A 57,671-nucleotide genomic window follows, 5' to 3' on the forward strand; every position below is an offset into this window, starting at 1 on the left:
CTCTTTGCATATCTCTCCAGTCATAAGAGTGATCGACACTGATTGTATCTTGCACGATGATGGGTCCCTCATCAAGATGATCATTGACAAAATGTGCAGTTGCTCCAATGATTTTTACACCTCGCTCATAGGCCTGCTTGTATGGGTTAGCACCAATGAAGGCAGGTAGGAAAGAGTGATGGATATTGATGATTTTATTGGGGAAATGTGCGATGAAAGAAGGGGTGAGAATCCTCATGTATTTTGCTAGCACAAGAAGATCTGGTGAAAATTTTTCGATCACGGCAAGGATCATTTTTTCATGTTCTTGGCGTGAAAGATTTTCTGAATCGATATGAAAAAATGGGATTTCAAAGCGCTCACTAAGAGATTGGAGAGTGGCATGATTGGAGATGATTGCTTGGATATTAGCATCTAGTTCGCCACTGTCATGGCGTATGAGGAGATCCCCTAGGCAATGATTTTCTTTTGTGCAAAGAATAATGATTGATTTTTTTTCTTCTTGCTTGATTTGTATTTTTGCTTTGGGCGAGAGTGCGGATTGTAGTTCTTTGAGAAGATTTTGCAAGTCGCATATGCCCCGAAATTGAGTACGCATAAAAAAGTGATGATTCTCAAGATCAACATGCTCATCATTTTTTTCGATGTTGAGTTCGTTTGCACTTAAAATCGTTGCAACTTTGGCAATGATTCCTTGAGAATCTGGTGAGCTAATGGTGAGAATATATTTCATCGGATATTCTCACGAAAGAAGTTTGATAGGAGTGTCAAAGATGTATGACTTAGGCGATCAAGCCATTCTTGAGTCTTGGACTTTTCAAGCCAGATGGGTTTAGAAACTTGTGCGATTTCGCTTAGTTCTTTGATGGCTTGATTTTGCGATCCGATTGCATCAATCAGACCTAATTTAAGTGCAGTTTGTGCGCTAAAGATTTTGCCATCGGCAAATACCTTTGGATCATTATTGCTCAAAGAGCGAGCTTGGATCACATCATTGACAAACATCTTGTATTGCTCTTCAAGAAAATTTTGTAAGAATTTTTTTTCATTTTCTTTCCATGTTCTTAGGGGTGTTCCGATGCGTTTATACTCTCCCTCTTGTAGAGTTTGAGAGCCAATACCGATTTTATCAAGGAGTGGTTTGATATTGAAACCCTCGATCACAACACCAATTGAGCCAATGATTGCTCCACGATTGGCAATGATTTTATCACTATACATTCCTCCATAATATCCACCACTTGCCATCACTCCTTCTACATGTGCGATTACAGGCATCACATCGCGCAATTCTTTGACTAGATTGGCAATTTCAATGCTTGGACCCACAGCACCTCCTGGTGAGTCGATGATGAGGAGAGCTCCTTTGATATTTGGGTGGGATTTGATTCTCTCAATCTGCTCTCTAAAATCATCACTTTGAAAGATTGGACCTCTGAGATAAAGTTTGGCTAGATTGGCTTGGGAGTTTTGTGTTTCATTCCCACTCCCCCAAAATAGAGCGATAATCAAAAGTAACACAATTAGTTTGAAATACTTCATCGCAAAATCTAGAGGCTTGGTGAGATAGCGTATGATTGTTCTTAGAGTTTCCATGTTTGTTCTCCTTGTCCATTGATATAGAGTTGTGTGACATGCGTGTGAGCATGAAGCACGAAATGTAGAGGTTTTTGTCTGGAGCTTTCGATCCCCTCGCACTCAAAGATAGCCAAATCAGCATCTTTGCCCTCACCGATCTCTCCATTGGGATTGCCCAGAGCGAGTGCTGGGAAGCGCGTGATCCCCAAAATCAAATCTTGCGCTAATTGCATGGCATCTAAGGATGCATAACCAAAAAATGCACTGCGAATCTCCTCAATTAGATTGAGAGAATGATTGGAGCTCAATCCATCTGTGCTAAAAATTGGATGAAGATCAAAATATCTTAATTTGTCTAAATCAAGATATCGTCCATTTAGCAGGCGGTTGGATCTTGGTGCGCATGCGACAAAACCACAAAGCTTGGCGATTCTATCCAAAATCTCATCATCAGCAAATAAGCAATGAACAAAAAGAGGAGAGGTGTCTTGTAAAAGATCTAGAAATTCCAAAGCATTCATGGAGGGCTTGGCTTGATGAACACCAAAGAAATGTGAGAAAAATTCTTTGAACCATCCATTTTGATGGTATAGCCATTGTTTTTCTTCCTTGGATTCCAAAAAATGACAACTTAGTCTCACTCCCTCATGTTTGGCAAGATGAGCAATTTTTCGAGCCAAGACATAATGTGTGGAATAGGGAGAGTGGATTGCGAGTGCTGGCTTGAATCTAGCGCTGCTATATTGCCTACATTCTTCAAAACGCTCCAAAAGATTCCCATATAAAAAATCCAAAGCCTCAGGATTGCTTCCAATTGCTTCATTGAAGAGTGTGACTTTTAGGGGAGAGTGGATCAGAGGAGAGATATCATAACCATAGCTACTGATTGCTCCAACGCTTGCCACACCGCTTGCAAGTTGGAGTTTGATTTCGCGTTGAATACTTTGTGAGAGTTCAGTCATCAAATCATCACGATGCGTAATGACACTGCTGAGCCATGAGGGAAAATCTCCATATAAAAGATGAGATCGGTTATTGCTAAATTCAAAATGAATATGCGCATTGCTCAATGCTGGGAGTAAAACCGAATCGGTATAAAATGATGCCTGAAGCTCTGGATAGCTTTGTGTGAGTGATTTGAAATCTTGAATCTTGAGGATTTTGTTGTGTTGAGAGCGTGGATCACACTCAATGAGTAGCCCTCCATTTTCAAGGATTGAGAATCTCTCATCACATAAAAATATACAGCTTGCACCTATGATTTGCTTCATTTTAACCCTTTATAGAGATTTCAATTTTGTCAAATTGAGATTGAAGCAATTCAATCATTTTTTGAAAAATTAGATTTTGATCAAAGGGTTGTGTGACCCAAAAAGAGAGATGAAAGACAAGCGTTTGATCTTGAATGGAGATCAGTTGAACTGTCGGTGGTTTGATATGTTGCTTGGTGATCTGGATGGAGTTTTGAAGGATAGTTTGAATTTCTTGGAGTGGTTTTTGGGTTTGAAGTGTAAGTGTCCATGAGAGCTTGGAGTGTTTGGATTGTGCGTGATTGATGATGGTTGTTTTGGTGATATTTGTATTGGGGATGATAGATTGGGATTGATCTTCTGTGATTAGGATTGTGTGAAAGAGATTGATGGTTTTCACTCTTCCTTTGGTCGTTCCGATTTGAACTTCATCATCTTTTTTGAATGGGCGTAAAATGACCAAAAGAAGCCCACTTGCAAGATTGGAGAGTGAGTCTTTGAGTCCTAGAGCAATTGCTAGGCCTATTGTCCCAAGAACAGCGACAAAAGAATTTGTAGGAATCCCAAGAGAGCCAAGCAGGGTGATGATTGTCAGGAGTGCAATCACAATAAAGCTTGCTTGAGCAAAAAAATTACCCAAGATTTCATCTTGTTTTGAGAGAGTAAGCTTGACTTTTTTGCGTATCCAAAATGCCAAATAAATACCGATAGAGAGAATGACACTAGCTTTTAGCGCATGGATGACCCATGATCCGTGAGAATGCCAGAGTGAAAAGAGATAAGTGAAAAAATCTTGCATTAGGAAATCTTATGTAGACCTGTTTTGTGAGAGAAGAAGGCCTTGATGGATCCAAAGAGTTCGCGCTTACCATAGAGGGGGTGTGAGATCTCAAAGGATTGATTGGGATCAATGATGATGAGATCTGCCTTTTTCCCTCTGCTAATCTCTCCGGCATTTATGTGCAAGAATTTGGCTTGATTGAATGATGTTTTGGCACTTAGTTCGCTGAGGGTTAGACGCCTAGATTTGACGAGCTCTGTGAAGAGTAGGGGAAAATAAAAATCTAGACAATCCACTCCTGAACTTGCATCCTCAAAGGTTTGCTCTTTGGAGCTTGTAGAAAATTCACGATAGAGAGAGGTGAGCATATCAATTTTGGAGATTTGATCAAGGAAAAACTCTTGTGTGTGCTGTGTGGTGAGAGGGGGTGTAATTTTGGCCCATGGATCATATGTGAAGATTCGCTCTTCATTGAGGAGTAGATGATGGATACTGATTTCATTTTGAATCCAAGGTGTATCAAGAGTTTGATTGAAGAGTTTTTCCTCACTCAATGCTTGCAGGAGAGTGGGGATTTTGTAAGCATTGGCCAAACAGAAGAATTTGGAGAATTCCATCTCTTGGATAAAAGGAGGGATGTGGGATAATCCCATTTTGAAACTATTTTCGCTCTCTACGCTCACTCCTCCTAGATGATGGGTGAGTGAGCAAATACAAGAGAGATTGAGAAACTTGGCATAGTCATAGATATATTTGAGTGCATGACTTGGGGTGGAGGATTGGATTGATATGGCTAGTGCTTGTTGATGTCGCATCTTGCTAATTTCTTGAATCTTATTATCCATCCATGGAATCGCACTTGAAGCAAAGGTGATCTGACTTTGTGTGTTAAAAAATTGCAAAAATTCTGCTTCATGCATAGAGGTATTAAGAGCAATTGTGCCTACTCCACCCCTCTTGGCTTTTTCTTGTAGGAGGGTGAGATTGGATTGAGAGCAATTTGTGATTTGGATATTGAGGTCGATACATGCAGGCAAAATGATGAGATTTGATGCATCAAGTGAATTTTTCTCTGCAGTCACAATTGAGGGGCTAATTTCAGTGATGATTCCATCTTGAATCCTAAGATCAGCTCTGATCTCTCCTTGGTGGTCGCAGAGTAGGCCGTTGTGAATGACTAAAGAGTGCATATTATTCCTTTTGTTAAGTGAGCCAAGCTGTGATGTTTCCGACAAAGTCAAGTGCAATGGTTATTCCAATGAGAATCAACAAGATTCCTGAGAGGATTTCAATCTTGTGCAGATGTTTGGAAAATGATTTGAGAAAATTTAAGCTACTTCCAATGAAGATTGAAGAGAGCAGGAAGGGGATTGCCAAACCTAGACAAAAGACAACCATAAGCCATAGAGAATAATTAGAATCAATCGTTGAGAGAGCAAGGATACTTGCAAGGATTGGACCGACACATGGACTCCATCCTAGTGAAAAACTCACACCTAGCAAAAATGGAGAGAGGAGTGAGTGTCCTTTAAACTCAAAGCGTTTGGTTTGGTAGAGGGCTTTGATTTTGAATATACCAAGGAAGTGGAGTCCAAAAAGAATGATCAAAATCCCAGCGATGTAGCGCACCCATGTAAGTTTGAAAAACTCACCCAAAATGCTATTGAAAAATAAACCAAGACAAATAAAAACCAAAAAGAATCCACTTATAAAAAGTAGGCAACTTAGGATGATTTTAGAGAGATGTGAGCGATGGTTTTGTTTGAGTTCTTGGATGGAGAGTCCTGAAATATAAGAAAAATATGCAGGCAATAGCGGAAGAATGCATGGACTAAGAAATGTGAGAATGCCAGATAGAAAACTTGCGAGGATTGGGGCATTGACAAAAATACCTGTAAGCCATTTCTCTTCCATAATTTAATCCCTTGATTTAAGTTTTTGTGTGGCTCAATATTTTTTGGAGTCGTTTGTGATTATACTTCAAGTTTTGATGCTTTTGGATATCGTGAGTTTGTTATAATGGATTACATTTCTTAGACGAGTTTATTCACTATTTCTATCCGCGTTTTAGCTATTTGAAGTTTTGAGTTTTTGCAGCAAGAAAGGTGAATGACTAAAATTTTGATTATTGGAAAATAAAATGAAAGATAATGGATTTAATTCTCTTGATCTCAAACAGGCTGTGATGAGGGGAATCAAGGAAATGGGATTTGTGACACCAAGTCCTATTCAAGCTCAAGCGATTCCTCTTGTTTTGGGTGGGCATGATTTGATTGCGCAAGCTCAAACAGGGACGGGAAAAACAGCAGCTTTTTCGATTCCCATTCTTAATCGTCTTGAGAAAAATGGGGATATTGAAGCATTGATTATTACACCTACACGCGAACTTGCGATGCAGATCAGTGATGAGGTATTTAAACTTGGGAAATTTTTGAGAATCAAAACAGTTTGTGTCTATGGAGGGCAGTCAATCAGGCGGCAATGCGAACTTTTGGATAATAAACCTCAAGTGCTTGTTGCCACTCCAGGGAGACTTTTGGATCATCTCAAAAATGGGCGAATCGCCAATTTTGAACCCAAAATTGTTGTGCTTGATGAAAGTGATGAGATGCTTGATATGGGATTTTTGGATGATGTAGAAGAGATTTTTTCTTATCTTCCAGGATCACGACAAACTCTTCTGTTTTCAGCGACCATGCCTGATCAAATCAAATATTTGGCTCAAAAGATTTTGGATCGACCCAAACATGTCAAGATCACACCAGCTAATATCACAAACACAGACATTACACAGAAATGCTATGTGATCAATGAGGGACATCGAGATGAAGCGATCATTCGCTTGCTTGATGTTTTGACTCCTGCTAAGAGTATTGTCTTCACAAGCACAAAGCGTGAGGCAGATGCATTGTGTGAGCGTTTGATTCAGGCACGCTATAAATCTGGAGCCTTGCATGGAGATATGGATCAGCGAGCTAGAATGGATTCGATTAGGGCTTTTAAAAATGGGAAGATCAATATTCTTGTCGCAACTGATGTCGCAGCAAGAGGATTGGATATCAGTGATGTGAGTCATGTGTTTAACTATCATATTCCACTTAATCCTGAGAGTTATGTGCATCGAATCGGGCGGACAGGTAGGGCTGGCCGTAAGGGAATGGCAATCACTTTGATCACTCCACTTGAGTTCAAGGAATTTAAAAAGATTCAAGATGAGGTGAAGCATTCCTTGGAGATTGAAGAGCTTCCATCTTTTGATGAAAGCCACAATCAATTTGTGCAAAAGATTCTCAAAACAAAAATTAGTGATGAAGCAATGGGAATCTATACGGATTTGATCGATAAAAGTGATGAGACAAATGGGATCTTGAAATTGATTTCATTTATGCTTCAGATGGGATTGGAGCGTAAAATTGGTCCAACTCAAAAGGAGATTGATAAACTCAAAAATCAGGATAAACATCGCTCATCCAAAGAAAGAGATTACCGTGGATATGGGCGTTATCATAGACAAGAGGGGTATCGTGGGGGTAGGAGAAGATGAAGTTTGATTAAGAGAAATATTGCTTAATTCAATAAAATTCTTGAGTAGAAAAGAATGTTTGATATTTGAGGGGTTTGTTTGATGCGAGTCAGACAAAAATGGGAAAGAGGAGCATGGTTATGAAGAGAATCTTTGTGGTGGGATTATTGTTGGGATCGTTTTTGATTGCGGTGCTTGGTGGATTTTTGGCTTTTCATATCCACAAGATTAAGGGTCGTATAGAAACTGCCCTTAATCAAGGATTAACAAATTATGATGTGATTTTACACAAAGAAGGAATGAAGCTAACATTTGATCCTGTTGCGTGCGATGGCTTTGTGTTCATTAGGTGCAGAAATCAAGAAGTGAAGCTTTTTGCTGATCAGAAGGGAAAAGATCCATTGTTATCCTTCACAAATTTGGAGTTAGCCGTGCAAGATTTTGATACTCAGAGTATCACCGTGCAATTTGCATCAAATTTTGATTTTTTGCAAAAGGGAGATTTGGAGGGTTATTTCAATGTATTGATGCCCAAAGAAATCAAAATTGCAATGAAATTTGCTCTTGAAACTATGGACAGTTTCCTGCTCCACACTACATTTGATCTGGATGCTCAAAATGTAACCTATCATGCAAGTCTTGACAACAAAATCATTTCTAAGCGTTTAGAGGATAATGGATTGGTTGGATATATGGAAAATCCAACTTTCCAAGATCGAGCCCTGTATTTATTGGGTGCACGCTTGCATTTGACTGGAAAGGATTTGAGCGATCAACTCTACAAGGTTGTTAGACAGCAATATGGGAATCTAGATAAAAGTAATTATCAGGGACTTGTGGCTTTGATGTCTACATTGAGTAAAACCCAGTTTCAATATTCTAAGGATTTGCAGGTTTTAATCGATGGAATCGCTCAGCTTGCTCTGGGTAAGAAGGAAGAAATGGATGTAAAATTTAATGCTAAAGATCCTATTTGCTTTACATGCCCGAGTATGCCCAAAACAGAAGAGATCGTCAAAGGTTTGGATATCGTTGTTGGGATGCGATAGAAGCGGTTAGTAACCAGCTTCACTAAGGCTTTTATAAATAGAACATGCCTTGTTGTCTCCTAGGTCACAAGCCTTACCGAAGAGCTCTTTTGTCAGTTTTTTATCTTCTTGGATTCCGCCTTGTTTATTGTAATACATTACTCCCGCCGAATAACATCCAAGCGCCAAATCCTGATCGCAGGACATAAGATAATATTCAAGTGTTTTCTGTAAATCATATCGGATTCCCTTACCTTCTCGATAGAGACCTGCAAGAGCAGCACAAGATTGAGGGATTCCATTTTGACAAGCCATCACATAATATTTATAGGCTTTTCTATAGTCTTGCTTGACAGCCAATCCATTTTCAAACATTCCTCCAATGCTATGACACATAAATGCATCTCCTGCATCACATGCCTCAGAATAGATACTCAATGCCTTTTGATAATCCCCAAAATAATAGGCTTTAAACCCCTCGTAGGGATCTATACCTTTGCATCCTCCCAAAAAGATCAGAATACCCACAAAGAAGGTTATACGATAAAACATATTCTTGAGCCTTTATATATTTTGATTTGAAAGACTTGGATTAAGCCAGTGGGGAATAATACTAAATCTCCATCGCTATTTTTGATAATTTGCGTATAATCACAGCTTTTATAAAAATTTTAGAAAAGGATAAGACTATGCTAGAAGGACAAATTAGAGAGAGTATTTCAAAATCCAATGCTAAGGCATTGAAGAAGGATGGTTATCTAATTGCCAATATTTATGGAAAAGGTCAAGAAAATATTCACTGCGCATTTAAGCGCAACGACTTTATCCGCGCTGTGAAGGCCAAAACAACATTGATTTTTCCCATCAAGGTGAATGAAAGAGAGATTGATGTTGTGATTCAGGAGTATCAAAAAGATCCTGTGACCAATGATCTTTTGCATGTTGATTTGATGATGGCTCAAAAGGGTGTTGTTTCTAAGTATAAGATTCCCGTCAAGACTCATGGAAGCGCCAAGGGGTTGAAAAATAAGGGAGTTTTGATGATTTCTAAAAAGCGCATTAGCGTGCAGGCTGCCCCTGAGAATCTTCCTAATTTTTATGATCTTGATGTGACAGAGCTTGATGTGGGAGATGCGATTTTGGTGAGAGACCTTCCAGAGCATGATGGTGTGAAAATTATCGAGAAAGATTCTGTAGCTGTTGTGGGAGTGATCAAAGCAAAATAATGCAGAAATTACTTATTGCTGGATTGGGGAATCCTGGTCCGCAATATCACTACAATCGCCACAATATCGGTTTCCTTGTGCTTGATGCTTTGGCAAGCAAGCTTGATCTTTCTTTCAAAGAAAGCAAATCTCTCAAATCTCTTGTTGCTTCATCACCATCACTTATTTTGTGCAAGCCTTTGACTTTTATGAATCTATCTGGAGAAGCAATTTTGCGTTGCAAGGACTATTACAAGATCGAAACTCTCTTAGTTGTTCATGATGAACTTGAGATTGGGATTGGAGCTTTGCGTTTTAAGAGAGGGGGAGGGCATGGAGGACATAATGGTCTAAAATCAATCGATCAGCATTGTGGCAATAATTATATTCGTGCGCGATGTGGGATTGGACGACCAAGAGAGGGGGGTGATGTCGCCAAATATGTTTTATCAGATTTTGATGCGAATCCTAAAGATTTGATAGAGCAATGCACTCAAGCCTTGCTTGATTTTATCAATCATCAAAATCTACAAATGATGCAAAATGCCTTTACGCTCAAGGGAGAGAAATGAGAGCTTTTTTCTTTATTGGAAAAAACTATTTAAAGTATGTTTTGATATTACTTGTTGGGCTTGAGTTTTTTTTCGTCAGCGCAGATTCGATGAAATATGCCGATCACTTTCCTGATTCGGCAAACTTGGTGATTTTGTTTTTTGTTTATGATGCGATGTATGCGCTTAACTACACATTGCCGCTCTCGCTTGTATTGGGTGGGATTTTGTTTTATATCACTTTTTTGAAATCCGCACAATTTTCTGCCATGCTTGCCCTAGGTTATTCTAAGAGGAAGATTATTGCACCTGTTTTGTTTATTAGCTTGCTTATGACAATCGGGTATATCGGACTCAATGCTACACCATTTGTTTATGCACAAGAAAAAGCAGAAGCAATTGTCGATCAAAATGCCTTGCAAAATGCACGAGAAGATATTTTTGTGAAATACAATAATGACTATGTGTATTTTCAGAAAGTCTATCCTTTGCTCAATAAGGCAGAAAATATCAAGGTTTTTGAGCTTGATGGAGAAGAATTGAAATCCTTTGTGGATGCTAAAACGGCTTTTTTTGATGGAGATTATTGGATTTTACACGATGTAAATGTTGTCAAGATCAAAGATGAATTTATTAAGAATCAAAACTTTTTGGAAACATCGCATATCGCTCGCTTAAAGATTCTCAAAAATTTTCGTCCAAAGGTGCTGGATACTTTTTCCAAAGACAAGCCAACTGTATCGATTGTGGATGCGATTGTGTCTGCCAAGATTCTTATCTCACAAAAGATTGATTTTGAAAAGGTGCGTGCTATCTTGTATAGTTTTATTGTTATCCCATTTTTTGTGCCTCTTACTTTGATCATCGTGGCTTATTTTGTGCCACCTCTTGCACGCTATGCCAATATCCCTCTGATGAGTTTTGGATTTGTGATTCTCTCTTTGATATTGTGGGGGATTTTCTTTTCTGTTTCCAAGCTTAGTGTCAGTGGGATCATTTATCCAGAATTTGGGATTCTTATCCCTATGGGAATCTTGACTATTTTTGCTCTATACGCCCTAGTGCGCATCAATCAAGCATAAGGAAATTGAAATGGATAGCAACAAAATTGTGCAAAGCTTTTGGTATAGCAAGGATGAAGGATGTAATTATTTGAGTTCTATTGAGCTTTTGTGTATCGCCTCATATCTTGCCCATGGGCATGAATTTCATTTATACACTTATACTCCCAATGATGCTTCGATGCACTTCTTGCAAGAACAACTAAAGGAATGCAAAAATTATGAAAATTTTGTTTTGAAAAATGCTTGTGAAATCTTGCCTAAAAGCGAAATTTTTTTTGATGATCGAGGGAGTGTGGGGATCGCTGCTTTTAGTGATTATTTTAGATTTCAACTGCTTTATCAGAAGGGTGGATGGTGGGTGGATATGGATACTATCTGTTTGCGTCCATTGGATTTTGAGAATCCCTATGTTTTTGCAACTGAACGCAAGGGAGAGGGTATTGAGGATGGAGCAGCAACATGTATGATCAAAGCCCCTAAGGAGTCTGAATTTTTGGCAATTTTGCTTAAAAAGGCACAGACTATTCTTCAAAAAGAATTTGGAACAGTTTTTAAGCTTAAACAATTTTCGACAAATACCATGATTGGAATTTTGCTTAATCGCTTGATAAAAAAGATTCCAAATTATATTGCGAGATTAATTAGAGAAGATGAGTATTATCCAAGGCGTGTGCATTGGGGTGTCATCGGACCAGCTTTTTTGGAGGAAATGCTTCAGGAGCATTCTCAGTATAAGCGCTATCTATCTCCCCCAAGTCATTTTTGCGAGATTAATTATTATGAAGCTAAAGATTTTATTGAGAAGTTAGATTTTCCTCAAGGAAAAGAAATGTATGTTATGCATGTGTGGAATGCAATGTGGGAGGCTCATCGTCTGCCCAAAGATGTGCGTTATGCCAAAGATAGCTTGATTGAACAATTGCGTCAACAATATGTTCCTCGTAGTATTTTGGAGCAACTTCCCTCATTTGAAGAAATATTCTCTCTCAGTCCCCCCCCCCCAGAGAATGGAAGCTTAGCTCTTGAGCAAGATTCCCTCCCGCTTAGACTAGCAAGGAGAATCTATCGTACGATCAAAAAGTTTTTAATGCATATGTGAATGATTCTTGGTGGGTTGGATAGCAGTATTATCTACCCCGCCTTGTTGAGCGACTTTATCAAGGAATGCAAGAAGCTTCTGTGCACTTTGAAGATATTCTTGAGCACTTTTGCTTGTGGGATCAAAAAAAGTAATAGGTTTGCCTTGATCTCCTCCTTCACGCACTTTTGGTTCTAGAGGGATTTGAGCTAGAACTTGTGTTTGATATTCATCTGCAAGTGCTTGGGTTGTACCCTTGCCAAAGATATCATATTCTTCGCCACATCCAGGACAGATGAAGCCACTCATATTTTCAATGATTCCTGCAACTGGGATATGAAGTTTTTTGAACATATCCAAACTTCTCGCACTATCATCAAGACTCACACTTTGCGGAGTGCTTACTGTGATGCCTGCACTGACTGGGACACTTTGAGCAAGTGTGAGCTGTGCATCTCCTGTCCCTGGAGGCATATCAATGACAAGGATATCTAGCTCGCTCCAAAGCACATCTGTGAGAAGCTGCTCGATGGCACGCATGATCATTGGACCTCTCCAGATCAAGCTTTGCCCCTCTTCATAAAGCACACCCATGCTAATCATCTCAACTCCAAATGCTTTGAGAGGATAAAGCTTTTTGACCCGATCATCGACTTGGGGTTTGTTTTGATTTAGACCCAGCATTCTTGGAATATTTGGACCATAAATATCTGCATCAAGGAGTCCTACTTTTTTGCCACTTTGAGCGAGGGCGATAGCTAGATTGACGCTTGTTGTTGATTTGCCCACCCCACCTTTTCCTGAGCTAATCATGACAAAATGCTTGATTTGAGGTGCGATATTTTTCTTGGTAGGTTTTTGTTCTTGGATTTGAGGTGTTTTGATTTGGATTTGGATATTTTCACATCCTATTTGTTCCAAAGCTTTCAGAGATTCATCATAAATTTGCTTAGATACATCTTGAGAGCTGGATGGAACCTCAATCAGAATCGTTGGACTCTTTCCTTCAAGCAAAACACTTTTGACGAAATTAAAGCTTACGATGTCTTTGTCGAAATTTGGGTATTTGATCGCTTTGAGAGCTTCTAGTATGCTTTCTTTTGTCATCTATTTCTCCTTATGAATATTGAAATGGTTTTGCATATCCAATCGCTTGAGATTTATCTTGATAATTTTGTAGAATTTACTCAATATTTTTCGCTCGGATAACAAGAATGGACTATATAGCACAATTTAAAAAAGAAGTTACTTTAATTCTATTGAGTGCCGGTGATTCTGTGCGTTTTTCTCAAGACAAACTCCCCAAAAAGCAATGGCTTCGGATCGGGAATCTGCCTCTGTGGCGGTATCTTGTCGATGTGTTTAGGGGATTTGGATTTGATCAGATTTTTGTGATGGTTTCAAGAGATGAGTATTTTTATGCTCAAAATTTTTATGAAAATGTCTTTGAGGGGGGGCAAAGTAGGACACAATCTATCCTCAATGCCCTCAAACTTGTGCAAACAGAATATGTGATGTTTCATGATGTTGCGCGTTTTCATCCCCAAAATGATGTGATTCAAGCTTTGCTTGAGAAGGGATATAGGCATCGTGATTTGGCATGTATTGCTCCAAGGATGAGAGTTGCTGATACACTTTATTGTGAGGATGGTTCATATCCCAAAAGGGAAGATTATTGGATGATTCAGACTCCTCAACTCTCCAAAGCATCTTTGTTGCATCAAGCAATGAGTAGGGGAGAGTTTAGTGATGAGAGCAGTGCAATGAGTGCTTTTGGGAAGTCTGTGGCATATGTGGAGGGATCATCACTTTTGCATAAGCTCACTTATTCTTCAGATTTATTTTTTGTTGCTCAGACCTTGCCCTTAGCCTCTGATGAGACATTTGTAGGTGGAGGTGTGGATATCCATGGATTTGAAGAGGGGAAGCAGATGGTGCTTTGTGGTGTTGAGATTGAGGATCCTAGGGGGTTTGAAGCTCATAGTGATGGAGATGTAGGGATTCACTCTGTGATTGATGCTTGTTTGGGGGCAATTGGGGGAGGTGATATTGGTGAGTGGTTTCCAGATCATGATATGCAATATCATCAAGCTGATTCTAAGATCCTGCTTCAAAAGATTGGAAAATTTATCAATGATGTGGGCTATGAGGTGATCAATCTAGACTTAACAATCCTTGCCCAATCTCCCAAGATTTCTCCCTACAAGCAGCAAATGCGCGAAAAGCTAGCATCACTTTTAAAGATTGCTCTCCATCAAGTCAATATCAAGGCGACCACAGGCGAGGGGATTGGTTTTGTGGGGAGAGAAGAGGGAGTGTGTGTGCTTAGCCATGTTAGCTTGCGTTTTAAGAGGTGGAATGAAAAATGAATGTGTTAATCGTAGAAAATGAAATTTATCTAGCTCAAAGCATCGCGACCAAATTAGAATCTCTTGGTTATCCCTGTCAAATCGTCTCAACAATTCATGAAGCGATGCAAAAACCCAAAAGCGATGTCGTGCTTCTATCTGCCAATGCTGGGGGCTCATTGTGTGAGATGTTTATCCGCCAAAATCCGCAAGCTATCGTGATTATGATGATTGCCTATGTGAGTGAAGATACTGTGACCAAACCCATCAAGGCAGGCGCGAAAGACTACATTATGAAGCCATTTATGCTTGATGAGTTGCTGCGCAAAATCGAACATCAGCTTGAATGCCAACGCCTCAAAAAACAAATTGTCTTTTATGAGGAGTATTTTTCATTCTTAGAAAGCGAGGTACAAGTCCTCTCATCAGCACGATATTATCCTCCCTTTGTGATTCGTTGCAATGCTCAAAAAATTGCTGATGTTTATGCCATCAAAATTGCCAAAGAAAAGAAGATGACCTTGAAGTTTGCAACACTCAAGCTTTATGATTGGCGTGATGTTTTGGAGAGAGCGAGTAGGGATACTGTGATGTATGTGACGCATCTTGAGAGTTTGCGAAAGGCAGATTTTAGAGATTTTTTACATGAAATGAGTGACAAAAATATCATCGCCTCCGTTGTTGCTTCTGATCAGATTGATTTTCCACAGGTGGTGGATGTAGTGTGTCAGTCAGGCTCTTTGGATTTTGAGGGAAATATCCTGTCTGTGCGAGAATATGAAAAGTGCATTATCCAAAAATTTGAAAATCACTACTCAGATGTAGAGCTTGCCAAGAAAATGGGAATCAGTCGCAAGAACTTATGGGAGAAGAGAAAGAGATATGGACTTGAGAAGCGAAAAGAAACAGATCTACATTGATAAAGAAGCCTTAGCGGTTTTGGAGATGTTGCAGGAGGGAATCCTCTCTCCTGTATTGTCTCTTATGGATAAAGATCAGGGTGAGGAGGTGATGAAAAGTGGGATGTTTGAGGGAGTCTCCTTTCCTTCACCTTTGATTTTTTCACCAAATGGCAAAAAGAATCTTGAAGTAATCACTCATCTTCAAAAGGGAGAGGAAGTTCAGCTGTGCCTTGGGTCAAAAAGGGTGGGAAGACTTTGGGTGGAGAATATTTTCAAAATCGATAGAGAGGAGCGTATCAGGAGGATTGTTGGTGGGGATCTTGGGCATCAAGATTGCGCTAGAGTATCTCAGCGAGTGGGGGAGTATGGGATTAGCGGATCTTTTAGTGTAGAGGGTAGTGGAATCATTCCACAAAACAAAAGGCGTATTTTGGAGAAAATCAAAGAACTTGATGCCAAGAGAGTTTGTGGAGTGATGCTCAATGTCAATCCAATCCACATGGTACATGAGAAGATTTTGCAAGAAGCACTTTTGAAGCATGATTTGCTTGTGGTGTTTGTTCCTCATCATAATGAGTGGTTTTTGCCATTTTCATTGCGCTTCAAAAGCCTTGAATATGTCATCAATCATTTTTTGCCCTCCCATAAGATTGTGATTGCTCCCCTTGAATATACATACTTGCTCTCAGGCTCTAATCGTATGATTTTAAATGCTTTAATTTGCAAAAACTATGGATGCACTGATTTTATTGCAAGTCTTGGAAGTTCGGATTTGAGTACATTTGTAGAAGGAGATCGCACATGCACGATCATTGATAGCATCCAAGGAGTTGATCTCTCAATCCAATTGATGAGTGAATATGTGTATTGCAAGATGTGCAACACTATCAAAAGCACAAAAATTTGCCCACATGGCAAGCATCAGCATATCTCTTATGACTCCAAAAATTTTTTTGAGATGCTTAAGCTTGGCTTGATGCCACCAGAGATATTTATGCGCAAGGAAGTTTCTGCAATGATACTTACTTATCTTTTCCCCAATCAAGCAAGACGCCTCAATAAACTTTACTCAGATTTGATTACTCATGAGGGTATTGTGCATGATGAAGAAGAAAATTTTTATGAAGCACTCTCAAGGCTCTATCATGTCAAATAAATTGCGTTTATGCTTTCTGACGCTCTTTTTTAGTGGAAAAAGTCCGAAGGCTTCTGGGACCGTGGGGAGTTTTGTGGCTTTGTTATTGGCATTGCCTATTCTGTATTTTTCCAACAATACTTTGTTTTTGTGTGCGATTTTGATTGGAGCTATTGCGATTAAGCAGATTGATATATTTGAGGCAAATGGAGGAGAGCACGATGATAAAAGTATCGTGATTGATGAGCTTGTGGGGCTATGGATTGCACTCTCATTTGTTCCTTTCTCTTGGGTGGGTATCATTGCTGCTTTTGTGTTTTTTCGGATTTTTGATATTTGGAAACCTTCCTTAGTGGGATATTTTGATTCTAAAGTTCAAGGAGGATGGGGCGTTGTTGGAGATGATGCGATTGCTGGGATCTTGGCTGGATTATTGAGTGCTGGACTTGTGAGGTTTTCTGGGATTATTTGGGGCTAATCCCCCCCCCCTTTTTTTTTGCGAGGATGGGGGGTTAGGTTATTTGACGACGATTGTTTTGATTCCATTTTGGCTATAGACAAGGACGCGTTTGGTTTTTCCTCTAAATTGCTGAAGGGCTTTTTTGTAGCTTGCTAGATTTTTGATTGTGATGTTTTCAATCTGTCCGATGATATCTCCTGCCCTTAGTCCTGATTCATAGGCTTTGCTATCTTCATCGATTCGTGTGACAAGCACCCCATCGATATCTCTTGGGATTTGATTGCGTTGTCGCATTTGAGGAGAAATTTCTTGCACACTGACACCTTCCAATCCTTGAGCTCCATTTACACCTTTCTTGCTGCCTTGCATACTTCCCTTAGTGTCTTTACTCTCAGCAAGAGTGAGGGTGATGGTTTTTTCTTGCTTATCGCGCATATAAGTGAGTGTGATTTTTTCATTGGGAGGCATTGTGCCGATAAGATTCCTGAGTTCTGCGGAATTTTTGATTGGTTTTCCATTGATCTTTGTGATGAGATCCCAGACCATCAATCCTGCTTTTTTGGCAGGTGAATCTGCTTCTAGACTAATGATCACAGCTCCTTCGTTGTTGCCATATGTATCTCTCAAATCAGAACTAATGTCTTGAATCCCAACGCCAAGATAACCGCGTCTAATCGCACCTTGCTCGATTAATTGCTTAGCGATGCGTTTGACCATATCTGAAGGAATGGCAAATCCGATCCCCTGATTGCCCCCACTTTTGGAAATGATTGCTGTATTGATTCCAATCAAGGCACCACGACTGTCTACAAGCGCCCCTCCAGAGTTTCCAGGATTGATGGAAGCATCAGTTTGGATGAAATTTTCATAATCATTGATTCCGATCCCGCTTTTGTTGAGAGCTGAGACAATCCCTTGAGTGATCGTTTCTCCAACACCAAATGGATTTCCAATAGCAAAGACAAGATCTCCGATCTTGACCAAAGAGCTATCAGCAAATTTGATGAATGGGAGATTAGTCTGCTCAATTTTAATGACTGCAAGATCAGTTCTAGCATCAGTTCCTATGACCTTGGCTTGATATTCTTTGTTGTTTCCAGGGAGAGAGACCATCACCTTGTCAGCTCCGTCGATGACATGATTATTGGTGATGATATAGCCATCACTTGAAATGATGACTCCACTCCCTAGAGATCTCTCAATTTTTTCTCTAGGAATTTGGTTGTAGAGATCTCCAAAGAATTGCTGAAAGAATGGATCGTTGAACATCGGGTGCATGCCCATTTGATTTTTGATTTTTTTTTGAGTTGAGATATTGACTACGACCTTAGAGGCTTCTTCGATGGAAGAATTAAATGAGTAGATCTTATTTTGACCGATATCAGGTGCGACGCGCTCTTGAATTTTTGGCATCTCCTGAACATCAAAGCCAAACAACAAACTCATGCTTAGTGCAGCAGATACTAGTATTTTTCTATTCATAGTGAAAGCTCCTTTGATTTTGTTTTGACATAAGATTAGTCATAATATGCAAATGTTTTGAGAATGAAAAACTAACCATACATAAACAAATTCTAGATAAGACCAACAAGTGTTTTGGCTTTTTTGTATGTCTGATCCGCGATAGATTGGGCTTTTTCTTTGCCTTGATTTAAAACCTCTAGTAGGTATTTTTCATCTGATCTAATTTTTGTATATTCTCTTTGAATTGGTTCAAGGGTTTCAACCACTACTTCAGTAATTCTTCTTTTAAGAAGTCCATATCCTTGATCTCTGAATTCTTCCTCGATCTCATCGCGTGTTTTTTTGCTAAAGATTTCATAGATGCAAAGAAGATTATAGACACCCTTGCGCTCAGGATCAAACACGATTGAGGTTTGAGAATCTGTTGTTGCTTTTTTGAATTTTTTCTCAATCTCTTCTGGTGAGTCAAGCAGAAAGATCGCATGATTTTGAGCCTTGCTTGATTTGCTCATTTTGCTTGTGGGATCATCAAGTCCCATGATTCTGGCTCCAAGTTTGGTGATGAGGGGTTCTGGGATCTTGAAACACTCTCCAAAATCACGATTAAATCTCTGTGCGACATTGCGTGCAAGTTCAAGATGCTGTTTTTGATCTTCTCCCACAGGCACAAGATCAGTTTGATAAAGCAAAATATCACTTGCCATCAATGCTGGATAATCAAACAATCCGACATTGATATTTTTGGGATTTTTTTGAGCCTTGTCTTTGAATTGTGTCATGCGCTCCATTTCGCCCATAGGGATATTGCAATTGAGGATCCAAGCAAGCGCAGGATGGGCATCAATCTCGCTTTGGATAAAGAGACTAGATTGAGCAGGATCAATTCCGCAAGCAAGAAGGAGAGCAGCCATATCATAAGTATGCTGCTTGAGGATTTGGGGATCTTGCTTTGTTGTGATGGCATGTGAATTGACGACACAAAAGATGTTTTCATAATGCTCTTGGAGTTCCACCCAATTTTTGATTGCACCAAGATAGTTCCCAATAGTGACTTTACCAGTGGGCTGGATGCCTGAAAACACTCTTTGTTTCATAAATGATTCCTTTATTTTTTTGATTTACCGACAAAAAGAAGGCTTTGGTAGTTTAAATCTCCCTGATATTTTAGGATTTTTTTGGCTTGGTGATAACTCAAAACTCCTCCACCCATGATTCCCGTCCCTCTTAGATGCGCAATTAGACTTGGATTGTCTTGAAAGCTAAGTGTGATTTCTAGGGTTTTTATCTCACCATCAAAGAAGTGTTCTAAAGATTTTAAAATCCTAGCAGGATCGGGGAGGGGTGATGTGGAATCTAAAAAGTGATGAAATGTTTTGAGTGTTTCTGAAGTCATGATGCTTAGAGCGATCTTGGAAGAATATTGTGCGATGAGATGGAGTGTATGCTCAAGATCTGGTGACCACTGCAATGCTGAGCTAGAGATAATGAGATCTGCATACTTGATAAGCTTGAGCGTGGTGTCAAAGTCTGAGTTTAAAAGTGTGGTGTGATGTTGAACACTGGGATCTGGATCAAAGGAATCAAGCATAGCCTGAGAAAGATCGCACCCAATATATTCTTGAAATCCAATCTTGTGACTGTGTATTTGGCGCAAGACTTCACCACTTCCACATCCAAGATCCAAAATTGTCCCAAAATAAGTGCCCCACTCTTTTGCAGCTGCTGATACAAGAGATCGAGCGAAAAAAGTCTGAGCCTCGCAAAAAGATGAGTAAGACTTGGCATGAGAATCGAAAGAAAAAAGACGCAAATTCGACCCTAATTTAAGTGAGATTTTATCGATTATTATAATCTAAAGTTTTGGTAGAATCGCGGGTTTAAACCCTGATTATTAAGGATTTCTGAGATGATTTCAGCTTTGTTTATTTTGCAAATTATTTTGACAATTCTGATTGTGATCGTCGTCCTTCTTCAAAAAAGTTCTGGAGGTGGGCTTGTCAATTATGGTGGGAGTAATGAAAGTGTTTTTGGCGCTAAAGGTGCAGCTGGATTTTTAGCCAAGCTCACACTTTTTTTTGGAGGATTGTTTTTGATCAACACAATTGCCTTGAGTTATTTTTATGCCAAGCAAACGCAAAAAAGCTTGATGGATTCTCTGCCACAGACATTGCAAACGCAAGAAGCTCCATCAGCACCTTTGCCACCTTCTGTGCAAGTAGATCAATCAACAAATAAAAAAGAGGAGAAATAAATGCTAAGCAAGATTTATGAGCAAACACAAAATTCCATGAATAAGACGATCGAGTCGCTTAGAAGGGATTTTGGAACCTTGCGAAGTGGGAAAGTATCAATCACGATTTTAGACAATATTCGCGTTGATTATTATGGGACTCCTACACCACTCAATCAAATTGGATCAGTGATCGCTACAGATGCGACAACGATTGTGATCAATCCTTGGGAGAAGACTTTGATCAAAGAAGTTGAAAAGGCGATCCAAGAGGCAAATATCGGAGTGAATCCCAATAGCGATGGAGAGAGTGTGAAGCTTTTCTTTCCACCGATGACACAAGAGCAGCGCAAAGAGGTAGCCAAAGAAGCTAAAGCTATGGGTGAGAAAGCTAAGGTTGGTGTGCGCAATGTGCGTCAAGAGAGCAACAATGCCATCAAAAAACTTGAAAAAGACAAAGAAATCACTGAAGATATGAGCAAAAAAGGACAAGATGAGATTCAGAAATTTACAGATGAATTTGTCAAAAAAATTGATGAGATGGTTAAGCACAAAGAAGAAGAGGTTATGAAAGTTTAAAGGAGTTGATGCATGAATATTCGAGATTGTTATTTGAGAGCTGATGCATTGCTTGAGGGGCATTTTTTGCTAAGTAGCGGCAATCATTCTCCATACTATCTCCAATCTGCAAAAGTTTTGGAAAATCCAAAAGTTGCTCAAGAACTTGCAGAGGCTTTGGCACAACAAATCAGAGAATATGGACTAAAAGTTGATTGTGTGTGCTCTCCAGCATTGGGTGGGATTTTGGCAGGGTATGAGCTTGCTAGGGCCTTGGGTGTGAGATTTATTTTTACTGAGCGTGTTGAGGGCGTGATGACTTTGCGTCGTGGTTTTGAGGTTTCTTGCCAAGAGAGGATTTTGATCTGTGAGGATATTATCACGACTGGGGGATCAGCCTTAGAATCTGCTCGATGCGTTGAGAGTTTGGGGGCTGAGATTGTGGGATTTGCTGGATTGGCTAACCGCGGATTTTGCAAGCGTGTTGGTTCTACTCTTGAAGCCAAATCTGAAGGCAAACTTCCTTCCCATCTTCCTTTATTTGCCCTAGAAGATTTTGTTTTTGAAATTTATGATCCGACCTCTTGTCCTCTTTGTCAAGAAGGTAAGCTTCCAGCGATTAAGCCAGGAAGTCGTGGGAACTAAGAAGAAGCAGGGGGGTGATAAAGGTAGCCCTAAGATTTCTTGTGCCTCATTTTTCGAGCGTTTTAAGGCTCTTGTGATTGATGTTTTTATGATCTATACCCCGATTTTGTATGTGATGACCTATGGAATCCTTGGGAGCAAAGAAGCATTTCAAGCCAATCAATGGGCAATTTTTGCTTGCATCTTGCTTTATGGAATCATCGATTCGCTATTTTGTTGTATCGGTGGGCAAACTCCAGGGATGAGGGCTCAGGAATTGAAGTTATATGCACAAACTGGACAAAGACCCAATTTTTTCCTTACTTTATTGCGTTTTTTTATTTGGCTTTTGAGCTTGGCATTGTTGTTTGGCTTTGTTTTTCCTTTTTTGAGAAAAGATCGCAAGACTTTTCATGATCTTGTGTGTCAGACAGAAGTGAGATCTTAACCCACCCCCCTTTTTTAAAGCGTAGAGAAATCTTAGAAGATAATCGAAACATATCCTCCAAATCTCATCATATCGTAGTGGCGATCTTTGGGTTCTCTGATCTCAGCTAGTGAAGCATCTCCATCTCTTTTGTCATTTTTCATCTTTCCAAAGATAGCTTTGGCACCGATATTGACAATATTTTTGATGCGATATCCGATGCTTCCACCATAGATCAATCCGTGGTATCTAGCCGTGAGATGAGCATTTTTATTGGCTCCGATGTCATAGCCTTCCTTGATTTCGTTGTAGCCATATCCTACTAGCCCTCTGAGATAAAACCCATTGACATCAATCCCCACACTCAATGGAACCATCGCTCCCCATCCAAGGACTTCAGCAAAATTATTGCTTGTTGTGAGAGCATTTGTCTGACCCTTAGCTGAGACATAGATAGGAAATTCAAAATCGATTCCAAAAATCCCTCTCAATCCACCAGCAGCCGCAATTGTTGTGATCGTCGCTGAATATCCAAGATCCACAGAGACATACTCTGATTTGCCAATTTTTGTCCAAGATCCTCCAATAGACCCATCATTGAAAAACATCCATCTTGTGAGATCACCAGTTGCTTTTGCACCATTGATCACAGAACCTTTTTGAAGGTTTTTTACGACATTTCCTGAGGGTTTTTGGGGTGCTGCTTGAGCAACTCCTAGTGCCAAAATCCCACAAGCAATCAGTCTAGATATCACTTTTGCCATCTTGTCTCCTTAAAATTTTTAAACGATTTTAGCTAGATCGACAAGTTTTTCATCCATTTTAAGGAGAGATGACAAAGCTTGGTGATCCATTGCTAGCATGCAGAATGGTTGTTTGATGGAGTTTTGAGTAGTATTTCATAAGATTTTTTTGGAGTGCTGGTTGAATGGAGTGAGGAAACCAAGCATTATTGCTAATCACAATAAGATATGGGGGAGAATCCTCATAAGCTCTCGCACTTGTCCCCTCATAGCAAATCACACTCTTAAATGTCTTCTCTCCTAGAGTGAAATAACCAAATTTTAGACTTGGGCTAAATTGTGGAGCTCCATCACCCAAAAAAATTTTACTTAGTGGCTTGGCCAAAAGATCAGGGAGTGGGATTTTCTCCCCAAAGGGAGCTAAAACCACTTTGTCAAAAATATGCACTTTGTGATTTTGAAATACATAAGTGGAATTATAAAGCTTGCCATCTTTTTCTCTCAAGGCACCGACTACAAGGGTGCTTTGAGCACTAAGATCTTTGAGCATTTGAAAATAGATTGAATGCTCAAGCACAAAAGGGAAGGCTGTCTCTGGGAGAATGATCAATTTGGAATGTTCTTGGATAGAGCGGTGAATCATTTTGAGCTGAAGAGTTGCGTTGTGTGCAGCATATGTCTTCTGCCATTTGAGATCTTGTGAGAAATCTGTATTGAGCAGGCTAAATTTGTAGGGGAGAGGAGGATTGGGCTTGGGTGAGGGAAACTCTAAGGCACATAAGATCAAAAAAGCAGACAAAATAAAAAGGAATTTTGATGCTTGATTGTAAGCAAAATATGCACTCACCAAAGCCACAAGAATCATAAATAGATCAGACTTAGAAACCCCAAAATAGCTATATGCCAAGAAACTATCAAGATTCATCCAATCAAATCCAAAAGGATGGATAAAGCTCAAAGAGAGAAGAAAAATGAGGCGATAGATGAGGTTGGAAGAGTATAAGGCGAGGGCAAAAATAAGCATATAGATACAAGCCACAACAAGACTAATGAGTGGCACGAGGTATGCAAACCCAAAATATACAAAAGAGAAGCCAACCCAATAAAACCACAATAACCCCACAAAAAAGCCAAACCAAAACTTCATCCTTGAGGGGATAAAAAGAAAAATCCAAAAACTCAGGAGTGCACAAATTGAATTGAGCCAAAGCGGGATGGGAATCTTTAAGATGAACTCAAAAATCCATACCCAATAAAGTGGTAACACAAAGAGAAAAGACAAAAGCAAACTACGCCAGATCAATGGATAAGCCTTATTTAAGAAAATCAAATGCTCATAAGGATTTGTTGTAAAATTCACAGTTTAATCAAGGGTTTTTGTGGAGCATTATACATGGATAACTTAGGTTATATTGATTTCATTATTCTTGGAATCATGGCTTTTATCGCATTTCGTGGATTTTTCTCTGGTTTTATGCGCGAATTGCTTGGGATGCTAGGTTTGGTGCTTGGCGTTGTGTTTGCTTCAAGATATTCATATGAGGCGGGAGATTGGTTTAGGGCACATGTTTTTGATTTGGGCTCTGGGACTTTGCATACTTTTGTGGGGTTTTTGATCATTTTCTTGGCAATTTGGATTTCTTCACTTTTACTTGCAGAGTTGATCTCACGCATTGCCACAACGGCATTTTCTAAATACATCAATCGCATCTTGGGAGCTTTTTTTGGTGCGCTTAAAGCCTTTTTGGCGATCGCGATTGTTTTACATCTAGCTTTGAGCTTGGAGTTTATGTCTGGTGTATTGCGCCATGTTGGCAATCATAGTCAGATGTATCCATTGATGGAGGGTATCGCATCAAAGCTTGTCAAGATTGATGTAGGTGCCTATATCCCTCAAGATACTAATGAGGCTCAGCAAAAATTGGATCATACCAAGAATAAAGTGATTGATGAAACCAAGGCGCTGGAAGAAAAGATTGAGCAGTCAGTATCCAATCCACAAGAAATCATTAAGGGGCAATAAATGTTTGATAATCAATATATTCAACAACGCATTCAAAAAGCTGATTCTTTGCGTAGCTTAGGAAAAAATCCTTATGCTAATGGTTTGGAGAGAAGCATCAAAAATGCAGACTTTCTAGATCGCTATGCAACTCTAGTAGAGCAAGAAGAAAGGAAAGATCCAAACCAAACAGAATCTATCGTTGGACGCGTAAAGTTTGAGCGATGGATGGGGAAGGCAAGTTTCATCAAGATTGAAGATGAGAGTGGAATTTTGCAGGTGTATTTCTCCAAAAATGAGCTTGAAGATGAGTTTGAGATCCTCAAAAAACATCTTGAAGTGGGGGATATCATCTATGCACAAGGCTTTCCTTTTGTGACCAAAACCGGAGAGCTTAGTTTGCATGCCACTTCTTTGCAGATTCTAAGTAAATCCATCGTTCCATTGCCTGAGAAATTCCATGGATTAAGCGATATTGAGTTGCGTTATCGCCAACGCTATCTTGATTTGATTGTCAATCCCCATGTGAAGGAAACTTTCAAAATGAGGAGTTTGATCGTCTCTCATATCCGCAAGTTTTTTGAATCCAAAGGATTTTTGGAAGTAGAAACCCCTATGCTTCACCCAATCCCAGGGGGAGCCAATGCAAGACCATTTATCACCTATCATAATGCACTAGAAGTAGAGCGATATTTAAGAATCGCTCCTGAGCTTTATTTGAAGCGTTTGATTGTGGGTGGGTTTGAGGCTGTGTTTGAAATCAATCGAAATTTTAGAAATGAGGGAATGGATCATAGCCACAATCCAGAATTTACGATGATTGAGTTTTATTGGGCTTATAAAACTTATGAAGATTTGATCAAGCTAACCCAAGAGCTTTTTGCCTCGCTTTTGGAGGCTTTGAAGTTGCCCATGCAGATTCCCCATGGAGATGAGGTGATTGATTTTTCCCAAGTTTCCATTCTGACTTACAAACAATCACTTTGCCAAATTGGTGGGATTGAATCTGAGATTGTTGAAAATCCTCTCAAACTCTATGAGTTTTTGAGCTCAAAAGGTGTGGAGGTATCTCCATCGATGAGCTATGGTCATCTCCAAAGTGAGGCATTTGATGCCTTTGTAGAATCAAAACTGATCAACCCCACCTTCATCACAGAATATCCTATCGAGATCAGTCCTCTTGCAAGACGCAATGATGTAGATCCATCTTTGGCTGATCGTTTTGAGTTTTTTGTGGGTGGCAAGGAGATTGCCAATGGATTTAGTGAGCTCAATGATCCCCTAGATCAATATGAGCGATTCAAAGATCAAGTGAAGGCAAAAGATGCTGGAGATGAAGAAGCGCAATATATGGATGAAGATTATGTGTGGGCTTTGGCTCATGGGATGCCACCCACAGCAGGACAGGGAATTGGGATTGATCGCCTTGTGATGCTTCTGACTAATAGTAAGACGATCAAAGATGTGATTTTGTTCCCAGCAATGAAGCCAATCAAGCAAACTTTTGAAATCAAGGAGGAAGAAAATGAGTGAGTTTTTGAAAAATGAAGATAGAGAAATTTTTGATTTGATTGAGCAGGAATTTCATAGACAAAATACACATCTAGAGCTCATTGCAAGTGAGAATTTCACATTTCCAAGTGTGATGCAGGCAATGGGAAGTATTTTGACCAACAAATATGCTGAAGGCTATCCCTATAAGCGTTATTATGGAGGATGTGAGTTTGTCGATAAAATTGAAGAGATTGCGATTGAGCGAGTGAAAAAACTCTTTGGATGCTCTTTTGCCAATGTCCAGCCTCACTCTGGAAGTCAAGCCAATAATGCAGTCTTTAATGCTCTTTTAAAACCATATGACAAGATTTTGGGGATGGATCTAAGCCATGGAGGGCATCTCACACATGGAGCCAAAGTGAGCTCAAGCGGGAAGACTTATCATAGTTTTTCTTATGGAGTGAATCTTGAGGGATGCATTGATTATGAAGAGGTGAGGAAGATTGCTCATATCATCAAGCCTCAGCTGATTATCTGTGGATTTAGTGCTTATACAAAGCGTCTTGATTTTGCAAAGTTTAGAGAGATCGCTGATGAGGTGGGAGCGATTCTAATGGGTGATGTAGCGCATGTGGCAGGACTTGTGGTAGCAGATGAATATCCCAATCCCTTCCCACACTGCCATGTCGTGACAACAACAACTCATAAGACACTTAGAGGTCCAAGGGGAGGGGTGATCTTGAGTAATGATGAAGAAATTGCAAGCAAGATTGATAAAGCGATTTTCCCAGGCACACAAGGTGGGCCATTGATGAATCTTATTGCCGCCAAAGCTGTAGGATTCAAAGAAAATCTTAAACCTGAGTGGAGAGACTATGCAAAGCAAGTCCGCTCCAATATCAATGCGATGGCAAAGGTATTGATGCAAAGAGGTTATAAGCTTGTAGGCAATGGGACTGAGAATCATTTGATTTTGATGGATTTCTTGGAGAGAGAATTTAGCGGTAAAGATGCGGATTTGGCTCTAGGCAATGCAGGGATGACTGTCAATAAAAACACCGTCCCAGGAGAGAAAAGAAGTCCATTTGTCACAAGTGGTATCCGTCTTGGATCTCCAGCACTGACAGCTAGGGGAATGAAAGAAAAAGAATTTGAGTGGATTGCTCAAAAGATCGCTGAAGTGCTTGATGCGATCAATGATACTAGAGTTCAAGCAAAAGTGAAGCAAGAGGTTGAAGAATTCACACGCCCATTCAATCTCTACACTCAAGCGATTTATTGAAGGAGTAAAGTATGGAAAATAATCTAGATGATATTTTGGTTGATAGCCCAGAGCAGCCCGTAGATAAGGATCAATCCAAGCGAAAGATTCTTATTGCGATTGCTTCTGTATTGCTGATTGCAACAGTTGGAATAGTGGCTTATTTTATTTTGGCTAAACCTGAGAAGCCCAAAGGACTTGAAGTCACCCATGCTGAGCTTGAGAAATTTGTCAATCCAGACCAAGCACAAACTCCCAAAAGTCAAGTAGATGAAGAGTTTGATAAGCTAATTGCTGAGATCAAATCCAAGCACGAATCCCCTGATGATCAGCTAGCTCAACCTCAAGTGATCAAAAAAAGTGAGCCAAGTCAACAGCCCTCACAAACAGCTAAGGAGCCAACAACTCCTATCCAAGCTCTCCAAAAGATCAATGTAGATCCAACACAGAGTAAAGATTCACAATCTAATGCAGAGCAAAACACTCCCAAACCTGAAACGACACCCAAAGCTTCAGTAGATAAAGATCAGATGAGCAAGCTCAAAAAATCTACTACACCAGTTTCTAAGCCAGAGCCCAAATCAGAACCCAAGCCAGTTAGCCCCAAAGTCACGACACCCAAATCAGAGATTTCCAAACCTACTGCTCCAAAAGCCAAGCAAGTTACATCCACTGCGCCCAAGTCTCAAACTGCAATACAAACTTTTGGATCGATCCAAAAGAAGATTCCCAATGGTTTCTATCTTCAAGTGGGAGTTTTTGGCAGTAAACCTAATGCTGAGTTTATGAAAAAACTCTCAGGTTTTGCCTATCAGGTGCAGAAAATGGATCAAAATGGCAGAGTTGTCAATCGCTATTTGATCGGACCTTTCAAATCTAGAGCAGAAGCTCAAGCCAAGGTAAGTGAGGTGGCGAGTAAGGTAGCTAAACCATTGATTGTGGAGATCCGCTAAGAAGTTTAGAAGATGAGATTCCAAAAGATCATTTTGGGAGGGCTACTACTAGCCTCATCCCTTTGGGCAGAAGAACACCTCAAGACTGAAACCCTCCATGCAGAATCCCCCAACATAGATGGATCAAAAAATGGAATCCTTTTGGGGATAGAAATCAATGGAGGGATGAGCAGGTTTTCTACTCACAATACACAACACCCAAACACTACTGCCACACATCTAGCATTTGATGGAGGAGTGAGGCTTGGATATCAGCATTATTTTGGTTTGGGTTTGGGATTGAGGGGAGGTGTGTATGTCGGTGTAGGCAATCTTACAAAAGGAGAGATCTCGATCTCAAAAACCAATGCATCATGGATGGGTTTTGAGTTGGAGTATCTCCCTATCAAAACTGGAGTAGATCTTGAGGCAGTATGGGATTTTTGGGAAGAGGGCAAACATACATTGGCATTAAGTCTAGGTGTGGGCTATCGTTTCTCTTATTTTGTAAAGACTCGAAGTTCCAATCAAGGTGATATATCCTCGATTGGTCTTAATTTTGGTGATGTGATGATGCATGAAATCTATCCTCAGCTAGGACTTGGTTACCACTATGATAGACATCAAATCACACTTGCATATCGATTTGGTGATATGATGAGCTCTGGACGCACAAGCACCACTTATACTATGAGGGAACATTCCTTGCAAACCCTTCAGTCAAATGAGATTCGCACCCAAATCACACAGGATAACTACATCTCTCTAGGATATAGTTATCGATTCTAAGGGTTGTAAATACAGCTTTGAAAGATCAAAGTGTATTTGCATAAGTCCTAGTGTTTGAGCGAAGTGAGCAGATCTTGAAAGCTTAGTTTAAATGCCTCAAGTCCATCTTCCAAAAGTTTGGCATAGAGTGTAGATAGATCGATGCTGTCAAATGCCGATAAATCACTCGCACTATTTTTGATGTCTGTATCTTGATGGGTGAAATAAGCCTCAATCGTCTCAAGTGGAGCTGTATTGATCGCATGAGGCAAAAGAAGTTCATCGACATAATAACTCGCCTTCAAATCTCCTCCTTTGACTCCTGTGCTTGCAAAGAGCGTGCGTGTGTTATGATCTCCAAGTCCTTCAATAAGGTTGTAGATGTGCTTGGCATTGGTGATGCCTAGTTTGTTTTGGAGATGTGGAGGGAGAAGTGTATTGGTGGCACGATCTAGGCGTGAGACAAAGACACTAATGACACTTTTGCCAATCCCACCCTTATCTCTTGCGCGTCTGAAAGCTTGAGCACATTCAAGTGCTTGAGATGGGGAGAAGACAAGTGTGGCATTGATGGGAATGTTTTGAGTGAGTAGCTCTTCCATGACTTCATATCCTGCCTGTGTGGCTGGGACTTTGATCATAACATTGGGTTCATTGATCTCATCAAAGAGTCTTCTACCTTCTTGGATACTTGCTTGTGCATCATCGCAAAAGAGGGGATCTATCTCAATACTGACATAGCCATTATCACAATCACGCTCATAGAGAGGATATAAAAGTTTGGCTGCACTTTTGATATCAGCGATGGCTAGAGTCTCATAGATTTCTTTGGCATTTTTGTGTTGTAGTGATGCGATCTCTTCTTTGTAGGCTGGGGAAGTTTTGAAACTTTGAGCAAAGATACTTGGATTGCTTGTGGCTCCAAAGATTTTGCCTTCTTGGATGAGAGTAGAGAATCTTTGTTTCAAAAAATCTCGCTCAATGAAATCACACCATAGGCTAAAGCCCTGATTTTGCAAAGTTTTATCCATTAAAATGCTCCTTGTATAAAATAAGATTCCATTATAACAAGGAGAGAAAAGTGAGGGGCGTTGAGTTTGTCCCAAGTGGGGATTTTGGGGCAGATATCAAAATATTGGAGCAGTTGGTTGAGTGCATCAAGGTTGATTTCATCTTGATCCCTAGCAATCCTTTGGGCAAGCCAAGTGTCGATCCGCTTGTGAGTGCTAAGATGATCCAAGATGCTCTTGGAGTGGGTGTAGTTGCTACGATTAGGGGTGGAGAGAGAGATGAGGGAGAGATTCTCTCAAGATTGAAGGGAGTTTGCTATGCCAATCTTTTGGGGATTGCGTGTGTGAGTGGGGATGGCTATATCAGGGGAGTGGATGCGATGAGAATTTTGGAGCTAGCAAGTTCATTTGACTTGAGATTCAAAATCACAACACTGACTAATTTAGAGGCAAAGATCAGCAAAGGAGCCACGCATGCTATTTCTCAGCCTATTTTTACTCCAAGCTATGCATTGAGAGAATCTATCCCTATTTTTGCTAATTTTATGCCAATTTTTGCTCATGAGACTTTTGGCAAGATCGATGCCAACAAAGAAATCCTAGGCTTTTCTATCCCTTTAGAATACCAACACAGCTCCAATCTTATGGAGGCCAATGTAGAGCTCTTGCAAGCATTGCTAGAGCAGTATGTATATCTCTATCTGACACCACTTCAGCTCTCCAAACAGATGCCCTATCTCAAAGAGTTATTTGCAAATGTCAAATAAAAGGTGACAAAATAACTAAAAATAGCAGGTTAATATAGTATATTTCATGGAAATGAATATGAAGGAAAATGATTGGATTCTTCTCTGCTTTGGGGGCTTTTGGTTCCGTTTTCTACGATTTTGGGGATCTTGATCACGCGCAATGTTTTTATCTCTTTGATCTTAGGTTTGTTGTGTGGGGGGATTGTGGTCAATTTTGGGACACCTTTAGAGATCCCGATGTATTTTTTGGAAAAGTTTCGCTCAATTTTTTGGGGATCTAGTGGGTTTGCATGGGGCAAGCTTTATATTATTGGGTTTTTGTTGTGTTTGGGAATCTTGGGAGAGTTTTTCTTGCATTCTGGAGGGATTGGAGCGATGGGAGGATGGATCCGCTCTAAGCTCAAAACACCCAAAAGTTCAGAGTTTGCTTTGTTTGTCTTTGGGATTATTATTTTTATCGATGGCTGTTTCAATGCTGTGATTTTGGGGCAGATCGCACGATCTGTGGGAGAGATCTATCGCCTAAGCAAGGAGAGGCTAGCTTATATTGTGGATTCGACTTCCTCTCCTGTTTGTGTGCTTGTGCCATTTTCAAGCTGGGGAGCATATATTCTTGGGATTTTGCAAAGCAATCTAGGGGCACATCAAAACGCTTCTTTGGTGCTGTTTGAGAGCATAGGATTTAATTTTTATGCATGGCTTACTTTGATCTGTGTGGGGATGACGATTGTATGGCAGGTTGATGCACCCACTCAGCGCCTAATGATCGCAGAGCCCAAAGAAGATCCCTTGCCCAAGCAAACTCACCAAAAATCGATGTTTTTTATCTTTGTGCCATTTTTGGTCTTATTTGTAAGTGTGTTTTTGTTTGTATTTTTTGATGGATATCAAAAGGCTCAGCAGCTAGATTTGATGCAGATTTTTGCTCATAGCGATATCAATCGCTCTTTGTTTTGGGGAGGAATGATAGGTGTTGTGATCTCTGTGATCTTGGCGTATAAAAGATTGGATCGTGACTGGATGAAAAGTGTGGTTTGGAAGGGGGGGATGACGATGAGTTCAGCTATAGGTGTTTTGATCCTTGCATGGGCATTGGCACCGATACTCAAAGATGATCTAAAGCTTGGCATTTTACTCTCTGAGCTTTTTGCACATTCCTCATTTTTTGATTCGCCTCTGCTTTTACCGATGCTGCTTTTTGGAATCTCGATGCTGATTTCATTTAGCACTGGGACAAGTTGGGGATGCTTTGCGATTATGCTGCCGATCGGAATCGAGCTTGCTCTATATAGTGGAGGCAATGTAGCTCTAGCCGTGGCTAGTGTGCTTGGAGGATCACTCTATGGAGATCACACTTCGCCCATATCAGATACGACGATCCTCTCTTCAGCAAGTGTGAAATGCTCTTTGCATAATCATTTCATCACACAGATGTTTTTTGCAGGAATTTGCGCGCTGTGTTCTTTTGTAGGATTGTTTGTATATGCAGAGAGCGAGAGTTTGGCTCTAAGCTTTGGTGTGGCTGTGATGATCTTGCTATTGTGCCTTTGGGTGGTGAAGAAGAGAGGGAGGGTTGCCAATATTAGGATTGATTCCTAGGCTATTATTTTGAGCCTGTTATCTGGCGCACAAGAGGGTGGTGTTTATTTGTGCTGCGACTGTGTCAGAAAGTCGATATATCCCAAACCTCCTAATCATAAAGCTCTTAGTCGCTTTGGAATCAAATTTTCTCTATATAAAGAAGTGAAGTTAAAATTATCTTTTTTCAAAAGATATGAAATCTTATAAAATTCTCATTTTGATTTTTTAACTTTGGAGCTTTTATGGATACCGCACAATTCCAGCCTATTATCAATTTCATTTGGGGCGTGGCAGATGATCTCTTGCGTGATGTCTATGTCAAAGGCAAATATCGCGATGTCATCCTCCCTATGACTGTGATTAGGCGACTTGATGCGGTGCTTGAACCTACCAAAGAAAGAGTCCTAGCAACTTATGAGGCTCGCAAGGGGATTGTGGGATTTCTTGATACCTTTCTCACAGGAGAGCAGGGCAGTGGGATGAGCTTCTATAACTACTCCAAATTCACACTCCAAACTCTTCGTGATGACCCAAAAAATATCCGAGCCAACCTAGAAAACTACCTTGATGGCTTCAGCCCCAATATCCAAGACATCATCGCAAAGTTTAAGTTCAAAAACCAGCTTGACACTCTTGAGGAGGCAGGAATCCTCTTTGAAGTCATTGAGCGTTTTTGCTCTCCCAAAATCAACCTTTCCATAAACCCCATTCTTGACTCCCAAGGCAATATCCTTCATCAAGGACTAAGTAATCTTGGGATGGGCTATGTCTTTGAAGAGCTGATAAGAAAATTCAACGAAGAAAACAACGAAGAAGCAGGAGAGCATTTCACCCCTAGAGAAATCATTGAGCTGATGACTCATCTCACCTTTCTCCCCGTCAAAGAGCAAATTAAAAAAGGCTCATTCCTCATCTATGACAATGCTTGTGGAAGTGGAGGGATGCTTACAGAATCCAAAGACTTCATCAACGACCCTGAGGGGCTCATCCGCTCAAATGCCACAATCCGACTCTACGGACAAGAAATCAACCCCGAAACTTATGCAATCTGCAAAGCTGATATGCTTATCAAAGGCGAAGACCCTGACAATATCAAATACGGCTCAACTCTTAGTGAAGACAAGCTAGGGCATTTGCAATTTGACTTTATGCTTACAAATCCCCCTTATGGCAAATCTTGGGAAAAAGACCAAAAAGCCCTAGGCGTGAAGAAAAAGGGAAGCAAAACCTCTTGTTCTGATGCAAGATTTCAAGTAGGAATCACAAGCAAGAGTGATGGACAAATGATGTTTCTCCTCAATATGATTTCTAAAATGAAGCAATCCCCTCAAGGCTCCCGTATCGCCTCAGTGCATAATGGAAGCTCCCTCTTCAACTCAGACAGCGGACAAGTGGCTATCCGCAAACACATCATAGAGAGCGACTACCTAGAAGCTATCATCGCTTTGCCTACAAATATGTTTTACAACACAGGGATTCCGACATTTATTTGGATCATCACCAACAGAAAAAAAGAAGAGAAAAAAGGCAAAGTCCAGCTCATCAACGCCACAAGCGAGAAATACTACACCAAGATGAAAAAATCTCTAGGCGACAAACAGCACCAGATGCACACCTCCCACATCGAAGCAATCACAAAGCTATTCTTAGACTACACCCACGAGGGAGATGCCCTAGTGCTAGATAATGAAGACTTTGGCTATACCAAAGTCACTATCGAGCGACCTAGACAGGTAAAAGAGCTCTTGGAAGATGAGAAGTTTAACTCCCTAGCCCAAAAAGAAGGAATCCTAGAGAAGCTCACACACTTAGAATCTCACCCCCAAGATTTCAAAGATAGAGCACATTTCCTCTCCTATCTTGGAGTGAAACTTAGCAAAAGTGAAGCTAATCTCCTCATCGACAGCGACAAAACAGCCAACACCGAGAAAATCCCCCTCAAAACCCCCATCCAAGACTACTATGAAAGCGAAGTCAAACCCTATGTGCCAAACTCTTGGATAGATTATGAGAGTGCAAGTGTGGGCTATGAAATCCTTTTTAACAAATATTTCTACACCTACACACCCCTACGAAGTATGGAAGAAATCAGCCACGAGCTAGAGGGCTTGGAAGCAGAAGTGCAAAGCCTGCTTAGCGAGATTTTGCGATGAGTGCCATATCAAACCCTATCGCTTACAAAGAGAGTGGAATCCCTTGGGTGGGGAAGATTCCAGAGCATTGGAGCGTGGTGAGAGGAGCTTTCTTATTTGCTAACAAGAAAGTGTTAAATTCTGAATTGCAATGCCAAGAAAGATTGGCTTTGACTATGGGGGGAGTAGTAGAAAGAGATATTGAGAAAAACGACGGATTGAATCCAGCAGACTTTAGAGCATATCAAATTTTTGAGAAAGATGATTTGGTTTTCAAGCTCATAGATTTGGATAATTTCAAAACAAGTCGTGTCGGCTATGTGTATAAAAAAGGCATCATGAGTTCAGCTTATATTAGGTTGATTCCAAAGCAGGGCGTGTTTTCAAAATATTTTTACTATCAGTATTTTGATTTGTATTTGAAGCACATTTTTAATTTTTTGGGAACAGGAGTCCGATCAACGCTAAATAGCGATGAACTACTTAATATTGAGATTGTATTCCCGACTCTTGAAGAGCAAAAGAAAATCGCAGATTTCCTAGACAAAAAGACTCGCCAAATAGAGGAATTTATAGACAAAAAGCAAAAGCTCATCGCCCTTTTGGAAGAGAAAAAGCAAACCCTTATCAATCAGTGCGTAACCCAAGGACTTGATTCCTCTACGCTACTAAAAGATAGTGGGGTAGAGTGGCTAGGACAAATCCCCACACATTGGGAGACAATAAGAGTCTGTAGGATTGCAACCATAACAAATGGGTATGCATTTGATAGCACTGATTTGGACTTTCTGTCTAGTGTCCCTGTTGTAAGAATAGGTGATATACAGAATAATTCTATTTATCTTGATACTTGCTTGAGAACAAAAGAGCAAACAGCTTTAAAACATTTTTTAGTCAAGAATGGAGATATTTTGATTGCATTAAGTGGTGCCACTGTCGGCAAGATTGGCTTTTACCACAATGAATGCATAGCCTATATAAATCAGAGAGTTGCAATAATTAGGGGAAAAACAAACAACTTTTTAAAATTTTGTTTATTAACACAAGATTTCATGAATTTTGTCACTTTATTGTGCAATGGATCGGCACAGCCAAATATTTCAACGAGAGATGTGGGAGAATTTAAAATTCCTTTCCCACCCCTAGAGGAACAAAAAGCAATCGCAGAATACCTAGATACGCAGATAGAAAAAATAGATTTGGCAATCTCTAAAATCAAATCACAAATCAATCTCATCAAAGAATACAAAACCACCCTCATCTCCGAAGCCGTATGTGGAAGAATTGGGGTAGATTAGAAAGGAAGTGCAATGAAAATTAGTCAAGTAAAAATAAAAAATTTTAGAAGCTATAAAGATGAAACTATTATCGATTTTAATAATTTGACAGCTTTTGTGGGGAAAAATGACATAGGAAAATCCACGATTTTGGAAGCTTTGGATATATTTTTTGAGGGAGGGATAATTAAAATTGATCCAAATGATGTGAATAAAGAATGTGAGCTTAGTGGGGATAGAGAGATACAAATCGCCGTGGCTTTTGAAGATTGTCCCCAAGATTTGATTCTAGATACCTCAAACCCTACAAGCCTTAAAGAAGAATATCTACTCAACAAAGAGGGGAAGTTTGAGATAGTCAAGAGGTATCCATCTCAATCTTCAAAATCTAAAACAAATGTTTTTATTAGAGCAAACTATCCTACAAATGAAAAGTGTGGAGATTTGCATTCCCTTAAAATTACAGATTTACGAAAAATTGCCAAAGAGAATGGGATTGAGTGTAGCAATCTAGCAAAAAGTGCAGAGATAAGAAAAGCAATTTGGAATCATTATTCACAAGATTTGCAACTCCAAGAGATAGAAATAGATGTTAGCAAAGAAGATGCAAAAAGCATTTGGGAGCAAATTGAAAAAGAATTGCCTTGCTATGCTCTTTTTCAGAGTGATAGAAGCAATAGCGATAAAGATGATGAAGTGCAAAACCCTCTAAAAAGTGCAGTTTCTCAAATCTTCAAAAGTGATAAAATCTCCGATCAGCTCACAAAAATTGCTAGTGAGGTAATTAAAAAACTAGATGAAATAACAACGCTCACACTTGAAAAACTAAAAGATATGAATCCTGAAATTGCTACAACCTTGAAGCCAAAACTTCCAAAAGTTGAGGAATTAAAATGGCAAGATGTATTCAAAAATGTATCAATTTCAGGAGATGAAGATATTCCTATCAACAAAAGGGGAAGTGGGGTTAGACGATTGATACTTCTAAATTTTTTTAGAGCAGAAGCAGAGAGGATTAAGAAAGAACAAAAAAAGTCAAGCATAATCTATGCAATTGAAGAACCTGAAACTTCACAGCACCAAGAACACCAAAGAAAGCTGATTGAGGCATTTAAAGAACTTGCAAACCAAGCAGGGATACAAATCATTCTAACAACTCATAGTCCTAGCATTGTCAAGCTTTTAAAATTTGACAATTTGCGTGTTGTGAAGAATGGGGGTAGCAAAAAAGAAATCGTGGGGATTGAGGAATCTGCACTTCCTATTCCCTCGCTTAATGAGGTAAATTATTTGGCATTTGGTGAAGCTGATGAGGAATATCACAATGAGCTATATGGCTATATTGAGTCTAGGGGGAATCTGTCTAACTATATTCAAGGTAAGCTTAAAAGAAACTATATAAAAGCCCAAAAAAATGGTGGGACAAAAGCAGAAACTATCACAACAACAGAATATATAAGACACCAAATTCATCACCCAGAAAATACGCATAATATTAAATTCACACCTCAAGAATTACAACAATCTATCCAAGATATGAGAGCTTTCATAATTGCTAATCCCTAAGGAGTATAAAATGACCCACTACAAAGAAAAAGATCTAGAATCCTTTATTGAGGAATATTTGCTCTCTCACTCCTATGTCAAGCGAGAGAGTAGCGACTATGACAAATCCCTTTGCTTTGATAGCGAGATTCTCTATGAGTTTATTCTCACTACTCAAGCCAAAGCCTTTGAAGAGCTATCCAAGAGAATGAGAGGGGATTGCAAGTCAGAGCTACTCAAAGGGATTTCTTCCTACATCACCAAACACGGAATCCTCAAATCTCTAAAATCCAAAATCGAAATCAATGGAGTGAAATTCACTCTTGCTTATTCCAAGCCCCCCACAGATTCCAACCCTGAGAGCTTGGAAAACTACTCTTGCAATACCCTCTCACTCATCCGTCAGCTTCATTACAGCTTAAGGAATAACAACTCTTTGGATATGGTGCTTTTCCTCAATGGAATCCCCCTCATCACAATGGAGCTCAAAAACCCATTTACAGGACAAAATGTCTATCACGCCATAGAGCAGTATAAAAAAGATAGAAACCCTACAGAGGCATTGTTTGATCGTTGTATCGTGCATTTTGCACTTGATAGCGATTTGGTTTATATGACTACAAAGCTACAAGGAGAGAAAACAAGATTTCTTCCTTTTAATCGTGGACAAAACAATGGAAGTGGAGCCATAGGGTGCGAAAGTGGAGCAGGAAATCCCCCAAGCGATGGGCTAAAAACAGCTTATTTATGGGAGAGGATTTTCTCAAGAGATACTTTGATTGCCTTAGTTTTGGAGTTTGTGCAAAATAGTGACAAAGGAATGATATTCCCAAGATATCATCAATTTGATGTGGTAGAAAAACTTCTTGAAGATGTCAAAGAGAGGGGTGTAGGTGGGCGCTATCTTATCCAGCATAGTGCAGGAAGTGGCAAAAGCAACTCCATTGCTTGGCTTGCTCATTTGCTCGTAGGGCTTCATCGCAAAAATGAGAATGGGAAATTTGAGCTTGTGTTTGATAGCGCGATTGTTGTCAATGATAGAACAGCACTTGATCGCCAAAGCCAAGACAATATCAAAAGTTTCTCTCATACAAAAGGCGTTGTAGAGGCGATTACAAGTGGAAGCCGTCATCTCAAAGATGCTTTAGAAGAGGGTAAAAAAATCATCATTACTACAATTCAAAAATTCCCCTACATCCTTGATGAGGTTACACAAGTGAAAGGCAAAAGGTTTGCAATCATCATTGATGAGGCTCACTCTAGCCAAAGTGGTATTTCAGCACAAAAGCTTGGCGAAGTCATCAGAGACAAACAAGAAGGCACAGAAGATGAGCTTCTTGAAATCATCAAAAACAAAAAACTCCAGCCCAACGCCTCGTATTTTGCATTTACTGCTACGCCCAAACCTAAGACTTTGGAGATGTTTGGTTTATCTTGTGAAGTGGAGGGTGTGCAGAAGTTTATCCCCTTTCATCTCTACTCAATGAAACAAGCCATAGAAGAGGGCTTTATCCACGATGTGCTAAGGGGCTATACTACCTACAAGAGCTATTACAAGATTGCTTCAAGCACCCAAGAGAATCCGATGTTTGATAAGAAAAAGGCAAATATCAAGATTAAGCGTTATGTCGAGGGCAATGAAAATGCCATTGCCAAAAAAGCAGAAATTATGATTGATCACTTTTATACAAAGATTCACAAAAAAATCGGTGGCAAAGCCAAGGCAATGGTGGTGACAAGCTCAAGAGAAAATGCCGTGAAATATTTCTTTGCTTTTAGAGAATATCTCAAAAACAAGTTTCCCTCTTATCGTGCTTTGGTGGCATTTTCAGGAGAGGTGGAGCTAGATGGGGAGAGTTATAGCGAGAGTGGGCTAAATGGAGTGAGTGAAGCAAGGCTAAAGGATGAGTTTTGCAAAGATGAATATCGCTTCCTTATCGTGGCTGAGAAGTATCAAACAGGGTTTGACCAGCCTTTGCTTCATACGATGTATGTGGATAAGAAGCTAAATGGTGTGAGTGCAGTGCAAACCCTCTCAAGGCTCAATCGCACCTGCCCAAACAAAGAAGATACTTGTGTGCTTGACTTTGCAAATACTCATGAAGAGATTGGAGAGTCTTTTAGCACTTTTTATGAGCAAACTTTCTTAGGAGAGAGCACAGATTTTGAAAAGATCTTTGAGCTCAAAAGCAATCTAGCTGAATATGGGGTTTATACTCAAGATGAGATAGATGACTTTGCAGAGAAGATTCTAAGAAGAGAGAGGGAAAATATCATTCACGCCAAGCTTGATGTGATGGTGGTACGATATGAGGCTTTGGAAAATGATGATATTAAGCTTGAGTTTTATAACAAATCCAAGACTTATCTCAAAGACTACTCTTTCCTAGCCCAAATCTTGCCATTTGAAGATATTGAGCTTGAAAAAACCTATATTTTGCTCAAAAAACTCATTGCCAAACTTATGCCACCAAAAGCTGAGGATTTGACAAGAGGGATATTGGATAATGTGGATTTTGAGAGTTATCGTGTGCAGTTGGATAAGACTTTGGATATCACACTAGAGGGGGCAGGGGAACTCAAACCCTCACAAGCTGATGGAACAAGCAGGGTGCCTGAGCCAGAGCTTGAGGGGATAATGGAAATCATCCGAGAGTTTAATGAACACTATGGCTTAGAAGAATGGAGGGATGAGGACAATATTCGAGGTGGAATCGCTCAGGTGCAAGAGAGAATGGATCACGATGAGCAGCTCATCATAATCGCACGAAACTCTGATGAGCAAAACACACGAATCGAGTTTGAGGAAGCTTTGGTTAAGAATATGGCATTGATTGTGGATACACATCTTGCACTATTTGAGAAATACAGCAGTGATGAGAGCTTCAAACATCGCTTCACACAAGCTATGTTTGAAGAGTGGTGCAGTAAGATTGGTATAGGAGTGGGGAGATGAGTGAGATCAATAATCCCCTAACTTTTTTGTGCAAACCTAAGAGATGAATTTCAATAGTTTTTGTATTCTTTGTTGGTTTATTTATTTTGGCTAGAAAATGAAGTATTTGGACAAAAAGAAAAAATGGACCGGCAAGGTTTTTGCTAGAATGTCTTCAAGTTTGGAGGAGCAAATGACAAAAGCAATCATACAATCACTTAATCCCAAAGCTTTTACAGAAGAGGCGTTAAGAAGGGCACTTGCGACTAGTGAAAAAGAAAGAAAAAATGCAAAGAAACACTTTGAAGAAGCAAGAAGAAATAAACCTCAAATCAAACGCTAGTCGCTACATAATATATTCATTTTATAGTTTTAAGCAGAGCTATACAAATTATCAAGAGATCGTTGGAAGATTTGAAAATCAGGTTTGGGACATAGTCTATTTCCTTACACAACAGGCTGAGGAGTTTGACAAACGCAATATCTCAAAAACCTTTTTATATCTTGATGAAGACAATCAGGAAATCGTAGGTTTTTTCACACTTAAAATCAAAGGGCTTTTGACAGAAAAACTTTGTTTGAGTACAGAATTATTGAAAAAATTAAGTGGTGGGTATGCTAATAATGCAGACACCAATATTCTCAATTTTTATCTTATCGGTCAGCTTGGTGTGGCAAAAAAATATCAAGGACAGAAGTTTGGAAAACAGCTTCTTGTCACTGCAATTGATTTGATTTGTGAATCTCAAGACAATGTGGGAGGGCGATATATTTTGGTTGATGCGATCAAAGATAAAAGAGTTCTTGATTTTTATAAAAAATTTGGATTTGCAGAGCTCCAAAATATAGAGAGTGAGGAAACAATCACGATGATTGCACCCATCAAAGGATTTGTATTTTAGTTTTTAAAGGCATACTCAATGATCTGCTTCCATTGTGAGGAGGTAGAGAGTTTACCAGTTGAAAGCATTGTGACAAGCTTCTCACTCATTGAGCAAAAAGCCGAAGCTTAAGAGGGATCTAGGAAATCAAATCATTTTGATCTTTCCCACTCCCCCTCACTCAAGCACTCCACCCCAAGCTCTCTAGCTTTCTCTAGTTTGCTTCCTGCATTTTCTCCATAGATGACATAATCTGTCTTTTTGCTCACACTTGAGCTCACCTTGGCTCCTAGAGATTCTAGATGTGCTTTGATACTCTCTCGATCTTGGCTCATTGTCCCTGTGAGCACCACACTTTTGCCATAGAGCCAGTGGGAGTTATCGATGGATTGGGTTTTGCAAGTGGGTTGGATGATGGTGAGTAAGCGTTTGATCCTTTCAGCATTGACCGCACTAAACTCACTAAGTGATTCTGCCATCTCTTCTCCAAAGCCATCAAGGGTGAGAAAATCTTCTTTGTTTTTGACAAAAATCTCAAGCCCAAAAGCATTTTGAAGCTTTTTGCTTGCTCCCTCCCCGATATGCTCGATCCCCAAAGCATTGATGAATCTCCATAGCTCCACGCCTTTGGTCGCTTGGATCCCATCAAGTGCATTTTGGGCTTTTTTCTCCTTCCAGCCCTCAAGCTTGAGTAAATCTTCTTTTTGGAGTGAGTAGATGTCTTCTAGATTTTGCACTAGCCCCTCTTGATAGAGTTGTTGGATGATTTTTTCTCCCAATCCATCGATATTGAGCGCTTTTTTGGAGACAAAATGAGCTAGGGATTCTTGGATCCTTGCAGGACAGGAGAGGTTTTGGCATTTGATGAATTTCTCTTCGATGAGAAGTTCGTTTTCACAAATAGGACAGTGGGTTGGGGGAGTGATGGGGGTTTGGCTCCCATCTCTTAGGGCTGTGAGAGGTTTGATGATTTTAGGGATCACATCTCCACTTCTGATGATGATGACTTTATCGCCGATTCTGATGTCTTTTTTGGCGATTTCTGAGAAATTATGCAAAGTCGCACGCGAGATCATCGCTCCCTCGATCTCCACAGGCTCAAGCTCTGCCACAGGTGTGATCACTCCTGTGCGTCCCACTTGGAGTGTGATGGAGTGGATGGTGGAGCTTTTTTCAATGGCGGGGAATTTGTAAGCACAGGCAAAGCGAGGGGATTTGATGGTAAAGCCAAGAGAGTTTTGGATAGGAATCTCATCCACAACGATCACCATCCCATCAAGCATCACAGGATAGCTATCACGATTTTTAAGAATCTCTTGATAGCATTCTTGGATCTCTTCTATGCTTTTGCAGTGCTTGATAAATGGGGGCTTAAAAAACCCATAACCAAAGATCTCATTCACAAGGGCAAAAAAACTTGTATGGCTTGAAGTGTTGTATCCAAAGCCCCATGGGATGAAATTGAGCTTGCGTTTGGCAACGATCTTGCTATCTAGTTGTCTTAGACTGCCTGCAGCGGCATTGCGAGGATTGGCAAAGAGACTTTCTCCATTTTGAGCTCTTTGAGCATTGAGGGATTCAAAATGTTTTTTGCTGATGATTACCTCTCCACGGATTTCGATCTTTTCTTGCATTGGGATAGAGAGTGGGATGGAGTGGATAGTGCGTGCATTTTGTGTGACAAGCTCTCCGATCTGTCCATCTCCTCTTGTAGTGGCTGAGATGAGGGTGCCATGTTCGTAGCAGAGGTTGAGTGAAGCTCCATCAAACTTAGGTGAGCAGACAAATGAGGCTTGAGGATAGTTTCTTAGGATTCTATCCATCCATTCTTTGAGCTCTTGAGGATTAAACACATCATCCAAGCTCCACATTCTTTGTAAATGTGAGTTTTTTTCAAAAGATTCAAGTGGGACATCTCCGACGCGTTGGGTGGGTGAAGATGGATCGATGAGATGAGGATTTTGCTCTTCAAAAGATTTGATTTGGTGGTAGAGGGTATCGTATTCTTCATCTGTAGCGATAGGATCATCTAGGACATAGTAGGCATAAGCCATTTGTTTGAGTTGTTGGATGAGTGTCTTATAGTCAAATGGTTCCATCATCGATTCCTTGAAGTTCTGTTTGGTCTGATATGAAATTTTAACACCTAAATTCTAAGGAGGGATAGGTGCTATAATTGCAAGTTTTACTATATTTTAAGCAATTAAATCGGAGTAGCAATGTTAAGAAGTCATTTGTGTGCAGAGTTGAATGAAGCTCACATTGGGCAAGAGGTGCGTCTATGTGGGTGGTGCAATACTTATCGTGATCATGGTGGAGTGGTGTTTATCGATCTAAGAGATAAAAGTGGATTGATCCAGCTTGTCTGTGATCCAAGCTCGGAAGCTCACGCCCTTGCCTCAAGCGTGAGAGATGAGTATGTGTTGAGAGTGAAGGGAAAAATCCGAGCAAGAGGGGAGGGGCTTGAGAATCCAAAGCTTGCCACAGGGAAGATCGAGGTTGTCCTAGATGAGCTAGTGATCGAAAACAAAAGTGCTACCCCTCCAATTGGGATCGGTGATGAGAGTGTCAATGAAGAGTTGAGATTGAAATATCGCTACTTAGATTTGCGATCCCCTAGAGCTTATAAAATTTTTGAGATGCGTAGCAGAGCTTCTTTGGCCATCAGAAATTGCTTACAAAAAATGGGATTTTTGGAGGTTGAGACACCTATTCTCACCAAGGCTACTCCAGAGGGAGCACGAGATTATTTGGTGCCAAGTCGAGTGCATGAGGGAGAGTTTTTTGCTCTTCCTCAAAGTCCTCAGATTTTCAAACAGCTTTTGATGATGGGGGGATTTGATCGTTATTTCCAGCTTGCCAAATGCTTCAGAGATGAGGATTTGAGGGCTGATCGTCAGCCAGAATTTACTCAAATTGATATTGAGATGAGTTTTTGTGATCAAGAAGATGTGATGGAGGTGGGAGAAAAGCTTATTAGCGAAGTGTTTGAGGCATGTGGGAAGAGTGTGCAAATTCCCTTTATGAGGATGTCTTATGCACAAGCGATGGAAGAGTATGGAAGTGATAAGCCTGATTTGAGGTTTGAGATGCCTTTGGTTGAAGTGGCAGATTGTTTTGTGGATTCAAATAATGAAATGTTTGCCTCTATTGCCAAAGATTCTAAACTCAATCGATTTAAAGCCTTAAAAGTTGAGGGTGGAGATGCTTTCTTCTCTCGTAAGACTTTGGGCGAGCTTGAGGAGTTTGTGCGTAAATTTGGAGCCAAGGGACTAGCCTATATCCAAATCAAAGAAGATGAAATCAAGGGGCCATTGTATAAATTTATGAGCGAAGAAAGCTATCAAAGACTTGCTCAAAGATTAGAGCTCAAAGTGGGGGATATCGTCTTCTTTGGTGCTGGAGAGAAAAAGATCGTATGGGATTATATGGGGCGTTTGCGTCTAAAAATCGCACAAGATATGGGGATGATTGATGAGCATGTATTGAAATTTTTGTGGGTTGTGGATTTTCCAATGTTTGAGCGCGATGAAGGTAGAGTCAAAGCATTGCACCATCCTTTCACCATGCCAAAAGATCTCAATAAAGATGATGTTGAAGAGATTGAATCTGTGGCTTATGATATGGTGCTTAATGGCGTGGAGCTTGGTGGTGGAAGTATCAGAATCCACAAAGATGAGATTCAAAGTAGGGTTTTTGATCTATTGGGTATTAGCAAGGAAGAAGCTCAGGATAAGTTTGGATTCTTGCTTGAGGCATTGAGCTTTGGAGCGCCTCCTCATGGAGGGATTGCATTTGGATTTGATCGAATCATGATGCTTTTGAGTGGGGCAAGTAGTATCCGTGATGTGATCGCATTTCCTAAGACTCAAAAAGCCACTTGTCCGCTTACAGATGCACCAAGTAGCGTGAGTTTGGAGCAATTGAGAGAATTGCATATTAGATTAAGAGAGAAAAAAGGAGAATAAATGAAAAAGCTATTTTTGATTATTGGAGCCCCAGGGAGTGGAAAAACAACAGATGCGCAAATCATCGCAGAGAGAAATGCAGATGAAATTGTGCATTACTCTACAGGAGATTTGCTAAGAGCTGAAGTGGCAAGTGGGAGCGAGAGAGGGAAACTTATCAATGGCTTTGTGAGCAAGGGCAATCTTGTGCCACTTGAAATCGTTGTCGAAACTATTGTAGGAGCGATTGAGCAGGCTCCCAGAGATATTGTGATCATTGATGGATATCCAAGAAGTGTGGAGCAAATGGAGGCTTTGGATAAAGTGCTCAAAACTCGTGATGATGTGGAGATTGTGAGTGTGATTGAGGTTGAAGTCAGTGAACAGGTCGCATGTGATAGAGTGCTTGGGCGAGCAAGGGGAGATGATGATAATGTAGAGGTCTTTAAAAACAGAATGAAGGTCTATCTTGAACCTTTGAGTCAAATTCAAAAATTTTATGACGATTTAGGTCTTTTACAAACAATCAATGGTGAGCGGACGATTGAAGAGATCGTAGCTGATATCCAAGCACACATCGAGTCTAAAATCTAAGGAGAAAGTATGAATTTAGAAAAAATTGAAGTAGGACAAAATCCAGACAAAATCAATGCAGTGATTGAGATCCCTTATGGCAGCAATATCAAATATGAAATCGACAAAGAAAGTGGAGCAGTCGTTGTAGATCGTGTGATGTATAGTGCGATGTTTTATCCTGCAAATTATGGATTTGTACCCAATACACTAAGTGATGATGGAGATCCAGCGGATGTGCTTGTGCTCAATGAATACCCACTTCAAGCAGGGAGTGTGATTGCTTGTCGTTTGATTGGGGTTTTGCTTATGGAAGATGAAAGTGGAGTGGATGAGAAACTCTTGGCTGTGCCTGTAAGCAAGATCGATCCACGCTATGAGAAGATTCAGAGTTTGGAAGATTTGCCTCAAATCACACTTGATAGAATCAAAAATTTCTTTGAGACCTATAAGATGCTTGAACCAAACAAATGGGTAAAGGTCAAAGAATATCAAGGCAAGAAAGAAGCGGAACAGATTTTGCATAGAGCGATTGAAAATTACAAATAAATAATTTTTTGCCGTATTCTTAATTCTTGATGGAATGGATTTATAGAAATTTTATTTTCTAAGTCTAGAATACGCCATTTATTAAACTTAGCTTATTGGGGTAATGAATGAAAACGAAAGCTCTTGTTATTTTTCTCTTGTCTGTGAGTGGATCTGTCTTGGTTGCCCAGACTGGAAATGCAAAAAAAGTCGGCCAAAAATTTGGAATCAATCAGCTTTTACCCAAAGAGGTCAAAGGAGTGGTTGGTCTTGAAGAACTCCTTGAAAGGGCTCAAAAAAACTATCAACTCATAGCCAAATCCGATGGGATTGCTAAGAGTGAAGCAGAAAAAATGTCTGCTTATTTGGAGTTTGGTCCCACAGTTTCGGCAAATTATGGCTATAAGTATCAGACTACTCCTTCTATTGAGGGGAATTATCAGGGAAGTCATAATGCAAGTGTGACAGCGAACTGGGAGATTTATAGTGGATTTAGCACTGTAAATAAGGTGAGGCAAAAGGATGCCCTCTATCGTGCTAGTGTGGCAAATAGAGATTTCACCGAGCAAAATCTCTATCTTCAAATTATTCAGCAATATTATGCTTATTTCACCAATTATTCCAATCTCATCTCTCTTAGGCAGAAAAAGAAACTTCTGCAAAGTAATGTCGAGAGACTAAAACGCCTTTATAAATCTGGTCTTACAACTGTTGATGATTTGGAATCCTTGAAGGCTGAGGCATCTCTGACGGATTATCAAATCGCACAAAAAGAGCTTGATGTCGAGCAAAATCGCCTCAATCTTTCTTTGCTGACCAATAGTCGTGTGTCATCTATCAAGCGCAATACTCTCAAGATACCAAATAATCTTGTTGATAAAGAAAGAGCAGATATTACAGCCCTTAGAGAGCAGGCAGAAAGTATTGGCTTTCAGAAAAAGCAACTTTCTTATGCTCCAAAAATTAGCCTCTATAATACCTTTTCTTACAGCGATACCTTTGGTGATGAGTATTTAAAACCTGAGCACAAAACTCAAAATACCGTTGGCGTCTCTTTGAGCTGGACACTTGATTCATTTTCTTTGTACAAGCAGCGTGAGGCAATAGGGCTAAGTCAGATGCAAGCTCTTAAAGAATTGACCTACAAAAAAGAAGAGCAAAAAAAAGATATCGCACTTTACAAAAAATCTCTTGATATTGCTAGGATCAAGGTCAAATCAGCCAAGGCTGGATTGAATTCGGCATTGATCACTTTTGAAAATGTGAGTAAGAGATATGATGCCCAGCTTGTCAATTATGTAGATTATCTCAATGCCTTAAGTCAGAAGTTTAATGCTGAAGCGACTTATATTGAGAGTTTGAATAATTATGAAATGCAAAAAGCAAATCTTGTTTTTTATAGCGGACAAGATCTCAAAAAATTTATTAACTAGAAGGAGAGGAATGTGAGAACACTATTTGTATTGCTTATATCGTGTTGTTTATGGGCTTCTGATGCGGGTAAAACCGAAAAAGTGGAAAAGGTAGAAAAAGTATATGCGATTTTTAATGTCCAAGCAGTTCAGGATGCAAAACTTAGTCTTGATAGCTCAGGAATCATCGCAAATCTTTTGGTAGATGTGGGAAGTGAAGTTCATAAGGGAGATGTTTTGCTTTCTCTTGCCAACAAGGATAGAGAAGCAAATGTCAAGATTCAAGAAGCACAAAGCAAAGCAATTGAGCAGCAGTATATCTTTGCCAAAAAGCAGTATGAGCGCTATAAGAGGACAAAGAGTGCCATCGATCGCAATACACTTGATAAGTATTATTCTGATTTTAAAAATCTTGAGAGTAGTTTTTTGCAGTCTAAATTCAATGTGGATTACCAGCAAGAACTCCTTAATAAAACGATCTTAAGAGCCCCGTTTGATGGAGTGATTGCTTCAAGAGAAGTTCAACTTGGAGATGGTGTGGGTGCGAATAATACGGTTTTGTTCCGTCTTATTAGCAAAGAAACAAAGATCGTTTTAGAGTTTGATGTGAAATATGTTTCTAAAGTCAAGGTTGGAGATGAGTTTGAGTTCAATATCGAGAATCAGCCACATGTTGTAGAGCTTAATAAAATTTATCCAGTTGCTGATGAAAAAACGCGAAAAGTTAAGGCTGAAGCCATCGTTGAAGGTTTGACTCCAGGAACTTTTGGTGATGGATATATAAGGATCAAATAATGTATAAAATTGCAATTAATCGTCCAATTACGACATTGATGTTTGCTCTAACTCTTGTCATTTTTGGGATTTTCGCACTCAATAAAATGCCTGTTACTTTGTGGCCTGATATTGATTTTCCTATCGTCAAAATCACGACAAAGTATGTTGGAGCAGGACCTGAAACGATTGAGACAAAAGTGACGGATAAAATTGAAGAAGCAGTGATGACCATTGATGGCATCGAGCAAGTCACTTCAACAAGTGTTAGAAATATGAGCGTGATTGTCGTTAAGTTTGAGCTTGAAAAAGACATCAATGAGGCTATCAATGATGTGCGTGACAAGGTCTCTACTGTTCAGCTTGATAGTGGGGTGGAAGCTCCAACGATTGATAAGGCTGATACAAGTGGTAATCCTGTGATCACGCTTTTTGTGAGTAGTGATAAGGCGTCTCCGATTGATTTGATGCGTTTTTCAAATGATGTGATTAAACCCGCCCTCCAGAGGATTTCTGGTGTTGGATTGGTTGATCTCAAGGGATATAAAGAGCGTGAAATCAAAATCTTTCCAAATCCTACCTTGGTCAATAAATATGGTCTGACTTACTCTGGGATTTCCAATACATTGCGAACTGAAAATTTGGAAGTTGATGGTGGAAAAATTGTCAATTCCAAAAGAGAATGGACAATCCTCACAGATGGTCAGGCAACGACACTAGAAGAAATTAGAAATATTCGTGTGGCAGATAATGTCAGATTGGGTGATGTTGCAGATGTGCAAGATGGATTATCAGAGGATACGACTTTTGCAGCCTTTGATGGAAAACCTGGTGTGATTTTTGATGTGATCAAAGTTGCTGGAGAAAATGATATCAGTATTGCCAATGCTGTAGCCAAAGCCCTTCCAGAACTTCGAACTATGGGATCTGAATACAATATCGATATTGTAAATGATTCCACTGATTATGTTAGAAGTGCGATTGCTAGTGTGAAATTTGACTTAGTGTTGGGTTCATTTCTAGCTGTCATTATCGTTCTTTTATTTTTGCGAAATATGCAAATTACAGTTATTTCAGCCTTGACGATTCCAGTTTCTGTGCTTGGAACTTTGGCTGGGATGATGTTTATGGGTTACACACTCAATATGATGACCTTGCTAGCTGTTACATTGGCGATTGGAATCATTGTAGATGATGCCATTGTTGTCATTGAAAATATCCATAGAAAGCTAGAGCATGGGATGGGCAAGATGGAGGCGGCGTTTGAGGGGGTTCGAGAAATTGCCTTTGCTCTTGTTGCGATTTCTGCGATGTTGCTTTCTGTGTTTATCCCAATTGGTAATATGAGTGGAATCGTGGGAAGATTCTTTCAAAATTTTGGAATCACGATTGCGCTAGCAATTTTGATTTCATATTTTGTAGTTGTGACTGTTGTTCCGATGATGAGTTCTATCTTTATCAAAACAGGGCATTCTAAGTTTTATCTCAAAACAGAGCCATTTTTCAGAAAAATGGAGAGTGTGTATGTCTCGATTCTCCATTTTGTTTTGCGTTTTAAATACAGTGTGATTGTGTGTATTTTCTTGATTTTTGCTGGCTCTATTGCCTTGTTTGCTACTGGAAAATTGGGGATGGAATTTTTTATCAAGGAAGACAAAGGACACTTTAATGTGTTTATCCAGACAGATCCTGGAATCAGTCTTGAGGAAATGAAAGTCAGAACATCTGTCTTGCAAGATATGGCAAACAAAAATCCCAATGTCGCCTATACATCTCTTGAAATAGGTTATTCCAATAAAGCAGTCTATAAAGCAAAAATTTATGTGAAGCTTAAGCCAATTGATGAAAGATCTCAAACACAATTCCAAATTATGGAAGAAGTCAGAGCCAATCTTTCTGAAAGCTCTTATGCTAAAGGGATGAAAATTTCAGCAAGTGAGGTGAGTGATTTTGGAGGAGGAGATAATTCACCTTATCAAATCACAATTATTGGTAGAAATCAAGGAGAGGTTTTGCAAAGTGCAGAACGCTTGATGAAGATCTGGGAAGATAATCCAAGAGTGCTTGATGTGCATTCAGATTGGACTGAATATCAACCAGAGTTTAGTATCAAGATCGATAGGGCCAAACTCAATCAATATCATGTCAGTGCCAAAGATTTGGGTAATGCGATCAGTTCTGCTTTCTCTGGAGAAGTTGCTGTAGCCTATTTCAAAGATGCTGGAACAGAATTCAATATCACTGTAAGGGTGCCAGATCATCAGAGAGTGTCAATCGATGATCTCAAAAAGATACAGGTAGCCAATGCTGATAAAGAATTGATTTTCCTAGATGGTTTAGTTGAGCTTGTTGAGAGTAAGGCACCTTCTAGCATTATCCGTCTGGATCGCTTAAGAAGTGTGACGGTCTATGCAACTCCAAAAAATAAAAGTGGCTTAACAATCGGTCATATGCTTAAAGAAACTCAAGCCAAAGAAAAAGAGTGGCTAGGAGAGAATCTATCTTATAAGATTCAAGGTGAAGCAAAAAATGCAAGTGATAGTAGCAAAGCATTTAGTTTTGCGATCACAGCTGCCTTTATTTTGATTTATTTGATTTTGGCAGCATTGTATGAATCGCTCATTCAGCCTATTATCATTATGATCACTCTTCCTTTGAGTTTTGCTGGTGCTTTTTATTCCCTTGCTCTTGTTAATCAGCCCTTGAGTATGTTCTCGATGATGGGATTGATGCTTTTGATGGGTCTTGTTGGGAAAAACGCAACCTTGGTTATTGATGTTGCAAATGAGAAACGGGCTAAAGGTATGGGGCTTGATCAAGCTATCATCGAGGCTGGAGAAGAGAGATTGAGACCAATCCTTATGACGACATTGGCAATGGTTTTTGGAATGCTTCCTTTGGCAATCTCTACAGGAAGTGGAGCTGGTGCAAAAGCCCCAATCGGTATTGTAGTCATTGGTGGTCTATTGTTTTCAATGGTGCTCTCATTGCTGATCGTCCCAACTTTTTACAAAATTTTGGCTCCGATTGATTCGTGGATGCAGCGTTTCTATAAGCCAAAATCACAAGATATACTCTAAAAATCAAAAAGCTCAAAAGGGTTTTCTCAAACCTTTTTGACTTTTGCCTTATAATGCGAAAAATTCTCTTGGAGCAGTGCGATGATAACCCTTAAAGAAGCGATGAAGCTGGATGAAAAAGAACTACAGGAAATAAAGCAAACGATTAGACAAAAAGTAAAAGAATCCAAATTGAATGCATATGTGGGGGAGGTGTGCGAAAGCCAAGAAAGCGGGATTCCAATTCTGATCAAAGATAATATCAATGTCAAAAATTGGGAAATTACATGTGGAAGTAAGATTTTAGAGGGTTATATTGCCCCCTATAGTGCCACTGTGATTGAGAAAATGCATCAGGCCAATCTATGTGGTTTTGGGCGATCCAATATGGATGAGTTTGCTATGGGGAGCACGAGCGCAAATAGCTGCTATGGCCCAACACTAAATCCAAGGGATCTTTCACGAGTTCCGGGGGGGAGTAGTGGGGGAAGTGCGGCTGCTGTGGCTGGAGGGATTGCTATCGCTGCGCTTGGAACTGATACTGGAGGATCGATCCGTCAGCCTGCTGGATATTGTGGATGTGTGGGATTGAAACCAACTTATGGAAGAGTTAGTCGCTATGGTCTTGTTGCTTATAGTTCAAGCCTAGATCAGATTGGACCAATCACACAAAATGTCGAAGACGCTGCAATTTTGTTTGATGCAATCAGTGGCTATGATCCATTGGATTCGACTTCTGCAAATTTTGAGCCCACACAGACTTATGCACATCTTGATGAGAATAAACGCTTCAAAATTGCCGTTTTGAGGGATTTTCTCAAAAATGCTGATCCAGAGATCCGTCGATCATATGAGCAAACAATAGAAGTTCTTAAATCAATGGGACATACAATCATTGAGAAGACGATGTTGGATCCAACTTATCACATTAGTGCTTATTATGTAACCTGTACTGCCGAGGCTAGTTCAAATTTGGCTAGATTTGATGGAGTGCGCTATGGTAAGCGCCCAAAGGATGTGAAAAATCTTGCAGATTTGTATTTGAAAACTCGTAGCGAGGGGTTTGGCGAGGAGGTCAAAAGAAGGATTATCCTTGGGAATTTTGTCTTGAGTGGAGGACACCATAATTATTATATGAAGGCTCAACAGGTTAGGGAGCTGATTAAGACAGAATTTGATGAGATTTTTGCTGATGCTGATATGATTCTCTATCCCATTGCTCCAAGTATCGCCCCCAAATTCAATAGCTCAAAATCTCCTCTTGATATGTATTTGAGCGATATTTATACGATTTCTGTCAATCTTGCTGGTCTGCCCGCACTCTCTCTTCCTGTGAGCTTGAGTGAAGAGGGGATGCCAATTGGGATCCAATTGATTGGAAAAGCATTTGATGAGCAGAGCATTTTGGATGCTGGGTATTCGCTTGAGAAGAGATTAGGAGATTGTTTAGGGAGGATTCAATGAAGATAGTTCAAAAAGCATTGACTTTTGAAGATGTATTGCTGCTTCCAGCATATTCTGAGGTTTTACCCAAAGAGGTCAATCTCTCAAGTCAGCTAACCAAAAATATCGCACTTAATGTTCCATTTGTAAGTGCTGCGATGGATACAGTGACGGAATATCGCACAGCTATTGCAATGGCTCGCCTTGGAGGGATTGGAATCATTCATAAAAATATGGATATCCAATCACAAGTTGATCATGTTAGAAAAGTGAAGAAAAGCGAAAGCGGCGTGATCAATGATCCTATTTCCTTGAGGGCTGATTCGACACTCTTGGATGCGAAGAAGATCACAGATAACTATAAGATTTCAGGAGTGCCTGTAGTAGATGAGAGGGGGGTGTTGATCGGGATTTTAACCAATCGCGATATGCGTTTTGAGACTGATCTATCCAAAAAAGTAGAAGAATTGATGACAAAAGCTCCTCTTGTAACTGCCAAAGAAGGTATTAGCCTAGATGAGGCAAAACTCATGATGCATGCTCACCGCATCGAGAAGCTTCCAATCGTGGATGAAAATCATATCCTCAAAGGACTCATTACCATCAAAGATATCCAAAAAAAGATCGCCTATCCCAATGCCAATAAAGATCATCAAGGAAGATTGTGTGTGGGGGGAGCGATCGGAGCTGGGCAGTTTGATCGGGCTGCGGCATTGTGTGAGGCTGGTGCAGATGTTTTGGTGCTTGATAGTGCGCATGGTCACAGCAAGAATATCATCTCAACACTTGAGCAAATCAAAAAAGATCTCAAAATTGATGTGATTGTAGGGAATGTCGTCACACCTCAAGCCACACTTGATTTGATTCAAGCAGGAGCTGATGCGATCAAAGTGGGGATTGGTCCTGGAAGTATTTGTACGACAAGAATCATCGCAGGAGTTGGGATGCCTCAGATCTCAGCAGTTGCAGGATGTGCTGAAGTTGGACATAAATACAATGTGCCAATTATTGCAGATGGAGGGATCAAATATTCAGGAGATGTGGCCAAAGCACTAGCTGTAGGTGCATCAAGCGTGATGGTGGGAAGTCTATTGGCTGGGACTGAAGAGAGTCCTGGAGATTTGATGATCTATCAGGGGAGACAATACAAGAGCTATCGTGGGATGGGAAGTATCGGTGCGATGAGTAAAGGAAGTAGTGATCGCTATTTCCAAGAAGGAACCGCACAAGATAAGCTTGTCCCTGAAGGAATTGAAGGGAGAGTGCCTTATCGTGGGAAAATTGCTGATATCTTGCATCAGCTTATAGGAGGCTTGAGATCATCTATGGGATATCTTGGAAGCAAGGATATCCCTACACTTTGGGAGAAAGCAGAGTTTGTTGAAATCACTTCAGCAGGTTTGAGAGAATCTCATGTGCATGATGTGGATATCACCAAGGAAGCACCAAATTATCACGCTTAAAAAGATAAAAAAAGGGGGATTTCTTCTTGAGGGATCAAAATTGGATTTGATTTGATTGGAGGGTGAGACATCGACCCATCCATTCAAAACTAAGCTCATAAGCCCATAGATGCAAAAATGGCGCACCAAAACGCCTCATTCTCTCTTCATCACTCAAAGTTTCTTCTAGATATGCCTGTGCATCGCTATCTTGGCATCCATAGAGGGGATCTCCCAAGATTGGATGACCAATATATGAGAGATGAAGGCGTATCTGATGTGTACGACCTGTGAGGGGATGGATGCGAAGGAGAGTTGTGTGAGTTTTTTGATCATAACAGAGTGGTGTGATCAAGGTTTGAGAATCTTTTCCTTGAGGTGAGATCTTGGATCTGATGGAGAGATTATAGGTTTTTTCTCCTTTTTTGGGGACAAGGATTGGGGCTTGGATGAGTTGTTTTTGAGTGATGTGGCCAAGCACTCTAGCAATATAGGTTTTTTGAATCTGATTGTGTTCAAATAAGAGTTTGATAGGGGTTTCAAATCGATGATCAATCGCGCAAAGCAAAAGCCCAGCCGTTTCATAATCTAGACGATGCGCAGGATTGGCATATGAGCCAAATTCATATTTGAGGGCATCACAAACACTCAAGTGTGGATAGGTTCCTTTAGGATGGGTGAGGAGCTTATGAGGTTTATCATAAACCACAAAATAAGGGGTTTGCAAGATTTTGGGTAAGTGAAGTGGAGATGGGAAAAAATGAGTGAGAGACACTTCACCGACAATGGATTGGGATTTGTGAATGGGGAGATTGTTTTGGGTTAGGCGATTTTTATCCAATATCTTTTGAGCTTCCTTTTGAGAACATTTGAGGGTCTGCATCAACCAAAGAAAAGCACGCTGTTTTTGGGATATGTGATAGGTTTTTGTCAAAAAGGGCACTAGCGTTGCACCACAAGCATGGGGGTATAGTTAAATGAATCTTGTGTCACATATACGCGCAAAGAATCAAAATCGACTTCAAGATCTGTGCAAAAAAATGCCAATGCTTTAATCGAGCGATGTGTGGGGGATTGGAGAGTGAGCAATGTGTGATTCTTATCTTTGCCGATGAGTTTTTGTGAGAGGATGGGCATAGGTGTGAGAGTGAATATGGGTTTTGGATTTCCCTCGCCATAGGGAGCAAAGGATTCTAAAAGATTGAGCAGCTCATGTGTAAGCAAAGAGGGATGAAGTTTGCCTAGGATGGAATCTACTTGATGACTTTCTTCAATATAGGGAGTGAAGTCTTGGATAAATGTTTCAAGGTTATTTGGATAGATTTTGAGTCCCACAGCTCCTCTATGTCCTCCAAATTCACAGATATGCTGAAGAGATTGAAGGCTTTTGATGAGATTGATCTCATCTATACTTCTCCCACTTCCTTGATATAGACCATTTTTGAGCGTTAGGACAAAGGCTGATTTCTTGTGAAGTTGGACAAGTTTGCCAGCCAAAATCCCTAGCACTCCCTCATGCCAATCCTGACCATAAGCTATGACACATGATTGTGTGATGATGAGGGATTGTTCCATTTCTTTGAGCAAACTTTCTTGGATGCTTTTGCGTTGAAGATTGAGAGAGTGGAGTTCTTGATAGTGCTGTTTGGCTTCTTCGAGTGTTTGGCTTAGAAGAAAATTGAGTGCGATATCAGCCTGTGCCATACGCCCTGATGCATTGAGCAAAGGAGCGATATAAAATCCAATACATTCTTCATCGATTTTTTTATGCTTCTTGAGAAGAAGAGAAGAAAATGGAAAATGTGGCTTTGTGAAAAGTTTGAGAGCTTTTTTGAGAATCACACGATTGATCTCTTGTAGGGGCATGAGATCTGAAATGATTGCAATCCCCGCCAACTCCAAAAAAGGAGTGAGATCAAGTTTGAGATCAAGATGAGCCTTGATCCCTGCGCAAAAATACCAAGCTACAAGAGCACCACAAATATCCTCTTGTGCAAATCCACTGACTTTTGGATTGATGATGAGCGCTTGTGGGAGAGAATCTTTTGGAGTGTGATGATCAGTGATAATGAGTGTTTTGTCATTTTCTTTGCAAAATTCTGCGGCTTGTAGCGCTGTGATGCCATTATCTACGGTGATGATAAGCTCTGCTTGAGGAAAGCGCTCTAGCAATAAAACAGAGATTCCATAGCCATCATGAAATCGATTGGGGATCACAAAATCAAAATGAGGATAAGGAATCGCTTGAAAAAAGTAAATCATGATTGCAGTAGCAAGAATCCCATCAGCATCATAATCCCCAACGATCAAGATTTTTTTGTTGTTTTGGATTGCTTCTTGGACAAGCTTAGCACCCTCTTGGACATTTTTGAGCTCAAAAGGATGGGGGAGGGAGGAGAGAGAAGAGATTTTCTCTCCCCTAAAGCGCTCAGAAAGTTTGGTGCGAATCTCTTGGAGTGTTAGCATCGCTGCTTGAGAGATTGATGGACAAATTCTAAGATGATTGGATTTGGGTTTTGAAGTCTGGAGGTAAATTCTGGATGAAATTGCACAGCAACAAACCAAGGATGATCCCTAAGCTCAACTGCCTCAATCAATCCCTCACTCTCTCCACTAATAATCATTCCAGCACTCTCTAGCATCTCTCGATATTTGGGATTGGCTTCATAGCGATGGCGATGGCGCTCTTTGGCGCTATTTGCTCCATGATATGCTTTTTGAAGTTTGGAGTTTGCCTTGAGAATACATGGATATTCTCCAAGGCGCATTGTCCCACCAAGAGGTGAGGTATGTGTGCGAATCTGCTGACATCCAGATTGGTCTATAAAATCCTCTATCATATAGATGAGAGGTGAGTTTGTTTGAGGGTCAAATTCACTTGATGTAGCATCTGCGATTCCCAAAACATTGCGTGCAAATTCGATGATGGAGAGCTGCATCCCAAGACAGATGCCAAGGAATGGAATATGATTTTCGC

General features: G+C 40.1%; 52 protein-coding genes (2 of these 52 running past the window's edge). 34 read left to right on the top strand and 18 right to left on the bottom strand.

Going from position 1 to position 57,671, the window contains the following annotated elements:
• The 6 genes in view from purU to T391_RS0101705 are tightly spaced (at most 13 nt apart) and all read right to left on the bottom strand, a layout consistent with a single transcriptional unit that may run on beyond the window.
• Positions 1-733: the 5' portion of a formyltetrahydrofolate deformylase gene (gene purU / locus T391_RS0101680; protein ID WP_027326886.1), read on the bottom strand. Its footprint begins 98 nt before the window's first position; only the first 733 of its 831 coding nucleotides appear in the window; its start codon is at positions 731-733; its stop codon lies beyond the left edge, outside the window.
• Positions 730-1,596, bottom strand: coding sequence for a signal peptide peptidase SppA (sppA, locus tag T391_RS0101685; RefSeq protein WP_034583398.1), 867 nt, complete (start codon positions 1,594-1,596; stop codon positions 730-732). Before sppA ends, purU begins: the two co-directional genes overlap by 4 nt.
• Entirely contained in the window at positions 1,584-2,849 is a 1,266-nt protein-coding gene (gene mqnF, locus T391_RS0101690; RefSeq protein ID WP_027326888.1) for an aminofutalosine deaminase family hydrolase, read from the bottom strand. Before mqnF ends, sppA begins: the two co-directional genes overlap by 13 nt.
• Position 2,850: 1 nt before the next feature.
• Positions 2,851-3,627 carry a mechanosensitive ion channel family protein gene (locus T391_RS08350; protein WP_051420522.1) on the bottom strand — a complete coding sequence of 259 codons (777 nt, stop codon included), beginning with the start codon at positions 3,625-3,627 and terminating at the stop codon, positions 2,851-2,853.
• Entirely contained in the window at positions 3,627-4,799 is a 1,173-nt protein-coding gene (locus T391_RS0101700; protein ID WP_027326889.1) for an amidohydrolase family protein, read from the bottom strand. The genes T391_RS08350 and T391_RS0101700 overlap by 1 nt, the downstream gene beginning before the upstream one ends.
• A 13-nt stretch (positions 4,800-4,812) precedes the next feature.
• Positions 4,813-5,523 carry a cytochrome c biogenesis CcdA family protein gene (locus tag T391_RS0101705; protein WP_027326890.1) on the bottom strand — a complete coding sequence of 237 codons (711 nt, stop codon included), beginning with the start codon at positions 5,521-5,523 and terminating at the stop codon, positions 4,813-4,815.
• A 226-nt stretch (positions 5,524-5,749) separates the two neighbouring features.
• Here T391_RS0101705 and T391_RS07595 point away from each other — a divergent pair, with 226 nt between their 5' ends.
• Entirely contained in the window at positions 5,750-7,153 is a 1,404-nt protein-coding gene (locus tag T391_RS07595; RefSeq protein ID WP_051420523.1) for a DEAD/DEAH box helicase, read from the top strand.
• A 119-nt stretch (positions 7,154-7,272) separates the two neighbouring features.
• A complete protein-coding gene (locus T391_RS0101715) occupies positions 7,273-8,181 on the top strand; it encodes a hypothetical protein (RefSeq protein ID WP_027326891.1) in 909 nt (302 codons plus the stop codon).
• 6 nt (positions 8,182-8,187) lie between these two features.
• Here T391_RS0101715 and T391_RS07600 read toward each other — a convergent pair whose 3' ends face one another.
• Positions 8,188-8,712, bottom strand: a complete 525-nt coding sequence (locus tag T391_RS07600) for a tetratricopeptide repeat protein (protein ID WP_051420524.1) — start codon at positions 8,710-8,712, stop codon at positions 8,188-8,190.
• Between the two features lie 137 nt (positions 8,713-8,849).
• Here T391_RS07600 and T391_RS0101725 point away from each other — a divergent pair, with 137 nt between their 5' ends.
• The 4 genes from T391_RS0101725 to T391_RS08355 are packed head-to-tail and all read left to right on the top strand — an operon-like array spanning position 8,850 to position 12,079.
• Entirely contained in the window at positions 8,850-9,386 is a 537-nt protein-coding gene (locus T391_RS0101725; RefSeq protein ID WP_027326892.1) for a 50S ribosomal protein L25/general stress protein Ctc, read from the top strand.
• Positions 9,386-9,937 (top strand): aminoacyl-tRNA hydrolase, encoded by a 552-nt coding sequence (gene pth / locus T391_RS0101730; RefSeq protein ID WP_034583401.1) that lies wholly within the window; start codon positions 9,386-9,388, stop codon positions 9,935-9,937. The genes T391_RS0101725 and pth overlap by 1 nt, the downstream gene beginning before the upstream one ends.
• Positions 9,934-10,998: an LptF/LptG family permease gene (locus tag T391_RS0101735; protein ID WP_027326894.1), complete on the top strand. Its 1,065-nt coding sequence runs from the start codon at positions 9,934-9,936 to the stop codon at positions 10,996-10,998. Before pth ends, T391_RS0101735 begins: the two co-directional genes overlap by 4 nt.
• Positions 10,999-11,008: 10 nt before the next feature.
• Positions 11,009-12,079, top strand: coding sequence for a glycosyltransferase (locus T391_RS08355; protein WP_051420525.1), 1,071 nt, complete (start codon positions 11,009-11,011; stop codon positions 12,077-12,079).
• On the opposite strand, the gene T391_RS0101745 is transcribed toward T391_RS08355, so the two are convergent.
• A complete protein-coding gene (locus T391_RS0101745; protein ID WP_027326895.1) occupies positions 12,065-13,165 on the bottom strand; it encodes an Mrp/NBP35 family ATP-binding protein in 1,101 nt (366 codons plus the stop codon). The genes T391_RS08355 and T391_RS0101745 overlap by 15 nt on opposite strands.
• A gap of 107 nt (positions 13,166-13,272) precedes the next feature.
• On the opposite strand from T391_RS0101745, the gene T391_RS0101750 reads away from it, so the two are divergent.
• The 4 genes from T391_RS0101750 to T391_RS0101765 are packed head-to-tail and all read left to right on the top strand — an operon-like array spanning position 13,273 to position 16,921.
• Positions 13,273-14,427, top strand: a complete 1,155-nt coding sequence (locus tag T391_RS0101750) for a bifunctional 2-C-methyl-D-erythritol 4-phosphate cytidylyltransferase/2-C-methyl-D-erythritol 2,4-cyclodiphosphate synthase (RefSeq protein WP_034583403.1) — start codon at positions 13,273-13,275, stop codon at positions 14,425-14,427.
• Positions 14,424-15,326: a response regulator gene (locus T391_RS0101755; protein ID WP_027326897.1), complete on the top strand. Its 903-nt coding sequence runs from the start codon at positions 14,424-14,426 to the stop codon at positions 15,324-15,326. The genes T391_RS0101750 and T391_RS0101755 overlap by 4 nt, the downstream gene beginning before the upstream one ends.
• Complete coding sequence (locus tag T391_RS0101760; RefSeq protein WP_034583406.1) at positions 15,289-16,464, top strand: hypothetical protein; 1,176 nt, start codon at positions 15,289-15,291, stop codon at positions 16,462-16,464. Before T391_RS0101755 ends, T391_RS0101760 begins: the two co-directional genes overlap by 38 nt.
• Complete coding sequence (locus T391_RS0101765; protein WP_027326899.1) at positions 16,454-16,921, top strand: phosphatidylglycerophosphatase A family protein; 468 nt, start codon at positions 16,454-16,456, stop codon at positions 16,919-16,921. Before T391_RS0101760 ends, T391_RS0101765 begins: the two co-directional genes overlap by 11 nt.
• Positions 16,922-16,960: 39 nt before the next feature.
• Here T391_RS0101765 and T391_RS0101770 read toward each other — a convergent pair whose 3' ends face one another.
• From T391_RS0101770 to T391_RS0101780, 3 genes are all read right to left on the bottom strand, one after another.
• Complete coding sequence (locus T391_RS0101770) at positions 16,961-18,385, bottom strand: Do family serine endopeptidase (RefSeq protein WP_027326900.1); 1,425 nt, start codon at positions 18,383-18,385, stop codon at positions 16,961-16,963.
• Positions 18,386-18,477: 92 nt separating this feature from the next.
• Complete coding sequence (gene trpS / locus T391_RS0101775) at positions 18,478-19,461, bottom strand: tryptophan--tRNA ligase (protein WP_034583409.1); 984 nt, start codon at positions 19,459-19,461, stop codon at positions 18,478-18,480.
• 11 nt (positions 19,462-19,472) lie between these two features.
• Complete coding sequence (locus T391_RS0101780) at positions 19,473-20,177, bottom strand: methyltransferase (RefSeq protein WP_027326902.1); 705 nt, start codon at positions 20,175-20,177, stop codon at positions 19,473-19,475.
• A gap of 96 nt (positions 20,178-20,273) precedes the next feature.
• Here T391_RS0101780 and secG point away from each other — a divergent pair, with 96 nt between their 5' ends.
• The 4 genes from secG to T391_RS07610 are packed head-to-tail and all read left to right on the top strand — an operon-like array spanning position 20,274 to position 22,227.
• On the top strand, positions 20,274-20,618 hold the full coding sequence (secG, locus tag T391_RS0101785; protein WP_027326903.1) for a preprotein translocase subunit SecG: 345 nt from the start codon (positions 20,274-20,276) through the stop codon (positions 20,616-20,618).
• Positions 20,619-21,176: a ribosome recycling factor gene (frr, locus tag T391_RS0101790; RefSeq protein WP_027326904.1), complete on the top strand. Its 558-nt coding sequence runs from the start codon at positions 20,619-20,621 to the stop codon at positions 21,174-21,176.
• Between the two features lie 12 nt (positions 21,177-21,188).
• A complete protein-coding gene (gene pyrE, locus T391_RS0101795; protein WP_027326905.1) occupies positions 21,189-21,800 on the top strand; it encodes an orotate phosphoribosyltransferase in 612 nt (203 codons plus the stop codon).
• A complete protein-coding gene (locus tag T391_RS07610; protein WP_034583413.1) occupies positions 21,790-22,227 on the top strand; it encodes an RDD family protein in 438 nt (145 codons plus the stop codon). Before pyrE ends, T391_RS07610 begins: the two co-directional genes overlap by 11 nt.
• 32 nt (positions 22,228-22,259) lie before the next feature.
• Here the strand turns inward: T391_RS07610 and T391_RS0101805 are convergent, their stop codons facing one another.
• The gene (locus T391_RS0101805; RefSeq protein ID WP_027326906.1) at positions 22,260-22,970 is read right to left on the bottom strand and encodes a hypothetical protein; all 711 of its coding nucleotides are present in this window, start codon (positions 22,968-22,970) and stop codon (positions 22,260-22,262) included.
• A 58-nt stretch (positions 22,971-23,028) separates the two neighbouring features.
• On the bottom strand, positions 23,029-24,252 hold the full coding sequence (locus T391_RS0101810; RefSeq protein ID WP_027326907.1) for an apolipoprotein N-acyltransferase: 1,224 nt from the start codon (positions 24,250-24,252) through the stop codon (positions 23,029-23,031).
• 90 nt (positions 24,253-24,342) lie between these two features.
• On the opposite strand from T391_RS0101810, the gene T391_RS0101815 reads away from it, so the two are divergent.
• The 5 genes from T391_RS0101815 to T391_RS0101835 are packed head-to-tail and all read left to right on the top strand — an operon-like array spanning position 24,343 to position 29,427.
• Entirely contained in the window at positions 24,343-24,972 is a 630-nt protein-coding gene (locus T391_RS0101815) for a CvpA family protein (protein ID WP_027326908.1), read from the top strand.
• On the top strand, positions 24,973-26,484 hold the full coding sequence (gene lysS / locus T391_RS0101820) for a lysine--tRNA ligase (protein ID WP_027326909.1): 1,512 nt from the start codon (positions 24,973-24,975) through the stop codon (positions 26,482-26,484).
• Complete coding sequence (locus T391_RS0101825; protein WP_027326910.1) at positions 26,477-27,727, top strand: serine hydroxymethyltransferase; 1,251 nt, start codon at positions 26,477-26,479, stop codon at positions 27,725-27,727. The genes lysS and T391_RS0101825 overlap by 8 nt, the downstream gene beginning before the upstream one ends.
• 11 nt (positions 27,728-27,738) lie before the next feature.
• On the top strand, positions 27,739-28,659 hold the full coding sequence (locus tag T391_RS0101830; RefSeq protein ID WP_027326911.1) for an SPOR domain-containing protein: 921 nt from the start codon (positions 27,739-27,741) through the stop codon (positions 28,657-28,659).
• 33 nt (positions 28,660-28,692) lie between these two features.
• Complete coding sequence (locus T391_RS0101835; protein ID WP_156923047.1) at positions 28,693-29,427, top strand: hypothetical protein; 735 nt, start codon at positions 28,693-28,695, stop codon at positions 29,425-29,427.
• Positions 29,428-29,474: 47 nt separating this feature from the next.
• Here the strand turns inward: T391_RS0101835 and T391_RS0101840 are convergent, their stop codons facing one another.
• Entirely contained in the window at positions 29,475-30,437 is a 963-nt protein-coding gene (locus tag T391_RS0101840) for a transaldolase (protein ID WP_034583417.1), read from the bottom strand.
• Positions 30,438-30,487: 50 nt separating this feature from the next.
• Here T391_RS0101840 and T391_RS0101845 point away from each other — a divergent pair, with 50 nt between their 5' ends.
• The 7 genes from T391_RS0101845 (at position 30,488) to T391_RS07625 (ending at position 41,537) form a co-directional block, all read left to right on the top strand.
• A complete protein-coding gene (locus T391_RS0101845) occupies positions 30,488-31,183 on the top strand; it encodes a methylenetetrahydrofolate reductase (RefSeq protein ID WP_027326914.1) in 696 nt (231 codons plus the stop codon).
• 72 nt (positions 31,184-31,255) lie between these two features.
• Entirely contained in the window at positions 31,256-32,764 is a 1,509-nt protein-coding gene (locus tag T391_RS0101850) for a Na+/H+ antiporter NhaC family protein (RefSeq protein ID WP_027326915.1), read from the top strand.
• A gap of 224 nt (positions 32,765-32,988) precedes the next feature.
• On the top strand, positions 32,989-34,899 hold the full coding sequence (locus T391_RS0101855; protein WP_027326916.1) for a type I restriction-modification system subunit M: 1,911 nt from the start codon (positions 32,989-32,991) through the stop codon (positions 34,897-34,899).
• Positions 34,896-36,176 (top strand): restriction endonuclease subunit S, encoded by a 1,281-nt coding sequence (locus T391_RS07615; protein WP_034583420.1) that lies wholly within the window; start codon positions 34,896-34,898, stop codon positions 36,174-36,176. Before T391_RS0101855 ends, T391_RS07615 begins: the two co-directional genes overlap by 4 nt.
• 12 nt (positions 36,177-36,188) lie before the next feature.
• Entirely contained in the window at positions 36,189-37,721 is a 1,533-nt protein-coding gene (locus T391_RS0101865; RefSeq protein WP_027326917.1) for an ATP-binding protein, read from the top strand.
• 10 nt (positions 37,722-37,731) lie between these two features.
• Entirely contained in the window at positions 37,732-40,656 is a 2,925-nt protein-coding gene (locus T391_RS07620) for a type I restriction endonuclease subunit R (RefSeq protein WP_034583422.1), read from the top strand.
• 266 nt (positions 40,657-40,922) lie between these two features.
• Positions 40,923-41,537: a GNAT family N-acetyltransferase gene (locus T391_RS07625; protein ID WP_084340088.1), complete on the top strand. Its 615-nt coding sequence runs from the start codon at positions 40,923-40,925 to the stop codon at positions 41,535-41,537.
• A gap of 131 nt (positions 41,538-41,668) precedes the next feature.
• Here T391_RS07625 and ligA read toward each other — a convergent pair whose 3' ends face one another.
• Positions 41,669-43,615 carry an NAD-dependent DNA ligase LigA gene (ligA, locus tag T391_RS0101890; RefSeq protein ID WP_027326918.1) on the bottom strand — a complete coding sequence of 649 codons (1,947 nt, stop codon included), beginning with the start codon at positions 43,613-43,615 and terminating at the stop codon, positions 41,669-41,671.
• A 120-nt stretch (positions 43,616-43,735) separates the two neighbouring features.
• Here ligA and aspS point away from each other — a divergent pair, with 120 nt between their 5' ends.
• The 8 genes from aspS to guaB all read left to right on the top strand — a co-directional run bounded on the left by aspS (position 43,736) and on the right by guaB (position 54,715).
• Positions 43,736-45,484: an aspartate--tRNA ligase gene (aspS, locus tag T391_RS0101895; RefSeq protein WP_027326919.1), complete on the top strand. Its 1,749-nt coding sequence runs from the start codon at positions 43,736-43,738 to the stop codon at positions 45,482-45,484.
• Positions 45,485-46,057, top strand: a complete 573-nt coding sequence (locus T391_RS0101900; protein WP_027326920.1) for an adenylate kinase — start codon at positions 45,485-45,487, stop codon at positions 46,055-46,057.
• 9 nt (positions 46,058-46,066) lie between these two features.
• On the top strand, positions 46,067-46,585 hold the full coding sequence (gene ppa / locus T391_RS0101905; protein ID WP_027326921.1) for an inorganic diphosphatase: 519 nt from the start codon (positions 46,067-46,069) through the stop codon (positions 46,583-46,585).
• Between the two features lie 107 nt (positions 46,586-46,692).
• Positions 46,693-47,997 carry a TolC family protein gene (locus T391_RS07630; protein ID WP_051420527.1) on the top strand — a complete coding sequence of 435 codons (1,305 nt, stop codon included), beginning with the start codon at positions 46,693-46,695 and terminating at the stop codon, positions 47,995-47,997.
• A gap of 36 nt (positions 47,998-48,033) precedes the next feature.
• On the top strand, positions 48,034-48,771 hold the full coding sequence (locus T391_RS0101915) for an efflux RND transporter periplasmic adaptor subunit (RefSeq protein ID WP_156923050.1): 738 nt from the start codon (positions 48,034-48,036) through the stop codon (positions 48,769-48,771).
• A complete protein-coding gene (locus T391_RS0101920) occupies positions 48,771-51,830 on the top strand; it encodes an efflux RND transporter permease subunit (RefSeq protein ID WP_027326923.1) in 3,060 nt (1,019 codons plus the stop codon). Before T391_RS0101915 ends, T391_RS0101920 begins: the two co-directional genes overlap by 1 nt.
• 81 nt (positions 51,831-51,911) lie before the next feature.
• Complete coding sequence (gene gatA, locus T391_RS0101925; protein WP_027326924.1) at positions 51,912-53,273, top strand: Asp-tRNA(Asn)/Glu-tRNA(Gln) amidotransferase subunit GatA; 1,362 nt, start codon at positions 51,912-51,914, stop codon at positions 53,271-53,273.
• On the top strand, positions 53,270-54,715 hold the full coding sequence (gene guaB / locus T391_RS0101930) for an IMP dehydrogenase (RefSeq protein WP_027326925.1): 1,446 nt from the start codon (positions 53,270-53,272) through the stop codon (positions 54,713-54,715). Before gatA ends, guaB begins: the two co-directional genes overlap by 4 nt.
• A 34-nt stretch (positions 54,716-54,749) precedes the next feature.
• On the opposite strand, the gene T391_RS07635 is transcribed toward guaB, so the two are convergent.
• The 3 genes from T391_RS07635 to pyrG all read right to left on the bottom strand — a co-directional run.
• A complete protein-coding gene (locus T391_RS07635) occupies positions 54,750-55,535 on the bottom strand; it encodes a pseudouridine synthase family protein (RefSeq protein WP_158654389.1) in 786 nt (261 codons plus the stop codon).
• A 101-nt stretch (positions 55,536-55,636) separates the two neighbouring features.
• Complete coding sequence (recJ, locus tag T391_RS07640; RefSeq protein ID WP_051420529.1) at positions 55,637-57,160, bottom strand: single-stranded-DNA-specific exonuclease RecJ; 1,524 nt, start codon at positions 57,158-57,160, stop codon at positions 55,637-55,639.
• Positions 57,154-57,671: the 3' portion of a glutamine hydrolyzing CTP synthase gene (pyrG, locus tag T391_RS0101945; RefSeq protein WP_027326926.1), read on the bottom strand. It continues 1,111 nt past the right edge of the window; the window shows 518 of its 1,629 coding nt (coding positions 1,112-1,629); its start codon lies off the right edge, out of view; its stop codon occupies positions 57,154-57,156. The genes recJ and pyrG overlap by 7 nt, the downstream gene beginning before the upstream one ends.

This window comes from Helicobacter pametensis ATCC 51478, assembly GCF_000518225.1.
GTDB lineage: Bacteria > Campylobacterota > Campylobacteria > Campylobacterales > Helicobacteraceae > Helicobacter_G > Helicobacter_G pametensis.

Excerpts from the sequence above, each read along its gene's own strand:
- sppA (WP_034583398.1), bottom strand. The coding sequence starts at position 1,596 with ATGGAAACTCTAAGAACAATCATACGCTATCTCACCAAGCCTCTAGAT.
- mqnF (WP_027326888.1), bottom strand. The coding sequence starts at position 2,849 with ATGAAGCAAATCATAGGTGCAAGCTGTATATTTTTATGTGATGAGAGA.
- T391_RS08350 (WP_051420522.1), bottom strand. The coding sequence starts at position 3,627 with ATGCAAGATTTTTTCACTTATCTCTTTTCACTCTGGCATTCTCACGGA.
- T391_RS0101700 (WP_027326889.1), bottom strand. The coding sequence starts at position 4,799 with ATGCACTCTTTAGTCATTCACAACGGCCTACTCTGCGACCACCAAGGA.
- T391_RS0101705 (WP_027326890.1), bottom strand. The coding sequence starts at position 5,523 with ATGGAAGAGAAATGGCTTACAGGTATTTTTGTCAATGCCCCAATCCTC.
- T391_RS07595 (WP_051420523.1), top strand. The coding sequence starts at position 5,750 with ATGAAAGATAATGGATTTAATTCTCTTGATCTCAAACAGGCTGTGATG.
- T391_RS0101715 (WP_027326891.1), top strand. The coding sequence starts at position 7,273 with ATGAAGAGAATCTTTGTGGTGGGATTATTGTTGGGATCGTTTTTGATT.
- T391_RS07600 (WP_051420524.1), bottom strand. The coding sequence starts at position 8,712 with ATGTTTTATCGTATAACCTTCTTTGTGGGTATTCTGATCTTTTTGGGA.
- T391_RS0101725 (WP_027326892.1), top strand. The coding sequence starts at position 8,850 with ATGCTAGAAGGACAAATTAGAGAGAGTATTTCAAAATCCAATGCTAAG.
- pth (WP_034583401.1), top strand. The coding sequence starts at position 9,386 with ATGCAGAAATTACTTATTGCTGGATTGGGGAATCCTGGTCCGCAATAT.
- T391_RS0101735 (WP_027326894.1), top strand. The coding sequence starts at position 9,934 with ATGAGAGCTTTTTTCTTTATTGGAAAAAACTATTTAAAGTATGTTTTG.
- T391_RS08355 (WP_051420525.1), top strand. The coding sequence starts at position 11,009 with ATGGATAGCAACAAAATTGTGCAAAGCTTTTGGTATAGCAAGGATGAA.
- T391_RS0101745 (WP_027326895.1), bottom strand. The coding sequence starts at position 13,165 with ATGACAAAAGAAAGCATACTAGAAGCTCTCAAAGCGATCAAATACCCA.
- T391_RS0101750 (WP_034583403.1), top strand. The coding sequence starts at position 13,273 with ATGGACTATATAGCACAATTTAAAAAAGAAGTTACTTTAATTCTATTG.
- T391_RS0101755 (WP_027326897.1), top strand. The coding sequence starts at position 14,424 with ATGAATGTGTTAATCGTAGAAAATGAAATTTATCTAGCTCAAAGCATC.
- T391_RS0101760 (WP_034583406.1), top strand. The coding sequence starts at position 15,289 with ATGGACTTGAGAAGCGAAAAGAAACAGATCTACATTGATAAAGAAGCC.
- T391_RS0101765 (WP_027326899.1), top strand. The coding sequence starts at position 16,454 with ATGTCAAATAAATTGCGTTTATGCTTTCTGACGCTCTTTTTTAGTGGA.
- T391_RS0101770 (WP_027326900.1), bottom strand. The coding sequence starts at position 18,385 with ATGAATAGAAAAATACTAGTATCTGCTGCACTAAGCATGAGTTTGTTG.
- trpS (WP_034583409.1), bottom strand. The coding sequence starts at position 19,461 with ATGAAACAAAGAGTGTTTTCAGGCATCCAGCCCACTGGTAAAGTCACT.
- secG (WP_027326903.1), top strand. The coding sequence starts at position 20,274 with ATGATTTCAGCTTTGTTTATTTTGCAAATTATTTTGACAATTCTGATT.
- frr (WP_027326904.1), top strand. The coding sequence starts at position 20,619 with ATGCTAAGCAAGATTTATGAGCAAACACAAAATTCCATGAATAAGACG.
- pyrE (WP_027326905.1), top strand. The coding sequence starts at position 21,189 with ATGAATATTCGAGATTGTTATTTGAGAGCTGATGCATTGCTTGAGGGG.
- T391_RS0101805 (WP_027326906.1), bottom strand. The coding sequence starts at position 22,970 with ATGGCAAAAGTGATATCTAGACTGATTGCTTGTGGGATTTTGGCACTA.
- T391_RS0101815 (WP_027326908.1), top strand. The coding sequence starts at position 24,343 with ATGGATAACTTAGGTTATATTGATTTCATTATTCTTGGAATCATGGCT.
- lysS (WP_027326909.1), top strand. The coding sequence starts at position 24,973 with ATGTTTGATAATCAATATATTCAACAACGCATTCAAAAAGCTGATTCT.
- T391_RS0101825 (WP_027326910.1), top strand. The coding sequence starts at position 26,477 with ATGAGTGAGTTTTTGAAAAATGAAGATAGAGAAATTTTTGATTTGATT.
- T391_RS0101830 (WP_027326911.1), top strand. The coding sequence starts at position 27,739 with ATGGAAAATAATCTAGATGATATTTTGGTTGATAGCCCAGAGCAGCCC.
- T391_RS0101840 (WP_034583417.1), bottom strand. The coding sequence starts at position 30,437 with ATGGATAAAACTTTGCAAAATCAGGGCTTTAGCCTATGGTGTGATTTC.
- T391_RS0101855 (WP_027326916.1), top strand. The coding sequence starts at position 32,989 with ATGGATACCGCACAATTCCAGCCTATTATCAATTTCATTTGGGGCGTG.
- T391_RS07615 (WP_034583420.1), top strand. The coding sequence starts at position 34,896 with ATGAGTGCCATATCAAACCCTATCGCTTACAAAGAGAGTGGAATCCCT.
- T391_RS0101865 (WP_027326917.1), top strand. The coding sequence starts at position 36,189 with ATGAAAATTAGTCAAGTAAAAATAAAAAATTTTAGAAGCTATAAAGAT.
- T391_RS07620 (WP_034583422.1), top strand. The coding sequence starts at position 37,732 with ATGACCCACTACAAAGAAAAAGATCTAGAATCCTTTATTGAGGAATAT.
- T391_RS07625 (WP_084340088.1), top strand. The coding sequence starts at position 40,923 with ATGCAAAGAAACACTTTGAAGAAGCAAGAAGAAATAAACCTCAAATCA.
- ligA (WP_027326918.1), bottom strand. The coding sequence starts at position 43,615 with ATGGAACCATTTGACTATAAGACACTCATCCAACAACTCAAACAAATG.
- aspS (WP_027326919.1), top strand. The coding sequence starts at position 43,736 with ATGTTAAGAAGTCATTTGTGTGCAGAGTTGAATGAAGCTCACATTGGG.
- T391_RS0101900 (WP_027326920.1), top strand. The coding sequence starts at position 45,485 with ATGAAAAAGCTATTTTTGATTATTGGAGCCCCAGGGAGTGGAAAAACA.
- ppa (WP_027326921.1), top strand. The coding sequence starts at position 46,067 with ATGAATTTAGAAAAAATTGAAGTAGGACAAAATCCAGACAAAATCAAT.
- T391_RS07630 (WP_051420527.1), top strand. The coding sequence starts at position 46,693 with ATGAAAACGAAAGCTCTTGTTATTTTTCTCTTGTCTGTGAGTGGATCT.
- T391_RS0101920 (WP_027326923.1), top strand. The coding sequence starts at position 48,771 with ATGTATAAAATTGCAATTAATCGTCCAATTACGACATTGATGTTTGCT.
- gatA (WP_027326924.1), top strand. The coding sequence starts at position 51,912 with ATGATAACCCTTAAAGAAGCGATGAAGCTGGATGAAAAAGAACTACAG.
- guaB (WP_027326925.1), top strand. The coding sequence starts at position 53,270 with ATGAAGATAGTTCAAAAAGCATTGACTTTTGAAGATGTATTGCTGCTT.
- recJ (WP_051420529.1), bottom strand. The coding sequence starts at position 57,160 with ATGCTAACACTCCAAGAGATTCGCACCAAACTTTCTGAGCGCTTTAGG.